The organism is Vibrio bathopelagicus, from assembly GCF_014879975.1.
Lineage (GTDB): Bacteria > Pseudomonadota > Gammaproteobacteria > Enterobacterales > Vibrionaceae > Vibrio > Vibrio bathopelagicus.
This window is the reverse complement of sequence record NZ_CP062501.1, coordinates 1960827-2018497: the sequence shown is the minus strand read 5'-3', so window position 1 is coordinate 2018497 and position 57671 is coordinate 1960827. Positions and strand designations below refer to the sequence as shown.

The 57671-nt window shown below is 44.8% G+C and carries 46 protein-coding genes and 1 pseudogene (1 of these 47 only partly in view); 18 read left to right on the top strand and 29 right to left on the bottom strand.

The window, feature by feature from the left end:
• Nucleotides 1-4 precede the first annotated feature (4 nt).
• The 8 genes from IHV80_RS25120 to IHV80_RS25085 all read left to right on the top strand — a co-directional run bounded on the left by IHV80_RS25120 (nucleotide 5) and on the right by IHV80_RS25085 (nucleotide 11109).
• Entirely contained in the window at nucleotides 5-1327 is a 1323-nt protein-coding gene (locus IHV80_RS25120; protein WP_192891463.1) for a carbohydrate porin, read from the top strand.
• 575 nt (nucleotides 1328-1902) lie between these two features.
• Nucleotides 1903-2910, top strand: a complete 1008-nt coding sequence (locus IHV80_RS25115) for a LacI family DNA-binding transcriptional regulator (RefSeq protein ID WP_192891462.1) — start codon at nucleotides 1903-1905, stop codon at nucleotides 2908-2910.
• A gap of 20 nt (nucleotides 2911-2930) precedes the next feature.
• On the top strand, nucleotides 2931-4178 hold the full coding sequence (locus tag IHV80_RS25110) for an ABC transporter substrate-binding protein (protein WP_192891461.1): 1248 nt from the start codon (nucleotides 2931-2933) through the stop codon (nucleotides 4176-4178).
• Between the two features lie 68 nt (nucleotides 4179-4246).
• Nucleotides 4247-5233, top strand: a complete 987-nt coding sequence (locus tag IHV80_RS25105; RefSeq protein ID WP_192891460.1) for a carbohydrate ABC transporter permease — start codon at nucleotides 4247-4249, stop codon at nucleotides 5231-5233.
• A 46-nt stretch (nucleotides 5234-5279) separates the two neighbouring features.
• Nucleotides 5280-6128 (top strand): carbohydrate ABC transporter permease, encoded by an 849-nt coding sequence (locus tag IHV80_RS25100; protein ID WP_192892224.1) that lies wholly within the window; start codon nucleotides 5280-5282, stop codon nucleotides 6126-6128.
• Between the two features lie 17 nt (nucleotides 6129-6145).
• Nucleotides 6146-7495 carry a GH1 family beta-glucosidase gene (locus IHV80_RS25095; RefSeq protein ID WP_192891459.1) on the top strand — a complete coding sequence of 450 codons (1350 nt, stop codon included), beginning with the start codon at nucleotides 6146-6148 and terminating at the stop codon, nucleotides 7493-7495.
• Nucleotides 7495-8586, top strand: a complete 1092-nt coding sequence (locus tag IHV80_RS25090; RefSeq protein WP_008216689.1) for an ABC transporter ATP-binding protein — start codon at nucleotides 7495-7497, stop codon at nucleotides 8584-8586. The genes IHV80_RS25095 and IHV80_RS25090 overlap by 1 nt, the downstream gene beginning before the upstream one ends.
• Before the next feature lie 108 nt (nucleotides 8587-8694).
• Nucleotides 8695-11109 (top strand): GH36-type glycosyl hydrolase domain-containing protein, encoded by a 2415-nt coding sequence (locus tag IHV80_RS25085; RefSeq protein ID WP_192891458.1) that lies wholly within the window; start codon nucleotides 8695-8697, stop codon nucleotides 11107-11109.
• Nucleotides 11110-11265: 156 nt separating this feature from the next.
• Here the strand turns inward: IHV80_RS25085 and IHV80_RS25080 are convergent, their stop codons facing one another.
• Nucleotides 11266-12213, bottom strand: coding sequence for an aldose 1-epimerase (locus tag IHV80_RS25080; protein ID WP_192891457.1), 948 nt, complete (start codon nucleotides 12211-12213; stop codon nucleotides 11266-11268).
• 64 nt (nucleotides 12214-12277) lie between these two features.
• Between IHV80_RS25080 and IHV80_RS25075 the strand changes: the two are divergent.
• Together IHV80_RS25075 and IHV80_RS25070 are read left to right on the top strand one after the other, a co-directional pair.
• Nucleotides 12278-15351, top strand: a pseudogene (locus IHV80_RS25075) (GH116 family glycosyl hydrolase).
• Nucleotides 15352-15445: 94 nt separating this feature from the next.
• A complete protein-coding gene (locus IHV80_RS25070) occupies nucleotides 15446-16459 on the top strand; it encodes a LacI family DNA-binding transcriptional regulator (RefSeq protein ID WP_192891456.1) in 1014 nt (337 codons plus the stop codon).
• Between the two features lie 200 nt (nucleotides 16460-16659).
• Here the strand turns inward: IHV80_RS25070 and IHV80_RS25065 are convergent, their stop codons facing one another.
• Both IHV80_RS25065 and IHV80_RS25060 read right to left on the bottom strand, forming a co-directional pair.
• Nucleotides 16660-18288 (bottom strand): ABC transporter ATP-binding protein, encoded by a 1629-nt coding sequence (locus IHV80_RS25065; RefSeq protein ID WP_192891455.1) that lies wholly within the window; start codon nucleotides 18286-18288, stop codon nucleotides 16660-16662.
• A 12-nt stretch (nucleotides 18289-18300) separates the two neighbouring features.
• Entirely contained in the window at nucleotides 18301-18795 is a 495-nt protein-coding gene (locus IHV80_RS25060) for a hypothetical protein (RefSeq protein ID WP_192891454.1), read from the bottom strand.
• A gap of 240 nt (nucleotides 18796-19035) precedes the next feature.
• On the opposite strand from IHV80_RS25060, the gene IHV80_RS25055 reads away from it, so the two are divergent.
• Nucleotides 19036-21396, top strand: a complete 2361-nt coding sequence (locus IHV80_RS25055) for a Lon protease family protein (protein WP_192891453.1) — start codon at nucleotides 19036-19038, stop codon at nucleotides 21394-21396.
• Between the two features lie 167 nt (nucleotides 21397-21563).
• On the opposite strand, the gene IHV80_RS25050 is transcribed toward IHV80_RS25055, so the two are convergent.
• Nucleotides 21564-22310 carry a flagellar brake protein gene (locus tag IHV80_RS25050; protein ID WP_192891452.1) on the bottom strand — a complete coding sequence of 249 codons (747 nt, stop codon included), beginning with the start codon at nucleotides 22308-22310 and terminating at the stop codon, nucleotides 21564-21566.
• A 273-nt stretch (nucleotides 22311-22583) separates the two neighbouring features.
• Between IHV80_RS25050 and IHV80_RS25045 the strand changes: the two genes are divergently transcribed.
• Together IHV80_RS25045 and IHV80_RS25040 are read left to right on the top strand one after the other, a co-directional pair.
• Nucleotides 22584-22868: a GNAT family N-acetyltransferase gene (locus IHV80_RS25045; protein WP_192891451.1), complete on the top strand. Its 285-nt coding sequence runs from the start codon at nucleotides 22584-22586 to the stop codon at nucleotides 22866-22868.
• Between the two features lie 11 nt (nucleotides 22869-22879).
• Nucleotides 22880-23998, top strand: coding sequence for a phosphotransferase (locus IHV80_RS25040; RefSeq protein ID WP_192891450.1), 1119 nt, complete (start codon nucleotides 22880-22882; stop codon nucleotides 23996-23998).
• 77 nt (nucleotides 23999-24075) lie between these two features.
• On the opposite strand, the gene dsbD is transcribed toward IHV80_RS25040, so the two are convergent.
• From dsbD to IHV80_RS24950, 18 genes are all read right to left on the bottom strand, one after another.
• A complete protein-coding gene (dsbD, locus tag IHV80_RS25035; RefSeq protein WP_192891449.1) occupies nucleotides 24076-25863 on the bottom strand; it encodes a protein-disulfide reductase DsbD in 1788 nt (595 codons plus the stop codon).
• Nucleotides 25860-26819 (bottom strand): FAD:protein FMN transferase, encoded by a 960-nt coding sequence (locus IHV80_RS25030; RefSeq protein WP_192891448.1) that lies wholly within the window; start codon nucleotides 26817-26819, stop codon nucleotides 25860-25862. The genes dsbD and IHV80_RS25030 overlap by 4 nt, the downstream gene beginning before the upstream one ends.
• On the bottom strand, nucleotides 26809-28035 hold the full coding sequence (locus tag IHV80_RS25025; protein WP_192891447.1) for a DUF3570 domain-containing protein: 1227 nt from the start codon (nucleotides 28033-28035) through the stop codon (nucleotides 26809-26811). The genes IHV80_RS25030 and IHV80_RS25025 overlap by 11 nt, the downstream gene beginning before the upstream one ends.
• A 39-nt stretch (nucleotides 28036-28074) precedes the next feature.
• A complete protein-coding gene (locus tag IHV80_RS25020) occupies nucleotides 28075-28575 on the bottom strand; it encodes a DUF4266 domain-containing protein (protein ID WP_192891446.1) in 501 nt (166 codons plus the stop codon).
• Nucleotides 28575-29039: a TlpA family protein disulfide reductase gene (locus tag IHV80_RS25015; protein WP_192891445.1), complete on the bottom strand. Its 465-nt coding sequence runs from the start codon at nucleotides 29037-29039 to the stop codon at nucleotides 28575-28577. Before IHV80_RS25015 ends, IHV80_RS25020 begins: the two co-directional genes overlap by 1 nt.
• Before the next feature lie 89 nt (nucleotides 29040-29128).
• Entirely contained in the window at nucleotides 29129-30349 is a 1221-nt protein-coding gene (locus tag IHV80_RS25010) for a vWA domain-containing protein (protein ID WP_192891444.1), read from the bottom strand.
• Nucleotides 30342-30902 (bottom strand): tight adherence pilus pseudopilin TadF, encoded by a 561-nt coding sequence (gene tadF / locus IHV80_RS25005; protein WP_192891443.1) that lies wholly within the window; start codon nucleotides 30900-30902, stop codon nucleotides 30342-30344. The genes IHV80_RS25010 and tadF overlap by 8 nt, the downstream gene beginning before the upstream one ends.
• Nucleotides 30889-31338: a TadE/TadG family type IV pilus assembly protein gene (locus IHV80_RS25000; RefSeq protein WP_192891442.1), complete on the bottom strand. Its 450-nt coding sequence runs from the start codon at nucleotides 31336-31338 to the stop codon at nucleotides 30889-30891. The genes tadF and IHV80_RS25000 overlap by 14 nt, the downstream gene beginning before the upstream one ends.
• On the bottom strand, nucleotides 31338-32078 hold the full coding sequence (locus tag IHV80_RS24995; protein ID WP_192891441.1) for a tetratricopeptide repeat protein: 741 nt from the start codon (nucleotides 32076-32078) through the stop codon (nucleotides 31338-31340). Before IHV80_RS24995 ends, IHV80_RS25000 begins: the two co-directional genes overlap by 1 nt.
• Entirely contained in the window at nucleotides 32075-32926 is an 852-nt protein-coding gene (locus tag IHV80_RS24990; RefSeq protein WP_192891440.1) for a type II secretion system F family protein, read from the bottom strand. The genes IHV80_RS24995 and IHV80_RS24990 overlap by 4 nt, the downstream gene beginning before the upstream one ends.
• Nucleotides 32923-33837 carry a type II secretion system F family protein gene (locus tag IHV80_RS24985; RefSeq protein ID WP_192891439.1) on the bottom strand — a complete coding sequence of 305 codons (915 nt, stop codon included), beginning with the start codon at nucleotides 33835-33837 and terminating at the stop codon, nucleotides 32923-32925. Before IHV80_RS24985 ends, IHV80_RS24990 begins: the two co-directional genes overlap by 4 nt.
• The gene (locus IHV80_RS24980; RefSeq protein ID WP_192891438.1) at nucleotides 33834-35180 is read right to left on the bottom strand and encodes a CpaF family protein; all 1347 of its coding nucleotides are present in this window, start codon (nucleotides 35178-35180) and stop codon (nucleotides 33834-33836) included. The genes IHV80_RS24985 and IHV80_RS24980 overlap by 4 nt, the downstream gene beginning before the upstream one ends.
• Complete coding sequence (locus tag IHV80_RS24975) at nucleotides 35180-36340, bottom strand: P-loop NTPase (RefSeq protein ID WP_192891437.1); 1161 nt, start codon at nucleotides 36338-36340, stop codon at nucleotides 35180-35182. The genes IHV80_RS24980 and IHV80_RS24975 overlap by 1 nt, the downstream gene beginning before the upstream one ends.
• Entirely contained in the window at nucleotides 36337-36960 is a 624-nt protein-coding gene (locus IHV80_RS24970) for a CpaD family pilus assembly lipoprotein (RefSeq protein ID WP_192891436.1), read from the bottom strand. The genes IHV80_RS24975 and IHV80_RS24970 overlap by 4 nt, the downstream gene beginning before the upstream one ends.
• Before the next feature lie 7 nt (nucleotides 36961-36967).
• A complete protein-coding gene (locus IHV80_RS24965; protein WP_192891435.1) occupies nucleotides 36968-38362 on the bottom strand; it encodes a type II and III secretion system protein family protein in 1395 nt (464 codons plus the stop codon).
• Nucleotides 38355-39233, bottom strand: coding sequence for a Flp pilus assembly protein CpaB (gene cpaB, locus IHV80_RS24960; RefSeq protein ID WP_192891434.1), 879 nt, complete (start codon nucleotides 39231-39233; stop codon nucleotides 38355-38357). Before cpaB ends, IHV80_RS24965 begins: the two co-directional genes overlap by 8 nt.
• 30 nt (nucleotides 39234-39263) lie before the next feature.
• Nucleotides 39264-39443: a Flp family type IVb pilin gene (locus IHV80_RS24955; RefSeq protein ID WP_192891433.1), complete on the bottom strand. Its 180-nt coding sequence runs from the start codon at nucleotides 39441-39443 to the stop codon at nucleotides 39264-39266.
• 64 nt (nucleotides 39444-39507) lie between these two features.
• Nucleotides 39508-44352, bottom strand: coding sequence for a DUF1566 domain-containing protein (locus IHV80_RS24950; protein ID WP_192892223.1), 4845 nt, complete (start codon nucleotides 44350-44352; stop codon nucleotides 39508-39510).
• Nucleotides 44353-44593: 241 nt separating this feature from the next.
• Here IHV80_RS24950 and IHV80_RS24945 point away from each other — a divergent pair, with 241 nt between their 5' ends.
• The gene (locus IHV80_RS24945; protein WP_192892222.1) at nucleotides 44594-46606 is read left to right on the top strand and encodes a hypothetical protein; all 2013 of its coding nucleotides are present in this window, start codon (nucleotides 44594-44596) and stop codon (nucleotides 46604-46606) included.
• A 205-nt stretch (nucleotides 46607-46811) separates the two neighbouring features.
• Nucleotides 46812-47993 (top strand): MFS transporter, encoded by a 1182-nt coding sequence (locus tag IHV80_RS24940; protein ID WP_192891432.1) that lies wholly within the window; start codon nucleotides 46812-46814, stop codon nucleotides 47991-47993.
• A gap of 82 nt (nucleotides 47994-48075) precedes the next feature.
• On the opposite strand, the gene IHV80_RS24935 is transcribed toward IHV80_RS24940, so the two are convergent.
• From IHV80_RS24935 to IHV80_RS24920, 4 genes are all read right to left on the bottom strand, one after another.
• A complete protein-coding gene (locus IHV80_RS24935) occupies nucleotides 48076-49440 on the bottom strand; it encodes an MATE family efflux transporter (protein WP_192891431.1) in 1365 nt (454 codons plus the stop codon).
• Between the two features lie 86 nt (nucleotides 49441-49526).
• Nucleotides 49527-50369, bottom strand: coding sequence for a helix-turn-helix domain-containing protein (locus tag IHV80_RS24930; RefSeq protein WP_192891430.1), 843 nt, complete (start codon nucleotides 50367-50369; stop codon nucleotides 49527-49529).
• A 252-nt stretch (nucleotides 50370-50621) separates the two neighbouring features.
• Nucleotides 50622-51539 (bottom strand): DMT family transporter, encoded by a 918-nt coding sequence (locus IHV80_RS24925; RefSeq protein WP_192891429.1) that lies wholly within the window; start codon nucleotides 51537-51539, stop codon nucleotides 50622-50624.
• A 265-nt stretch (nucleotides 51540-51804) separates the two neighbouring features.
• Nucleotides 51805-52707, bottom strand: coding sequence for a LysR family transcriptional regulator (locus IHV80_RS24920; protein ID WP_192891428.1), 903 nt, complete (start codon nucleotides 52705-52707; stop codon nucleotides 51805-51807).
• Nucleotides 52708-52821: 114 nt separating this feature from the next.
• Between IHV80_RS24920 and IHV80_RS24915 the strand changes: the two genes are divergently transcribed.
• The 3 genes from IHV80_RS24915 to IHV80_RS24905 all read left to right on the top strand — a co-directional run bounded on the left by IHV80_RS24915 (nucleotide 52822) and on the right by IHV80_RS24905 (nucleotide 54697).
• Nucleotides 52822-53130, top strand: a complete 309-nt coding sequence (locus IHV80_RS24915) for a putative quinol monooxygenase (RefSeq protein WP_192891427.1) — start codon at nucleotides 52822-52824, stop codon at nucleotides 53128-53130.
• A 2-nt stretch (nucleotides 53131-53132) separates the two neighbouring features.
• On the top strand, nucleotides 53133-53525 hold the full coding sequence (locus IHV80_RS24910; protein ID WP_192891426.1) for a RidA family protein: 393 nt from the start codon (nucleotides 53133-53135) through the stop codon (nucleotides 53523-53525).
• Between the two features lie 263 nt (nucleotides 53526-53788).
• Nucleotides 53789-54697, top strand: a complete 909-nt coding sequence (locus IHV80_RS24905; protein ID WP_192891425.1) for a LysR family transcriptional regulator — start codon at nucleotides 53789-53791, stop codon at nucleotides 54695-54697.
• Between the two features lie 74 nt (nucleotides 54698-54771).
• Here IHV80_RS24905 and IHV80_RS24900 read toward each other — a convergent pair whose 3' ends face one another.
• The 3 genes from IHV80_RS24900 to IHV80_RS24890 form a co-directional block, all read right to left on the bottom strand.
• Nucleotides 54772-56292 (bottom strand): DUF1254 domain-containing protein, encoded by a 1521-nt coding sequence (locus IHV80_RS24900; RefSeq protein WP_192891424.1) that lies wholly within the window; start codon nucleotides 56290-56292, stop codon nucleotides 54772-54774.
• Between the two features lie 210 nt (nucleotides 56293-56502).
• Nucleotides 56503-57156, bottom strand: coding sequence for a hypothetical protein (locus tag IHV80_RS24895; RefSeq protein ID WP_192891423.1), 654 nt, complete (start codon nucleotides 57154-57156; stop codon nucleotides 56503-56505).
• A gap of 73 nt (nucleotides 57157-57229) precedes the next feature.
• Nucleotides 57230-57671, bottom strand: the final stretch of a protein-coding gene (locus IHV80_RS24890; protein WP_192891422.1) for a hypothetical protein. It continues 1241 nt past the right edge of the window; 442 of the gene's 1683 nt are visible here — the last part of the coding sequence; its start codon lies off the right edge, out of view; it ends in the stop codon at nucleotides 57230-57232.

Below are 57671 nucleotides of genomic sequence, written 5' to 3'. Positions count from 1 at the left end.
TACAATGCAAAAATTTAAGCTTTTGCCAATAACGGTCGCAGTGGCGGCTTCGCTTGCTTCACTCTCTTCTTTTGCTGCAGATACGGATATTGAAGCTCTGGAAAAACGAATCCAAGAACTCGAGTCTAAGGTTGTTGATATCGATTATGTGGATGATCAGCAACAAGCGGTACTAACGCCAGAAACACCTGTTACCGATGGAATTATCTTCTCTGGTTATGCTCGTTATGGCGCTCACTACTCAAGCGGCGACAACCGTTACGTTGAGGTGGGTAGCTCAGGCCGTTCTCTAGGTCGCTTAGGCAACGAGAGCAACGGTGGTGAAGTTCAGTTCGCTAAAATTTTCCAAGCTGATAGTGGTGCTAAGTGGGACTTGGTATTCATGGTTGATGATTGGAACTACGATCAATGGGGTTCTGCTGGTGGTGTAAACCTGAAAAAAATGTACGCGGGTGTGACCAATATTTTTGAAAGCCAGCCCGATCTTTATATCTGGGGTGGCCGTGATTTCCATCAACGTCCGCAACAAGGTTTGAACGATTACTTTTGGATGTCTCATGATGGCCAAGGCGCTGGTTTTAATAATCTCAACCTTGGTGATGCTGCAATGTTCGATATGGCATTCGTTGGCCAAGTTGATACTGACGATGGTGCGTTAGGTAATGATAATGGCCGCTACGCGATTACATCTAAACTTCACTCAATTAATGCTGGTATTGGTCAACTAGACCTATACGCAAACTACGGTTTTGCCTCCGATGAAGCTGACAAAGACAACGCAGTCGGTGATCCAAGTGTGAGTGATGAAACTGCATGGCAAGTCGGTGCAACGTTAGGCTTGGGTGAGTCTAATAAGTTGGTAATGAAGTACGCAGATGGTGCTGATGACTCGGTATTTGACCTTGCCGGTGATAAGAACGTGTTTTATGCGAGTATCGAAGGTAACTACGAGGTGAGCTCTCAGTTCATTATTGATTATTTAGTTTCGTACAAAGATCTCTCTGGTGATGATGTGGTCGATACGGACACTGGCCGCAATCTAGACCGCAGCGAATACGCAGGTATTGTTCGTCCTCAATACCAATGGGATGACGTGCACTCTACGTGGTTAGAAGCAGGTTATGCGACAGAAGATTACGATGATGGTGGCGAGAAAAATGGTTGGAAAGTCACACTTTCTCAAAACGTATCTTTAGGTGGAATGCCGGGTAGCCGTCCTATGGTTCGTTTCTACTCAACAGTGGGTGATGTCGAAACGAAGAACATGACTGAACGCACTAAAGCAGACACGGTTACCGTCGGCGCGATGTTTGAAGCGTGGTGGTAATCAACCGAGCGATAACTTAGTAGGAACTGCTGTCCATTTTATGTCCTAAAGGCAGATTTATAGGACAATATTCAAAACTCTTAACTCTTTTGGGGCACATTCAATGTGCCCTTTTTTTTGTTTGAATTTCCCTATCGTTGAATGATCGAGTCTGTCGTTATTTGGCTCATTTCGCTGTTTTTCACTTTTTTGCTGGCAGGTTGCGTCATCAAGCCTTAACGCGTTGCCACTATCCTTTCTTCACCTGACTTTTCAGTGAGAGTTTCACAGTTCTAATGTTGATGAGTAATACCTTTCAGCGACTCATTTTCAGTGCGGATGCTATGTCAAATGCTGATTTATATGGATTCAAACCTTACCCAGCTAAACGGTGCTAACAAAAACGTCGAGAGTACGTGATGCGATTCCATGAAACGGTTTCATGGCTATATGACTTTTTGTAAGCGCTTTCAAGATTTGCCGATCCTCCCTTTTCTATTCCAGATGTAGTGTGATGACACTCACTTCTACTGATGCCCATTTCTTGAATAATCGTTTTGTAAGCGGTTACAAACCAATGAAGTATCGAGGTTCGAGTGGCAACAATTAAACACGTATCAAAGCATGCAGGTGTGTCTCAAGCGACAGTGTCTAGAGTGATTAATGGCACCAGTAGGGTCAGTCATGACAAGAAGTTAAAGGTAGAAAAAGCGATCAAAGAATTGGGTTATCGCCCGAACTCTATCGCTCAGGCTTTGGCGTCAAGTCGTACTGGCAGTGTGGGTGTTGTTGTTCCTGAACTGGGTGGTTCGTTTTATTCAGGCATTTTGCATTGTATAGAAGAGAACCTGCGCCGCTTTGGTTATCACGCTGTTGTCACGGCGGGCTCCAACACTGAGCAAGGACAACGTGAGTCGGTGGAGTTTCTATTAGGGCGTCGAGTTGATGCTTTGATTCTTCATACACAGCAGCTAAGTGATGACTATTTAATTGAATTGGAAGAACAGGGGCCCCCTGTGGTTTTAATTAACCGCTTCATCCCAGAAATGGCGATGAGTTGCATTGATATTGATAACGAAGTCGGGGGGCTACTCGCTACTCAATATCTATTGCAAAAGGGACATACAGAGATCGCGTGTATTACTGGCCCATTAGATAAAGCAGATGCACGGGGGCGTTTGCAGGGGTATCGAAAGGCGCTGGAACAAGCAGGTGTGCCATACGATGAAGCACTCGTTTCGGAAGCAGGATTCACTGAAGAGACTGGAATCAGCGCAATGAAGAAGCTGATTAACCGCCAGTGTCGATTTACGGCGGTCTTTGCTTCGAACGATCACATGGCATTTGGTGCATTCGAAGTGCTGCATAAAGAAGGTTTATCTGTACCGAAAGACGTTTCTCTTGTGGGCTTTGATAACACTATTTTCGCGCGGTATCTGACCCCTAGTTTGACCACCATTAATTTCCCAATTGAAGAGATGAGCATTGAAGCAGTGCAGCTCACTCTGCAAAAGCTAAACAAGATTAAACATGACGTGAATTTTAAATTGTTGCCGACTCTGGTCACTAGAAACTCGGTATCGGATTTACTAGTTACCCTATAAAAAATAATTAAGGATAGAACATGAAATTTAAGACCTTGGCGCTCTCTGGCGCGGTTGCTTTAGGACTAGGTGCAACAGCTGTTAATGCTGCTGACAAAGAAATTCGTTTTGACGGTTTCCCTGACTTTGATAGCAGCTTAAAGGTATTGCTACCTGATTTCGAAAAGGAAACAGGCATCAAAGTGGATTACCTAATGAATAACCATGGCGACCACCACACGAAGCTAACAACAAACCTTGCTACAGGCTCTGGTGCGGGTGACGTGATTGTTGTTGATGTGGAAAAAATTGGCCCGTTTGTTGGTTCTGGTGGCTTAGTTAACCTATCTGAAAATTATGGTGCAGACCAATACCAAGAGCTGTTCGCACCTTATGCATGGGCGCAAGGCCAAGGCGCGGATGGTGACGTTTATGGTATTCCAGTCGATCTAGGCCCAGGTCTTATGTACTACCGAACAGACGTATTCGAAAAAGCAGGCATTGATGTTAATGACGCAATCAAAGATTGGGATTCATACATTGCCGCTGGTGAAGAGTTGAAGAAACAAAACGTGCAGTTGATAGCATCCGCAGCCGATGTAGCACAAGCGATCATCTTTACAACCGTTCCTGAGGGGGAAGGTCTTTATTTTGATGCAGACGGCAACCCAGTTGTCACGTCTGAGCGTTTTGTTCATGCCTTTACTGTCGCAAAAGAGATTCGTGATAGAGGGTTAGATTCTCGCAATCTGGCTTGGTCAAACGAATGGTACGAAGGCTTCCGTAATGGCACGTTCGCGACTCAACTTTCAGGCGCATGGCTACTTGGCCACTTGAGCAACTGGATTGCACCTGAAACTAGCGGTAAATGGGCGGTAGCTAATCTTCCAGATGGTATTTACGGCAGCTGGGGTGGTTCTTTCCTTTCTATCCCAACGCAATCTGACAATCCGGATGAGGCGTGGGAACTGATTAAATACATGACAACGAAACGTGATGTACAACTTAAGCACTTTGAAACAATAGCGGCCTTTCCTGCGAACGTGACCACTTACGATGACGCTCTTTTTGAAGAAGAGATGGAGTTCTTAGGTGGTCAGCAAGCGAGACTTATCTTTGCTGAGGTAGCGAAAAATATTAAGCCTGTTTCACCCGCTCAAGGTGACCACGTTGCACGTTCGATCATCTTAGAGAATGCTCTGATGGAAGTGCTTGATGAAGGTAAAGATATTGAGACTGCGCTGAAAGAAGCGGAACGTCTAATTAAGCGTCGTACGCGTAATCTTTAATCTGTTATTACATTAAGTAAGTGAGGAAGCGTGGTTCGCGCGCTTCCTTTTACTAAGAGGTCGTTACTATGAATCATACAGCGAGCACAACGATAGAACCTTCGGAGCAAAGCTTTTTTTCTCGTCTAAATTTGAAAGCGCTTACACCGTATGGATTTCTTCTGCCGTTTCTGATCATTTTTTCTGTATTTGGGATCTTCCCGCTGTTGTTCTCTGTTTACCTGTCGTTTCATGAGTGGAACCCGGTAAAGGGTATGGATGCAATGGAGTTCGTTGGTTTTGAGAACTATTACATTGCGTTGACCGACCCGTGGCTATGGCGTTCATTGAAGAACACGCTTTGGCTAGCAATTACATCGGGTGTAGCGCAGCATTTAGTGGCTATTCCTGTCGCTTACATGCTGGTTTCTATGGGTGACCGTATGCGTCACTGGCTCACATCAGCGTACTTTTTACCGTTCATCACATCAACGGTCGCAGCATCACTGATTTTCTTCAACATGTACTCTCCTAACTCAGGAATCATTAACCAAACGCTGATGGCTCTGGCTGATAGCACGCTGTTTGGTTGGGCATTTGCTTGGGTTAACGATTTCCAACCTATCCGTTGGTTAGACGATGCCACTATGGTTAAGCCGTCAATCGCGATCATGGTTTTCTGGAAATACACAGGCTTTAACATCGTTCTTTACACCACAGGTTTAATGACGATTCCTAAAGACATTTTAGAAGCGGCTCGTATGGATGGTGCAAATGCCTTCCACCGTTTCTGGCACATTTCACTGCCAATGATTCGTCCGTTCATTTTCTTTGCTATCACGATGACCATTATCGGTAACCTGCAAATGTTTGAAGAACCGTTTGTTCTAACGCGTGGCACTGGTGGTACAGGCCAGTCTGGCTTAACTATCTCTATGTACCTCTACAAGGTGGGTTGGGAATGGCTAGAAATGGGCACGGCATCAGCAATTTCATGGCTACTGTTTGCACTCATCGCAACTTGTACTTTGGTTCAATTTGTATTCTTCGGTAAGAAAGGCTTAGGGGAACATTAAGATGTCGACATCAATTAAGACAAATACCTCACCACTAAGTGGCCTAATGCCAAGCGAACGCAGCATGTACATTCTGACTAAGATCTTGATGGTCATGTTAGGTATTTTACTGGTTGTTTCAGCGCTAATTACAGTATTTCCATTTGTATGGTCGGCACTGTTATCGACTCGTGATCGTTCGGAGATCTTTGGTTCTGGTATCAGCTTTGCTATTGGCGATAGCTTGGCCATTAACTACGCAAAACTGCTAGAAATCATGCCGTTTTGGAAAGCGATGTTTAACTCGATTTACGTCGCTTTCTTAGGCACCACCATCTCGCTGCTATTTTGTAGCATGGGTGGTTACGCGTTTGCTGTGTTTAAGTTTCGCGGTAAGAACGTGTTGTTCGGCATGTTGGTTGGCTCAATGGCGATACCACCAGTGCTTAGCTTGATCCCTTACTTCATGATCGTGAAATTCTTAGGCTTGCTGGATAACCACATGGCGGTATGGCTACCGTTCACAACCACGCCATTTGGTATCTTCTTGATGCGTCAGCACGTGATTGCATCGATTCCTAAAGAGCTATTAGAAGCGGCGAAGTTGGATGGTGCAGGTGAGTTCAGAACGTACTGGAGTGTGGTGCTGCCACTGATGAAACCAGCGCTAGCAACACTCGCTATCGTGCAGTTCGTCTTCTTCTGGAACATGTTTATGCAGCCTCTTGTTGTGCTGAACAACCCTGACAATTACGTCATCACACAAGCACTACGAAGTGTTCAAGGTATTCCGAATACGCCATGGGGCGCGGTAATGCTCGGTACCACGATTTCTATTTTACCACTTGTAATCACTTACCTGTTCGCATCGAAACAGATGATCAGTGGTTTAACGTCCGGCGCAGTTAAAGGTTAGGTTTAAGGGTTATAACAATGAATAAATTTCAACTTCCAAGTGATTCAAAGTTACGCAGTAAGGAATTTGTATTCGGTGTCGCGACATCTTCATACCAAATTGAAGGCGGCGTTGAAGAGGGCGGTCGTACACCGTCTATCTGGGACACGTTTTGTAAGACGCCAGGTAAGGTAGATAACGGTGACAATGGCGATGTGGCGTGTGATCACTACCACTTGTGGCAACAAGATATCGAGATGATTCAAGGCTTAGGCGTTGATGCTTACCGCCTTTCAATTGCATGGCCACGTATCCTGCCGCACGACGGTGTGGTGAATCAGCAAGGCCTTGAGTTCTACGGTCAGATCATCGATGAGTGTCATGCTCGTGGCATGAAAGTGTATGTGACTTTGTACCACTGGGATCTACCACAGTACCTTGAAGACAAGGGCGGCTGGCTAAACCGAGAAACGTCTTACAAATTCGCAGAATATGCAGAAGTGGTGAGCAAGTACTTTGGCGATACAATCGACGTGTACACCACGCTCAATGAACCGTTTGTGTCTGCGTTCCTAGGTTACCGCTGGGGCGAACATGCGCCGGGTATCAAGGGTGAAAAAGAAGGCTTTTTGGCCTCTCACCACTTAATGCTGGCACACGGTTTAGCAATGCCGATTCTTCGTAAAAATTCGCCTCATGCCAAGCATGGCGTGGTATTTAACGCGACTCCGGCTTACCCATTAACACCACAAGATCAAGGTGCCGCAGACTACTGCGAAGCGGAGAACTACCACTGGTTCATCGACCCAGTATTGAAAGGGGAATACCCACAGCTGGTCGTCGAGCGTCAAGCGATGAACATGCCAATGATTCTAGAAGGTGATCTAGACATCATCAGTGCACCGGTAGATTACATCGGAATTAACTACTACACACGCAATGTCGCTCGCTTCAACGAGAACGGCGACATTGAATCAGTAAAACAGACTGATGCTGAACACACTTACATCGGCTGGGAAATCAACCCACAGGGCCTAACCGATTTATTGGTAAGACTGGATGCTCGTTACGAAAATATGCCGCCTATCTACATTACAGAGAACGGTGCAGCAGGTAACGACGAGCGTGTTAACGGACAAGTGATGGATGACCAACGTGTTCGTTACTTCCAAGGTCACATCGAAGCGGTTCACAACGCAGTCGAAGCCGGTGTGAAAGTGGATGGTTACTTTGCGTGGAGTCTGATGGATAACTTTGAGTGGGCATTCGGCTACTGCCAACGCTTTGGTATCGTCCATGTTGATTACACCACCCAAGAAAGAACACTGAAACAGAGCGCAATTGCGTACCGAAACATGCTTCAAGAGCGCGCTGAGGAGAACAGATAATGGCTAAAGTAGAATTTAAGAACATCAAAAAATCATTCGGTGATGTTGAGGTTGTAAAAGAGTTTGATTTTACGGTTGAAGACGGCGAGTTCGTGGTTTTCCTTGGCCCATCTGGCTGTGGTAAATCGACCACACTTCGCATGCTTGCAGGCCTAGAAAGCATAAGCTCTGGCGATATCGTGGTTGGTGGCAAAGTGATGAACAAGGTCGATGCCAAAGACCGTGACTTAGCAATGGTATTCCAAAGCTACGCACTGTACCCACACATGACTGTGTACGAGAACATCGCTTTCGCTCTAAAACTAAAGGGCATGCCGAAAGCAGAAATCGACGTAGAAGTGTTAAAAGCCGCGAAAATGCTAGAGCTTGACCCGCTATTAAACCGTAAGCCAAAAGAGCTTTCTGGTGGTCAGCGTCAACGTGTAGCGATGGGCCGTGCGATGGTTCGTACTCCGAAGGTGTTCTTGTTTGATGAGCCGCTATCTAACCTAGATGCAAAACTTCGTGGTGTGATGCGTGAAGAGATCAAGCACCTACACCGTGAACTTAAAACCACCACGATCTACGTAACACACGACCAGATCGAAGCGATGACTTTGGCGGATCGCATCGTGATCCTAAAAGACGGTTATGTGGCTCAAGTGGGCACACCAACCGAGGTGTTCCAACGCCCAGCTAACAAGTTTGTCGCGCAATTCATTGGTAACCCGTCAATGAACATGTTGGAAGCGAAACTGATTGAAAAAGAAGGTGAATACTTCGTTGAACTTGGCGATGTTCACATCCCACTGCCAGAGCGCTTTAAGTCTCTAGCATCTAAAAACCTAGCGCTTCACTTTGGTGTTCGTCCAACAGACATCCACCTACGTGCTGAGCAAGTGGACCACGACCGTGTGCTGCCATTCCCTGTGAAAATCAAAGACAAGGAACTACTGGGCGCGAGCATTCTTCTGAAAACAGAAATTGGCGGTCAACCGCTGATGGTTGAGACCCAAGCTGCTGAAGTGGATGTGAAAGAGCTGACGCTTTACTTGGATTTGGATGCCTTCCATCTGTTCGATGCACTGAGTGAGAATTCGCTAGCGAGCTAGTCAATTACGAGCTAGCCAGTCAACTTAAGTCAGCCATTGAGCTGATACCAACCTACTTACGACAAATTGTTTTGGCTCCTCCTTATTTGGGAGGGGCTAGGGATAGTGATGATGAAATTCGGATATTTTGACGATAAAAACAAAGAATACGTAGCAACCACGCCATGTACACCGATCAAATGGTGTAACTATGTTGGCACATTAGATTTCGGTGGCATTGTCGATAGCAACGGCGGTGTGTTGTTGTGTAAAGGTGACCCTGCACTGAACCGTATTACCAAGTACATTGCACAACTACCAAACTCGGATTTTAAAGGTTCGACAATGTACCTCAAGGTGCGCGACGAAGCGGGCAACGTTGAGGTGTTCTCACCTTTCTACACGCCGACTCTGAAGCTGCTTGATAAGTTTGAAAACCATACTGGTTTGTCTTACACCACCATCATTGCAGAAGCGTTTGGTGTGCGTTGTGAAGTGACCTTCTTTGTACCAAAAGCAGACCAAGTGCTGCTACAAGACATCAAAGTCACTAACATTTCAGACAAAGCGCTGCACGTTGATGTGGTACCTGTGTATGAATTCACACACTTCGATGCACTTAAGCAGCTATTGAATGCCGATTGGGTTCCACAAACCATGACGCTCAAAGCGCACCGACAAGAATCGGGTCACACAGTGCTTGAGCAATATGCCTTCATGAAGCGCGATTATGCGGTAAACCTGATGACAGCGGATCGTCCTGCGACTTCATTTGACGGTGACCGGCAATCATTCCTTGGTCAGTTTGGCTATGGTACTTGGGCTGCGCCACAAGCGTTAGAAAACGATGAGCTTGGCAATACTGAGTGTCTGCGTGGTGACAATATTGGTGCGCTAAATCTGCGTTTAGGATGGTTATCTCCAGAGCAGACGGAACGCACGGTTGTACAGATCGCGCAAGAACAGAGCTTAGAAGCAGCGCAGCCTTTACTGGCTAAATACCGTGACCATCAAGCGGTTGATTCGGCATTCGCTGAACTGGCTGAGCACTGGGACACTTACTTGCAAGCGGTTCAGGTTGAAACGCCAGACCCTGCGATGAACTCGATGCTTAACGTACACAACCCACGTCAATGCCACACAACCAAAAACTGGTCTCGTTACCTGTCTCTGTACCAGCTTGGTTATGGTGCTCGTGGTATTGGCTTCCGTGACTCTTCTCAAGATACATTGGGTGTGATTACTCATATGCCAGAAGAGGCGCGTGAGTTCATTGAGCGTCTACTATCGGTGCAAAACACCAATGGTTCGGCAATGCACCAATTCTTTCCATCAACCATGGAAGCGAACGCGGGTGACTCACGTGAAGAAGAAGAACGCCCGGATTACTACGGCGACGATCATCTGTGGATCATCTACGCAGTAACTCAATATGTGAAAGAAACCGGTAACGCTGAATTCTTGAATAAAGTGATTCCGTTCTACCAAAAAGACAAAGCGGGTAACCCTGTGGAAACAGGCACCGTGTGGGATCACTTGTGTCGCTCAATTGAATTTACGTACACCAATACGGGTGAGCACGGCCTTCCGTTATTAGGTTTTGCTGACTGGAATGACACGGTGAACCTGCCAACGGGTGCTGAGTCGATGATGGTAGCCAATATGTACGGCAAAGCCCTGCTTGATATGTTGGACCTTTGCGAGTTACGTGGTGAAGCGCAACTGACGACTCAGTTCAAAGAGCAATACCAACAAATGCAGAGCACAGTGAATGAGTGTGGCTGGGATGGCGAATGGTTTGTGCGTTACTTTGATGATCAAGGCAAGCCGATCGGTTCTCACAAGAATGAACAAGGGCAGATCTACACTAACGGTCAAAGCTGGCCTGTCATTTCTGGTTTTGCGACACAAGAGCGTGCCACACAAGCGCTAGATTCGGTTTACAACAAGCTGAACACAACCAATGGCATCAAGCTTTCAACTCCGGGTTACAACGGTTTTGATCCACAGCTAGGTGGTGTTTCGACGTACCCACCGGGTGCGAAAGAGAACGGCGGTATCTTCCTTCATTCAAACCCATGGGTGATGATCGCAGAAGCGAAAATGGGCAACGGCGAGCGTGCTTACGAGTACTACCGTCAAATTAACCCGGCTTCGAAGAACGACGATATTGATACCTTTGAGTCTGAGCCATACTGCTACCCACAAAACATCTTGGGTGACGAACATAAACAGTTCGGCCTAGGTCGTAATGCATGGCTGTCTGGTACCTCATCTTGGACATACGTTGCAGGTACGCAGTGGATTCTGGGTGTTCGACCTGAAATTGATGGCTTGCTGGTGGACCCTTGTATTCCGGCTGAGTGGCCTGAGTTCAAAGTCCGTCGTCAGTTCCGTGGTGCGACTTATCATATTCATGTCACTAACCCGAATAACGTGTGTAAAGGTGTGATTGAGATGAAGGTCAATGGTGACCTAATTTCAGGCAACAAAGCACCGGTATTTACATCGGGTGAGCACACGGTAGAAGTGGTTTTAGGCTAACAAAGAGAAGGGCGCTTTATGCGCCCTTTATTGCTCTTTCGTTTAGTCTCTTTAGATTAGCTTCTTTCGTTTGTTTTTTACGTTGTGGTTTTTCGTTAGCAATGCGTTCTCTGGGGGGCTAGTTTCGCGTTCAGTAGTTGCCTTAGTTTGGTTTCGTTACTTTGATTGATAGGTGGCTTGGCATTGCCAAGTGAAGGTTTGAGACTGGTTCGGGCTAAGCGTTAATAAGCCAATCTGGTTATTGAATGCATCAGCAGGGCAAGTCATGGGTTCTATCGCAATACTTTGTTCACTCGTTGGGGTGTACAGCTGAACAAATGGGTAGCTCGCATCTTGTTGATAGTGAATCGCGGCTGATGAATCTGAGCGTGTCAAAGTCAGTTGGTTGGTCGCAGCCGATTCAAATTCAAAGCAGTGATTCAGGCTTTGACTGATCAGGGCGTCACTCAGAGACGAATGGTCAAAAGCGCACTTTTCACCATTGGGTAGGTCGTTCTCGTGTACGACTTCAGCGCACGGCGACATGGTCAGTTCACACTGTCCTAGGTCATTGCCGAGCGAGAAGTAAGGGTGCCAAGCATCACCGAATGGGAAAGCATAATCACCACAATTAGAGACGGTTGTTGAGCAAGAGAGCTTACCCGTTGTGTCGATAGTGAAGGTGGTTTCAAGGTTAAAAGCAAACGGAAAACCTGGATGCAAAGACGACGTTTGATACTGAAGCGTCACACTGGCTGACTCATCATTGGCTACGCTGTTTGTGATTGAAAAAGGTTGGTTGTAGAGCAGGCCATGTACGGCGTGATCAGACCAAGGAAAGTTAGCTGGGAGTTGATGGTTTTGGTTGTCGAAACGGTAACGACCCAAGTTTAAACGGTTTGGAAAAGGGAATAATTTAGCACTGCGGGAAAAGAACGGGTGTTGGTTGATCAGTTCATCATAATTCTGATAACCACAAATAAAAGAGAATGGACTGTTGTTTACTATATACTTATTAATAACAGCACCAAATCCATTGATTATTTGAAGTTCTATACCATGTTGTTGATTTATTAATGTGACGGAGTCAATACTTCCAAACTTTTCATTTATAATTTTAAACATGTTGATATCTCCATTTTTAAAAGATATTAACAAGAAGAAAAAAATATTCAATGGCGGCTTTAACATGAAAAATAAAATTCCATATACGAGCTATTCAGGAGACTCTGAATACTTGTGTAAAAAGGTGATGCAGTTGAATTTATTCAACCTTGGTACACGCCAATTTCTACCACACCAGAAAATACCGGTATGGCGGTGGGTGGAATTGGTAATACATTTACACTGACGCCCAATGGCAACACACCAAACTTCAGTTTTATTCCGGGAATATTTGTTGATTGTTCAGAGCAAGTTATTAATTTTAATGATTATTATGCGTCAGTGATGGATGTGCCAACCATCGATACGCTTCAAGTCCGTAATGAACAAGACATGATCGTACACCTGAATTTCTATCCTGCTCTTTTCGATGGGAAGAAGATTGAAAGCTCAGATATGTCGAATGTTGTTGGTCATATTCGAGCAGCATTAAAAAATGGCCAATTTTACCAAGAAAATAAATCTAACTTTATAAAGTGGAATGTTGATTTCTCAAATAAGACTCAGTTATTGATTGAATCAGAGCCATATTCAATTAATTGTCAATTATATGTAGCCTTAGATTTCTTTAATGGTTTGTTAATAAATGATACAGCGAAATTATTATCACTTAATGTAGGCAATAATAGTGATATAGAAAGTGTTAATGGTAGCGATTTAGAATATAAAGCGTTATATCCATTAGCTGAATATCAATATAATAGTTTTGATGGTATTAATATAAAGCGAAAGGTGGTCTCGCCGATTGTTAAAGAGGATAAACGCCTCTGTTCTTTACCGATGCACTGGAACCACTTCCAGCTAACCAACCAATCACAGCAAACACGCGTGATTACGCTTGCTCAACCTCTACAAAACTTGATTGGTTCAACCTATCGAAAAGGTCGTGATGGGATTCAAGATTCGGCCTGTACCTTGTCTCAAAACCCAATCGCCCAGCAGCATCAAGCGGTGAACGTAAACGGCGAAAGCGACAGCTTTACCGGTGTCCAACTCACTAGCCAATCCCCTTATCAAAGTGACATTGAGGGTGAGGTGGTGTTTGGAGTACAAGCAGAAAACCATTTGACGGAATCTGGCAAGGTGTCGGTGTCTGTTAAGCCAACGCTTTATACTTCGAAAGTTACCCAGCAAACAGAGTTCGCATTGAAAACTGGCCGTACTAACGCTGAATTCCAAACGGGGATCTACACTGGGCGTGAAGCATTGAGCGCATTAGTTGTGGTTCAGGTTGAACTGGATCCGGGCGAGTCTGTTGACCTTCGTTTTGCACAGGTGATGGCACACAGTAAAGTTATGCTTAATGGCTGGCACTCGAATAAGGCTTACACGCAATTCTACCCTCAAGCTAAACCCGCTTTGCCGATGTTAGAGGATGTTTTGCCAAAACTAGAGGTGATTGAGCAGCAGATCGTTGAGCAACAAACCGCCTTTCTAAAGCAAGCTCAAAACAAGATATCACAACCTGAATCGGCACTGCGCTATGCGACGATGGCGATGAACTCACTATCATTCCTCGCTGAATCAACAGTATGGGATAAAGAAGATAAGTTCCTGGTTAAAGAGTGTGTCGATTACCCATTCTTTAACTCTTTGGATGTGTACTTTTACGGCTCATTTTCATTGCTTTACTTGTTGCCAGAACTTGATGGCTGCGTGATGAAAGAGTTCTCAAAAGCCATCTTGGCTGAAGACTTTACTCAGCGCCGCTATTGGGAATATGAAGCGACACCGAATGCCGAGTTGATTGATGAAAAGTACCAAGGTGTACGCGCGATTCGAGGTGCAGTAATTCACGATTTGGGTAGCCCGTTCGACATTCAGCCTGATGCGTATAGCTGGCACAATGTTAAGGAATGGAAGGACTTAGCGCCGAAGTACATTCTGATGGTGTACCGTCATTACCAAAACACACAAGATATTTCTGTGGTTAAAGAGTGCTGGCAGGCCGTAACAGAGAGCATCGATTTCTTATCGAACTTGATCGCTGAGGGCGATGATTTACCGCTCACTCGAGGTACAGACGATACCTTCGATAACCTAGCGTCACATGGTATCTCAATTTACTGTGCGAGCCTCTGGGTTGCAGGCCTTCAAGCCGCAAGTGAGCTTGCAAAGTTGATGGGTGAACACGATCTAGGAGCGGGTTACCTTACACGTTCGAAAAAAGCGTTAGCCACAGTTGAGCAAAGCTTGTGGGATGAGAAAGAAGGCTACTACCACTTCTTCGTGACGCCAGTTCAAGCCAAGCATTTAACGGGTCAGGGTTACCAAGCTTTAGAAAGCTTAGGCCTGACATTGACGGGCGATGCGATTGCCGACAAGAATATTCTTAACAACTACCTAAACCAAGCTGATACTTCGATAAACATCGGCAAGGTGTCTCAACGGGTTTCTAAAAAACGCCTGTTGAGTGAAACAGCGCCTCAAGCTTTCACACAAGAGTATCTAGACTTGGTACCCGATTCAGACAACAGCTTTGGTGACGCACTACTTGCCGACAGCTACCTCAAATTGATTGGCCTAGAGGGGATTTTCCCACAACAGCGCATTCAGCGTGCGTTGGATTATGTTTATAAGCATAACTTTGAAGTAAACAGTCCGACATTAGGCGTTGCGAATATGACGCTCGCTGATGGCTCGCCGCATGAAGCATTCCAAGCGCAAGACGTGTGGATTGGTGTGCAGTTTAGCGTTGCGACTGCGCTGAGGTTAGCGGGTAAATCTCAGCAAGCGGAAAGATTGATGGATACCGTGTATACCGCGCTTTATGACTATTCAAAAATTCCATTTGCAGCGCCAGAAGGATTCAATTGCTCGGTCTCATTTGATGAGGAAGATCTTTCAGAATCTTTTAAATTGTCACAAAGTGATGCGAAAAAGTGGCTTACTGCGCTTAAATTACAAAAGTGTGTGCTATCTGACGGGCGAGTTAGCCCTCGTTTGACCAAAGACACTGATAAATTTGTTAGTATGGTGCAAGGTGACATTTCAGCGGGGCAGGCCATGACTCTTCATAAATGGCTACTGAGCACAGGGTTGAAATATACCGCTGGTCGTTATTTCCGACCGGGGATGATTTTCGCCTACTTGTATTAAGTTAACAGTATGAGTTTCAACTTAAGCAATGTTGAGTTGAAACTGATGGGGAGCTTTAGGGCTCCCCATAATGTCACAGGGTTAGGGTATCGAGATGCGCACTAAAACTAAAAAAACCACCGTATACGATGTAGCGAGACTAGCCGGTGTTTCTCCAAGCACGGTTTCGCGTTTTCTTAATCGCACAACCTATGTGTCGGATGACAAAAGCCAGAATATCGAGCAGGCAATAAAAGACACTGGCTACAAGCCGAATTTTCAAATGCAGGAGAACATCAATCGCCGTTCGCTAACTATTGGTGTGTTGGTGCAACACCCTGACAGCCCTTATACCAGTCGTATCCTCAATGACATGGAGAAAACCCTGATAGCTCAAGGCTATTCGTTAGTGATAGCAACTGGGCACTGGCAAAAAAAGCTCGAAATACATGCTTTAGAGTATCTGGCTAAAAGCAATGTCGATGGCATGATTATCGTGACGGGTAGCATCACCAAAGAAGACATCGCCAAATACACACAAGACATTCCGGTTGTCGCGGTGGGTTATGACATGGTTGGAGACAATGTTCGCTCAATCAATATCGATAATGTATTGGGCGGCTACATGGCGACCCTTCACTTGCTTCAACAGGGGCATGTGAATATCGCTCATATCAAAGGGCTTTCAAGCCAGCCTGACGCAGGTAATCGTTTTGAAGGCTATAAAAAAGCACTTCAAGAGGCGGGCATCAAGGTGATGCCAAAGCTCGTTAAGCAAGGCGATTTTAGTAGTGAATCGGGCTATGAGAAAACCGTTGAATTAATCGAGTCGAAGATTCACTTTTCTGCTCTGTTCGCAGCCAATGATCAAACGGCTTATGGCGCGATTAAGGCGCTACATGACCACGGTTATAAAGTACCAGAAGATGTGTCGGTGATTGGTTTTGATGATTTACCAACGTCGAAGTATTTCACGCCAGCGTTAACGACTTTGAGACAACCAATTGAAGAGATAGGTGAGGTGTGTGCTCAATCTATTTTGAACTTGTTGTCGGGTGAGAGGCATGAGGCTCGATTACCACCGATTGATTTACTTGTCAGAGAATCGACCAAGTCTCTCTATCGTTAGTTTGTAATGAAGTGATTTAATTGCAGGGAATAAGATTTAGAGAGAAATTATTTCCCTTCAGAAACGAAAAATGTCGCATCCATGCGACATTTCTCTTTTGGCGGCCAAACCAGTTTTGCTATATCCATTCTAGAGTGCAATCCATTAGGTGCTAATTCAGAATGTACTTATAAGACGCTGTTAATCTTAATTAGTTCCTTCTATGCGGCATTTTTTTTCGATTTATTTTCTAAGTCGAATGACGCCTCAATCAGTTTCTTGGTGTAGTCGTTTTTCGGCGCATTAAAAATCTCTTCTGCTGAACCTTCTTCCATCACTTCACCCTTCTGCATCACCAACACGCGGTCTGAAAGCGCTTTTACTACTGAAAGGTCGTGGCTGATGAACAGGAAGCCAATGTTGTGTTTGGCTTGAATGTCTTTTAGCAGATCTATCACGGTCAGTTGTACCGAGCGGTCGAGGGCTGAAGTTGGTTCATCTAACAAAATGAAAGAGGGCTCAAGAATCAGTGCACGAGCAATAGCGATACGCTGTCTTTGTCCGCCAGAGAACTCATGTGGATAACGGTTAATTGAGTTTGGTTCTAAGCGAACCTCAATCAGCGCTTTGCGAGCTCTTTCTAATCTCTCTTTTTTGGATAGATGAGGTTGATGGACCGTTAAGCCTTCGGTGATGATCTCACCAACCGTCATACGTGGTGATAAAGAACCATATGGGTCTTGGAATACCATCTGTACATCTTTCTTTAGCTTGTGGCGCTCTTTGTCGGTTAATAAGCTAACGTCTTGGCCTTTATAGACAATACGTCCGGTACTTGGTAATAAGCCGATTAACGCCCGTCCTAATGTTGACTTTCCTGAACCTGACTCACCCACAATGCCTAAGGTTTCCCCCTGCTTTAGGTTCAACGAAATACCTTTTACGGCTTCAAAGTACTGGCTTTTACTTTTAATAAAGTGCGATTTTACCAAGAATTGAACTCGGATATCTTCTGCGCATAGCAACTCAGGAGCCGAAGCATGAACAGGAACCTTAGCCCCTTTTGGAATCGAATTAATCAGCATGCGTGTGTAGTCGTGTCTTGGATTTTCGAATAAGGCTTGAGTCATCCCTTCTTCTACTAGCTCCCCTTTACACATAACGAGAACACGGTCTGCAAAATGTTTTACTACGCCAAGGTCATGGGTTATGAACAAAATCGCCATCCCCATCTTGCTTTGAATCTCTTTGATCAGAGAAAGCACTTCAGCCTGAACGGTCACATCTAATGCCGTGGTCGGTTCGTCGGCAATTAATATATCGGGCTCATTAATCAAGGCCATTGCGATCATGATGCGCTGTAGTTGACCGCCAGAAAACTCGTGGGGGTATTTAGCGTAGGCTTGCTCTGGCATTGGTAGGTGAACAAGTTCAAACAGCTCAAGTACGCGCTGCTTGGCCTTCGACTTCGATACTTTACGGTGACACATGATGGCTTCAGCCACTTGAATGCCCACACGCAGATATGGGTTCAAAGAGGTCATCGGCTCTTGAAAGATCATGCCGATTCTATCGCCACGAATCGACTGCATTTCTCGTTCGGTTTTTCCAAGAATCGATTGCCCCTCAAACTCGATTTCTGATTGTTGATCGATAATCGCGTTATCAGGAAGCAAACGCATAAGAGCATTGGAAGAGACTGATTTACCTGAACCCGATTCACCAACAATGGCCAAGGTTTCGCTTGAATTAAGGGTAAAGTTAACCTTTTTTACCGCGTCAATGATTCCATCATTGGTTGTGAAGCTAACGGAGAGGTTATTGACTTTAAGAATGGCCCGGTCCGACATGATATATCCTTATCAATTTAAGACATTAGGTGAAGATTGAACTTCTGACGTTGTTTTAAGTTGCCCAAAATGGTGATGAGCACGTTGAATTTGTTCTAGTTCGAGCATCCAATGCGAGCTGCGCTGAGCGCTGCAAAAAGCGATCAAGTGATTGAGTAAATCTTCACTCTGCTTCTCCAGTAGAGAATAAGTACGTTGAATCAGCTCGGTGTTTTCTAGAGAGATAAATTGCATCAGAGCATAAGACTGATTCAATGTGTCGAAGGCTTGCTGTTGTAGCCCTAGGCGATTAAGAATTTCAGATTGAGCAACGCTCGCGTCTCTTAGTCCTGCCAATAGACAAGCAAATTGACAGGGTTTAATGTCGCTTTGGTATGCAGCGTCTTGGATGTGATGAGGAAGAGAAGATAAAACATCACCGTAAAGACGCTGTGCTTCTGGCCAATGGCCTTGTTCCATTAACTGCTCAGCTTTTAGATAGTGCATCCAGCATCGTTCAATTTCCATATCCACATCCTCAATTTATAATATCCGAAAATGTTAATGATATTTATTATCAATTGCAAATTAAAATCATTTACATGTTAAGTTGGTATTTAAAATAGTCCTTTATTCGTAAAATGGGCTCAAATTGTGTGTTATTTGTTCGGTTGAACAGCTGTGCAGCGTAAGTCACTAAATTTATAGGAAATTACATCTACACTGATTTTATCTACACCCAAGTAATAAAGGACTAAGGAGGCGGCGATGGCGATTCAAAGACTCAATACAGAACAGCTGTATCAGGTAGCAGAGCTAGAGAAGCTACCATGTAAGTCGACCAAAGAACTGGCTCCAATTGACGAGATCGTCGGACAAGAACGGGCACAGAAAGCCGTTGAGTTCGCGATGTCAATTAAGGAAAAGGGTTACAACATTTACGCGATAGGGCGCAATGGTCTAGGCAAACGAACCATGATCTTGCGTTATCTCAACCGTCACCCTCAAGAAGTCGAAGAGCTTTTTGATTGGTGTTACATCGCGAATTTTGAAGACATTCGTACACCTAAAGTGCTCAAGTTACCGAGCGGTGTCGGCAGCAATTTAAAGCAAGATATCGAAAAATTGATGCGTAAATTGCTAAAAGGTATGCCTCTTGCGTTTGATAACGAGATGTACTTTAGCCGTGCAGACAGGCTTAAAAACCAGCTGGCAGCCAAACAGCAAGCTGCGCTAGAAAACATAAGCCAAGAAGCGAAAGATAAGGGTATTAACCTGACGATTACCACTCAGGGCGATTACCAGTTTGTTGCAATGAACGGCGAGGAGCTTCATACCGAAGAGAGCTTCGATTTGCTTTCGCCGGAAGAACAAGATCAGTTCGATAAAACTATTGATGGATTGGAAGTGGGGTTACGAACTATTTCTCGTGAGCTGACTGAACTTGAAGAAACGTACACAGAGAAAATTCAAAAGCTGAATGATGATACAGCAAGGGACGTAATTACCCACTTTATCAAGCAGTTGAAGCAAGATTACAACCAATATCCAGAGATCAAAAAGTACCTCACGGCACTGCGTAAGGACATTGTCGAAAACGCTGATATTTTCTTAGAAGAGAGCACTGAGCAAGCTGAAATTGCGACGGCTTCTCTGGATAAGAAAATGCCACGTCGTTACAAAGTTAACGTAATCGTCAGCCAAAAAGAGCAGTCTCTTCCGATTGTAGTCGAAGAGAATCCGAACTATCACTCTCTGTTTGGTTATGTAGAAACGGCGACATTTAAAGGCACCGTATTTACCGATTTCTCATTGATTCGTGCGGGCAGCTTACACCGAGCAAATGGTGGTGTATTGTTGATGGATGCGGTGAAAGTGTTAGAGCAACCGTATGTATGGGAAGGGCTTAAACGTGCGTTACGTTCACGTCAATTGAGCTTTGCTTCATTAGAAAAAGAGGTGACCCTAACGGGCGCAGTATCGCTTGATCCTGAACCGATTCCACTGGATGTGAAAATTATTCTGTTTGGGGATTATCGTACTTACCAACTGTTGCAGCACTACGATGCCGAGTTTGGTGAATTGTTCCGTGTAACGGCTGACTTTGAAGATGAGATGAAACGTACCGCGGATTCTGAGATGCATTACGCACGTTTCATTTCGAGCATCGTGCATGACAACAACATGCTGCATTGTGATCGAAAAGCGATAGCTCGCATTATTGAGCACAGCTCTCGTCAGGCGGGTGATCAAGGGAAGTTGTCTTTGCACTCTGCACACACAGCGAACCTGCTCCGGGAATCTAACTATGTTGCGAGAGGGGCGAAGTCGAATCTGATTCGTTCTACACACGTAGACCAAGCATTGTCTAACCAGCAAATGCGTGTGAGTCGATTACAAGACAGTGTAATGGAGACGTTTACTAACGGGACGACCTTGATACACGTTGATGGTCAGGCTGTCGGACAGGTGAATGCTTTATCTGTGTTAAGCACAACCGATCATATGTTTGGCGCGCCAAACCGAATTACTGCCACTACAGCCTATGGCGATGGTGAGGTGATTGATATCGAAAGAAACGTAGATCTTGGTGGCAGTATTCACTCGAAAGGGGTGATGATCTTGTCTGCTTATCTTTCTTCTGTGTTTGGTAAGACAGCCAAAGTTCCGCTCACCACTAACATCACCTTTGAGCAATCGTATGGTGGCGTCGATGGTGACAGTGCAAGTATGGCGGAGTTCTGTGCGGTAGTTTCAGCCTTTTCGAAGCAGCCAAATCGTCAAGACATTGCGATTACTGGTTCGATGAACCAGTTTGGTGAGTCTCAGCCAATTGGTGGTGTGAATGAGAAAATTGAAGGTTTCTTTGATGTGTGTGAAATCAAAGGCCGTTCAAACGAGCAAGGGGTGATTATCCCGCGTTCGAATGTTCACAACCTGATGTTACGCAGTGATATCGTCAAAGCGGTTGAAAAGGGTGAGTTCAACATCTGGGCGATCGACCATGTGACAGAAGCGATTGAGCTGTTCACGGGCAAAGCCGCAGGTGAAGCCAGTGACGAGGGAAGCTACCCAATCGATACTATTTTTGGTATCGCGCAGGCCAAGCTCAACGCCCTTCGTAAATAGCGGGTTGCGCTACCTAAATCAGCGAGAAAAATAACCGTTAACTTGTTCTAGGTAAAACAAAATAGCCATCGATATATTATCGATGGCTATTTTTGTTTGGGTTCTTTTAATCTTTAGCGACTTATAGCTGTATCTACCTAGAGCGATGTTTAAAGCAGGGCTGACACTTAGGCATTACGTAAACGAAGCTTGGTACCATCGAACTTAAGTTTACCCAATAGATTCTTAGCATTGGCACGGCCGATATCGTCAAACTCTACACCGTAGCGTGCGTAGTGTGTCGATTTCTGCAAGTTACACACTGTGCCTCGTAGCGGAGGAATAAATGGGCCGTTGTAATTTCCAGGCGTGATCTCGATAGACACTCTATCGGCAATCTGAATAGGTCGTGACGTTGGCGATGTGACAAAGCGACAACCACTTTTAGATAGGTCTCGGATCTCACAATTCATTCGCTGATCATTGAAGATGATTCTGGACTCTAAATTGACTTCATAACGGGTTTCTTTACGAAGTTGAGTCACTTGCATTGTACTTGGTGTCGATAACACCAAAATTGGGAAAGGTTCACCAATATTATGATGAATTTGACATTTAAAGTGAATAAGCGCGCCCTCTCCTCTTAACGAGTAAGCTCTAACCGTCATCCAAAACCCTTCCTGAAAGAAAAAGCGTAGGTCATCGCTTGAAATCTCAGGGACTTCAACCAAGATACAGTTCTCACTGTGTGTGCCGATAAACTTCGTAGTCGCTAGAAATTTAGTGCCAACCGGAGTCGAGACGTTTAACGTCAGTTCACTACCGTGTTCAATCATGGCCAACGCATCGGTACTATTAATCGTGGAAATAGTGCGATTTCGAGGGTCTTGAAGTGCCTGATTATGCTCCAAAGGCTTCTTCAGTGGTGCGTTCATTATGTTTCTCCATGCGCCAACATGCGTCTGTTAGTTATTTGGTAACTTGCTAACAAGGTGTTATTACGTGCTAGGTTTAACAGGAGTACTTTATATTAATTTATAGAGTGAGTTTTCTATTTTCTAGTTTTATATAAAATAGTTAACTCTAAATTATTGACTGTATTTGTAAGTACTTAGTTTTATTTATATGCACTTTCGTTAGTCTATTACAAGGAACTAATACTTCAAACTTTTATTGTTTGGTGTACCAATTATTTGCAGGAGTTGAGAATGAAGGCCATAAAATGGGATCAACAAGCTAGCCAGATTACGGTTGAGCTAGAACCAAATCAGTTCGCTGTTGTTAAATATCAGAAGGATGGGGACGTCCTACATATTACTTCGACTCGGATTCCTGATGAACTACAAGGTAAAGGGTTTGGTAAGGTGATGATGGAGTCGGTCTTACCTGAAATTGAACAGGCTGGCTTAAAGATTGTTCCTGTTTGCAGCTACGTAGTGCATTACATGAATAGGCAGCCACAGTGGTCACATCTTCTCTCTGATAAAGCTTAGCAACGAGTAATATGTCTCAATCAATATCGCCAAAAAACCTTGTTCAACCTGAACTCTATCAAAAAATTGCAACCTCACTTGGCTGTCACCAGGGGTTTGATGTTCAAGTGATTCAACGCTTGTGGGGCGGATATGGCGAGTTAGTTCGCTTGGTCTTTGCTAAAGATAATAGTGCCTCGATGAACAATGCCTCAGTAAACAGTGTCATCGTCAAACATGTCGCATTGCCAGATAAAGCTGAACACCCCAAAGGCTGGAACACTAAATTATCTCATCAACGAAAGGTGCACTCTTACCAAGTGGAAACGGCTTGGTATCAATCGTTCACTCAACAGTGGGATGAGCGTTGTCCTGTGCCTGTTGGGCTGCAATGTGAGTTACAAGAGAACGAGTGGCTGATTGTGATGCAAAACCTTGCTGATATCGGCTTTCCTCTCACTTCTCAATTTGATGTGCTCGCCGTTTGTGATGAATTGGCTACTAAAGATACTCAGCTTGAACCAGTACTTGGTTACACTGCCGTCGAGGTTGAACAACGCGATGCCTGCCTAAAGTGGCTTGCTAATTTTCATGCGAAGCATATCCATATCGACCAAGATCAGTCTGCATCATTATGGAAAATAGGTACTTACTGGCATTTAGAAACACGTCCTGATGAGTTAAACGCGTTGGCCGACTTACCATTGAAGAATCAAGCGCCACACATCGATCGTTTACTCAGAGAGTGTCCGTATCCAACTTTGGTGCATGGTGACGCCAAGCTAGCTAATTTCTGTTTTGATTCGGCAAGCCAAAACGCAGCAGCTGTCGACTTCCAATATGTCGGTCATGGTTGTGCGATGAAAGACGTAGCTCTGTTTATGAGCAGCGCGGTTAGGCCGCAAGATTGCGAAGAGCTTGAATCAGAAATATTAGAGGCTTATTTTCGATACTTGAAAGAGGCACTCACATACTATCAATCACAACTTTCTTTTGATGATGTTGAAGCCACATGGCGACCAATGTTTTACGTGGCATGGGCCGACTTCCAACGATTTGTAAAAGGCTGGAGCCCAGAACACTGGAAGATCAATGCGTATACTGAGCGGCTAACTCAAATGGTTATTGAACAGTTGGAAAGTTCAGAATAGGCGGTCTGAATCGGCAGGCTTAATAATAAATCGCCCAATCAATGATTGGGCGATTTGGGCTTTATCGATGGTTTACTTTAGTTTGTGCGACTATCCGGTTGTACGCTGCTTGCGTAAGCAAGCTGATTAGCAAGCTTAAGTTTGCTATTAAAACCGTCTTTATCAATATCTCCCATCACTCGCGCAGGCTCTAGCTCTCCGCTTGTGGGTGAGTAAAAGAAAATCGCAGGTGGGCCAAACACATTTTTATCGTTGAGCCACGCCATTTGCTCTGGAGAGCTTTCTGTCACATCAAGCTTTATGGTTTTCCACTCTTTAAGCTTTTGACTCACTTGTTGGTCATTAAACACATTAGTTTCAATCACTTTACAAGAGATACACCAATCCGCGTAAAGGTCGACGAGCACTTTTTGGTCGGTATTTGCAGCGGCTTGTAACTTCTGCTCTAACTGAGCAATCGAATCGGTTTTTTCAAAGGGAGTAGCCGCAATAGGTTGAGCTGATTTTCTGTTTGCAAGCGGATTCAGAGGGTCGGTATTACCTAAGAAAAATCCGACAAACAAAATTAAACCGTAACTCAGTGGCAGTAAAGCAGAAAACTTACGAGTACGAGCCCAACCCGGTTGCGCGGCTTCCAAAGCACCGAAATGTACACCAGAACCGATGGCGAGCAGCGCCCATAAGATCATAATGATCGATGGAGCGACAAAGCGGCTTAATAGCACGATAGCAACAGCCAATAGCAGTACGCCAAACACTTGCTTGACCGATACCATCCACGCGCCACTTCTTAGCAACAGACGCCCGCCACTTGCCCCGATCGCGATAAGCGGTACTCCCATACCAAGCGCCATAACAAACAGAGTCGCTCCGCCAAACATCCAATCTTGAGTGGTTGAAACGTACAGCAACGCACCAGCCAATGGAGCGCTGACACAAGGTGATACCACCAAGGCTGAGATTGCGCCCATAGCAAAGACACTGGCGATCTTGCCGCCGCCAAGTTTGTCTGAACCACTGTTGAGTTTTTGCTGAAGGGCGGAAGGTAGTTGGAGTTCATAGAATCCGAACATTGCCAACGCAAGCAGAACAAAAACTGCCGCAAAGCTACTTAACAACCAAGGCTGTTGCATCGCGGCTTGAAGGTTAATCCCTTTTGCCAAGGTCGTTACTAATATCCCTGTCATCGCATAGCTGGTGGCCATACCCAGAACGTAAGAACTTGAGAGTGCCGTGCCTTTTTTCCCTGTCATCTCTTTTTCACCACCAATGATGCTGGCTAGAATTGGAATCATCGGTAGTACACATGGCGTCAGAGACAAGCCTAGGCCGAGTAAGAAGAATACAAGGAGAGCTTGTAACTTGCCCGCTTGAGATAGGAATGAAGATAAGCCATTAGTGTCTTCACTGATCTCGCCTAAGGTTTGATATAGCGAACTTGATGAGCTATCAGCTATCAAGATTTCCAGTTTAGGCAAATCTAGCTCTAACTTTTGTGGGAGGTAGCAAAGCCCTTTGTCTGCGCAGCCTTGGTAACGCACGGTGAGTTTGCCACTTCCAGTGTAAGGTACTGTAACGGTGAGCGGCTTGTGAAACACAACAACATTACCAAAGTTAGGATCCTGTTTTTCTTCACCTGGCTGCGAGTATTGAGGCTCTAGCGTCGATAATGACGACTCTTCTTTAAATGAGAATCGAGATTGGTACAGATAGTAACCAGGATGAGTATCAAAATTGATGATCGCACCTTGGTCTGTGGCTTCCCATGTGACAGGGAAGGCTTCTTCAACGGGAAGAAACTCACTTTCTTGAGCATGCAAAAAGCTGCTAAACAATAAGATTAACGTGAATAGGTAGCTTTTCATGAATGCAAAAACTCCGTGTTTTGGTGAATGTGTAATTGATCGTCGATGTAGATAACAGCACTATCTTCGGGCACTGAAATGCTTGGGTTCAGTGTCAGTGATGTACTGAGCACGCCCGCTTCCAATGTGGAAGAAGCAATCGCGGTAACCGATAGAATCTTCTTCTCAACATCTTGCTTCGACAAAATATGAGAGGTGGTTTTATCACCAAATTGCATTTGACGTTCGCTATGAGCCGAAGTTGTGAGCGCAGCGTTGGTTAAGGGAACCGCAAAAAATGGCGTTTTGTTGTCTCTTGGGTCCAATACCGCAATGTTAAATGCCGAGCCATCCGGCTTGTTGCCTAGCGCATAGATATCTCCGCCAAAGTTCACCAACATTGAGGTTGCACCACGTTGCTTGCCTATCTCTACTGCTTGGTCGACGGCGTACTCTTTGATGACGCCGCCAAAGTCGAAACGAGTACGTGAATCAGGGACGTGTAGCTGTGTTCTTTGTAGACCGACAGCCCTTTGTAGATCGACGGTCCCTTTTAGATCCATTGTTCCTTTCAATTCCCATGCTTGCTTACCCAGAGCAGAAGACAGCGCTTGGAAGGCGTGACTGTGCGACATCTTCGGTTTTTGTTTTAAAAGATGTTTGATGCTTCCGACCGTAGTATCAAAGGTATCGAACGTCAGTTGACTTAATCGGTCGAGATGTCGGAATACTTCGGCAGATTCAGGGTCGAGTTCGACATCACATGACGTTCGTTGATTAATGCATTGTGTTAGCCACGAATCGTCGCAGTAGAAGTTATATTTGTCTTCTAAACGGCGAGTGTTTTGCTCTATCTCATCGGCGATTTCTTTTGTACTTGCCTCTGGAAAGTTCGCTAAATCAATCGACAGGATTTGCACTTCACAAGGTACTGTCATCGCATGAAAACGATGCACAAAGAGCTGGTTAGAACTCATAGGTTGCTCCAACCGCCCACCATTGAGCTTCAAAACCGTTGCTCTGTTCGTAATACGCCGCAAGCGCATTCAAACGTAATTTCTTGTGTACCTTAATACTCGCACCCAGCTCATAAGCATTGGCGGTGAAGTTACCTAAGCGCAGGTCTGAAGTTGCGTAGCCTGATGAAGCAAATGAAGGATCGGCACTACTTGGGTCGCGATAGAAATCAGCTGCATCTTGCGTGTACCAGAAATAGCCCGGTGCTAATGTTAGCCATTCGCTCACACGCCAAGATAGTTTTCCACCTATCTGATGAGACATTACGCCCCAATCATCCATAAACCATTTGTATCTTGGTCGGATTTTTAGGCTATCGGACAATGAGTAAAAGGCTTGGATATTAATACCGCCAGAGAGTCGCGTATCCGGTCGAGAATCTTGCCCCAAGAACACTTCATCATCATCGATTTTACCGTCGTCATTGATATCGACTTCACGCAGAACCGTTAAATAGTGATTGCTCAAATAGCCACTGCGGTAACCAGTGTAAGCAGTAAAAATGCTGTATAGATTGGGCGTGAAGGTTTGTGATAAACCAGCTTCTAAACTACCAGTAAAAATATCTTCCCAACTCTGGCTGTTTGATGAAGCCAATGAGTATTTGCCGAACGCTTGAGTCTGATCGAAAAGGGCAGAGCCACCTAGACTGTAAGAGCGGTTTTTAGTGCTATCGGCATAGACCAAACCTTTGGCGTTAATGCCAAGGCTTTCATAATCTTCTTCTTGAGATGCGTTGCCACCTAAGGTCCATTCGTTACGTAACGTGTCACGATAGGTCGCGCTCAAGCTGATCGATTTTCTGGTGTCTTCTAGACCAACCTTCTGGATTTCATAACCGCTGCGATGAGGATCGTAGCCAGCACGAATCACTTCGTTGGTTTTGTTTTGCGCTTGCTGAGTTTTTAGGGCGCGATTGATCTGATCGGCATTCGAAGCTGGAGGTGTCGTTGGTCCCCACGCTGGTGAGGCACCGGAAACACTGTCGTAGCTTATCTCTGCGTTGAGTGTCCAATCTAAGCCGATACTTTTCTCAATCGAAACCATGGTGTCATTGGCTGATACTCTGTCATCGTATTCCTCATAGCTAAGGTAATGAACAGAGATATGGTCTTCAGCTAATGCCACGTTAGCCACTGCCGCTGCACTTAGCAGCGTAATTGGGATTCTTTTCATTTTGTTCTTATATTATTGATTTATAGATGTATTGTTTGTTTAGTTACAGCCGCAACCGCCGCCACCAACACCACTGCCGCCTACAGAACCTTGTTTGTAAGCGAAGACTTTTTCAGAGAACACGTCGAACTCAGGTACAGGACCGCCGGGTTTCATTTCTTTTTGAGCCAATGTGCCTTTTTCCCAAGGCTTTACAGGTTCAATACCAAGAAACTCATCAACGAAAGCCAGAGCAGAAGGTTTGTTGTTCACTACGGGCTCTTTCTCTTCGATGACCAGTTGCTTTGCCTTAGGTTTAACCATTTCAATATTTCGTCTGGTTGCGTGCTTTGCTTCTTGGTTTGAATATGAGCCGTTACTTGAATAAACGGTGCTGGAAATGATTTCTTCTTCGATGATAGAACCATCACTTTTTCCACTGGTGTCACTGATTTTCTGCTCAACGGGCTTTTTGCCCAGACCACTGAGGTCAAGTTCAAGAGTCGCATTCGCCGTCATTGGAATCGTGAGTAGTCCAAGAAGGGTGGCTTTGATTAGCATTACAGTTGAACTCCCATTTTGGTGAGGTCATCAGTAATCACGTCACTAATGTGGTTAATGGCACCAAAACGAATCTTGATAACCTTGCCTTGGTAGATGTAGTAAAGTGCAGGCATGCCGATCGGCTTGAATTCGGCGATTAACGCTTGGTCAGGGTCGTTAATAACTGGGAATTCCAGTCCAAGTTGTTTTTGAAACTCAAGGCCCACTTCTACATCTTCATCGACGTCAACACCTTTAAAAGTGACACCAGTACCTTTTAGTTCCGTGTAGAGCAGATTGACCTCAGGTAACTCTTCTCGACAAGACACACACCACTCTGCAAAGAAATCGACAATGGTGAGTTCATCTTTGTTGAGTTGAAGTTTGTTGATGACGTCTGGCGATAACGAATCGCCTTCTTGATAAGCCAATGCTGGCAAAGAAAGGCACAACGCAAATAACGCTAAGGCTCGTGTAAACATGTTGTTCTCCATATTGTTTTTAACTATTTGTTTTTCAATAGTTGTTTTTAATTCAGTGTTTCTAGCTAAGTGCTTCTAATTAAGCGCGTCTAATTAAGTGATTTGGTGAGTTTGATTGTTGCCGAGTATTCAACGGCCAAAATGTCGGAAAAATATTTGTTAAGTTGGGTGGTGTTAGTGGCGCTAAAGACGCGAGACTGACTTCCTGCACAGCGCTCGAATTGAGCGATTCGAGATGAACTGACGTCATAGCCGATGAAGTTCATTTCGATCCCATATTGATTGATTGCGGTTGTGCAAAACCCAGCGTTAACCAGTTGGTCAAACGTATCTCCTTCGTCGTTGCCATCGGTAAAAAGCACTAGCTTTCTTCTGGTCTCGGGTAGTGTGCTGACGTTTATGCCCCACGCTTGTTGCCAGCTTGGGATGAGTTGTCTGACTCCCCACAACAACCCGTGAAAAGAGCGAGTACCGCCGTTCGCCGTTAGGCTGTTTATCGAGTTTTGGACGCGAGAAAATACATTGGTCAACGGCAGCATTGGCGAGTTTTGGTTACAGTCAAGTAACCAGTCGTTGGGCTTAGCAAACTTCACAGGGCGTTCTGAGTGCAGCGTGGCGAGGTTGTCGACCGTCAGTGACGCAGAGAAATTACCATTGCGATAGCTCAGCCCATCGATACAGTAGATACCGGCTGCTTCTTTAGCTAACCAAGGTGGGCGCTGCGCTGCGACTCCAGAGTCGAAGGGAACGATTGAAATGCTTACAGAATCTAAATCGTTAGCGTTCTTACTCTGAGATTGAATCGTATTCAAAGCGTTGGATAAAATGGATTTCAATGACTGGATGTTTGAACCCATCGATCCAGACACATCAAGTACCAATACCAGCTCTGTTGGAATCGAAGAGTGCTTGCTTTCAACCACACCTTTATAACCTCCACCTGTTGCCGTTACCTTGTTTGCATAGCTCTCATATTTAAAGTTGGGCAGTATCGGTGACAATGAATAACCTAGGCTAATACGGCAGCTTGAGCCTTGTTTTTCTGGTGTTAAGCTACTCACCCCTTTTAGGGTTGGCTTATAGTACTCTTGGTAAGCCCGCATCATTGGGAGTGTGGCTGTGTCAGCAAAAGCACACGCTAATGCGGCCGAATCGGCGGCTTGCGCAGCTCGGTTTGAAACCATCACTTGTGCTGAGATCATTAGGGTACCAACGGCGATAAAAAGCGCGGGAAACAGTAACGCCAAGAATGAAATGGTCATGGAGCCTTGTTGATGACGGACTAGGCCTCTGAACATTGATTTAACCATAGTGCTTACCTACCACCGCTGATGAACTTGAGAGTGTTTTAGGAAGCTCGAGTCGCTTGTAATCAAACGGTGTATTTACACATAAAGTTAGTTGAATCAAGGTGGACGGTTGTCCATCTAATGCAGGGTCACCACTACCTTCTACGATAAGTGCCTTTAGTCGCTCGATAGGTGTGTCATTTTTACAGTTGAGCCCGGCATAGATGTGCTTGTATTCCCAGTTCGAAGCGGTGGTATCAAATACACGGCTTTCAAGTACCAGCCCAATATTGCTGCGCTTAATGTCTTGCGGAAGATAACGCTCGGCGAGATCGAGAAGTTGATCCTTTAACGTATTAGGTAATCCGTTTGGACCTTGTTCTGGTTTTAGTTGCGTCAGGGATACGGCATTCACTAGGTTATATGTCACGTTGTCGAGTTGAGTTTGTAGGTTGAATAGGCGATAGACAGCAACAAGCCCCCACAAAATGATCATGAGTGCGAGTACAACGAAGGGGAATTCAATCGCTGCTGAACCCGCTTGTTTTTTTCGAGGTGTTTTATTTGTTGTCATAACTAACCAATACCTTTCTTTTCAAGGTTGTCATGTTGCCGATAGACTCAGAAAACTGAGTTGATAGATTAGGTAATAAGGCAAATGAAAATGAGTAAGACACCTTGTACTCGCCTAACACTGCTCTGCTTTTGGATACCGGTTTCTCATTAACTAAATCTGAGAAGTTTTCGGCGTATAGCGGCGATGGATCCAAGACGAGCTTGCTCTTATCTATCAGTGGGAACTTTGCGATAGTCTCGGCAAAAGCTTGGTCTGAAATAGGACTAATCGGCCGTGTCTTGGCCTCACGAACACCCGCATTAACGGCTACATCAAAGATGATGTTGACCAACAGCAGGCGGCAGATCTCAAAGAAACCGATGATCAGTATCAGGAACGGTACCACCAACATTGCAAATTCGACGGTCTGCGCACCTTTTTGACGTGAGAGCATCACTGTTCTCCTTGCTCTGTTTTAGCAGCAAGCTCTTGGTAATACAGACTATTGTTGGCGAACTCAGGTTGAGATAGATGTGCACGAGCGATACTTTTCGCTGAATCACTGTCTCCCGAAAGTGCGTAAGCCAGTGCTAGATTGAGTTGCAGCTTTACACTCGCTTCACCTCGGACAAAGATCGGGTGCAGAATTCGGATCCCTTGCTCTGGTTTGCCATCGAGTATCCAGGCCATGGCTAAGTTGTTGCGGTACTCATTACTGGATGGCATCAAACTAAGGGCATGTGAGTAAGATTCACGCGCTTTTGAATACCGCTTATTGAGCGAGTAACTCACGCCTAGACTGTTTTGAGCAACATCATCAGTTGCGACTAATCTGACAGACTCTTCGAGAGCTGTTGTTGCTTGTTCAAGCTCTCCGAGCGCTAACCAAGCACGGCCAAGCTCTCTGTATATCGCACTCGATTGATTAAGCTCGATCCCACGCTTTAGGTAATGAAGAGCTTCATCATAACGACTTGCTTGATTCGCAGCGGCCCCCATTAGCAATAGCAGCTGCGGGTCATCGGGCTTCGATGTCAGCATTTTTCGATAGAGCTCCATGGCACTTTCTGGCTTGCCATTCATTAGCGCAACCTCTGCGACTTTCATGTCTTCAGAGGTCTCTTTTTCGACGCTATTGGTCGATTGACAGCCGACCAACACCAGCGATAAATAAAAGAGAACGATCTTGTTCATAAGCTTCCCAAGGTTTGTTTAAGGGCCAACATGATGGGTGCAACAACAATGATGACGAAAGGGATCATGATGAGTATCACCAAAGGGAATGACATCTTTGCAGGTATTTTTCCTACCCACTCTTCAAGCTCTAGGAAGTGATATTGGCGACTATCAGAAGCAATCAGCTTTAACGCTTCAGCGAGAGGCGTACCGTATTGAAGTGCTTGATTCATGGTGGTCACAATATTGTTGATGTCAGGAAGTTGAACTCGTTTGTCTAGGTTTGAAAGTGCCGTTTGTGGCGAATCGAGAACGGAAATCTCAGTTGCAGTGAGTAGCCATTCGCGTGCCAAAGCTGGAGAGATGGCACGCATCTCTTCGCCAACACAACGAAATACTGCTTCAAGCGTTAGGCCAGACGCGACGCAGACCACCATCAGGTCGACGGCATCAGGAATAACCCGACTAATCTGCATTCGAACTTGGTTCACACGCCAATCTAGAATGCGATCGAATAGGATGCCGATCACAATGGCGATTGCTATGCATTCGGCTACCGAGTTCAAGCTAAGTATTTGGATTCGAGTGGCGTACCAAGTAATGGCACCCATGACCATAGCCAGTAGTCTTAAGCCAAGAAAATAAATCTCTGCATTAGGATTTAACCACCCAATTAAGATCAATTTCTGGCGTCGTGGTTTTGCACCTTGGAAGCGCCATTTACTTGAAGTGGCGATGTACTTAGAGGAGTAGCTCGATACGCGAGTCAGTCGCTCAGCCACGACATCTCGTTTAAAGGAAGACAAGTGCGCGATTACTGTGAGCAGCAGTGCACAACCCATCAGAAGTAATGCTACGTACATCATGATGAGAACCTCTTGTTACGAGTCAGAGCGTTCAAGATCAGAGTGCCCAAGCAGATGCTACATACGGCATAAGTGAGGACACCTTGTCCTGACTCTGTATTGATTAAGCGATCTATCATCGTTGGTTCCATTACTGCGATAGTCGCTAGTAAACCAATCGGTAGTAAAGATAAAAACAGGGCAGTCATGCGAGGCTCCGAGGTTAAGCTCTTAACCTTTTTTCTCATGGCTCGGTTGTCATGCATGGTTCTGCTCAAGCTTTGAAGAATGTCGCGCAGTTGGCCACCATTCGATTGATTCAGGATCAACGCGACCGAGAAGTAGCGGAAACTGCTGTAAGGAAGGCGAACGCATGCATCATCGAGGCTTTGGCGTAGGCTTAAACCGAGCGCTAAATTATCGCGAATATAAGAGAATTCACGTCCTAATAGCCCTGGTTGGGTTTCTGAAACTTGTTCAATGGCTTGTGGAACCGAGAGCCCGGCGGCCACAGCCCTAGAAATCAAGCCAAGTACATTGATGATGCCTTGTTCGAACTCTTCTATCTGTATCTTTCGGCGGTACATCACCAAGGCACATGTGCATGTAAACCAAAGACCAGAAGCGGCGAGTAATTGATGAAGCATAGAAAATTGCGGGAACAGCATGTGACCTGATACCGGAAAACCGATGGCTGTTAAGGCAATAAAATACTTATCCCAGACTGGCAGCAACGCATTAATCCGCATGCACAAAGCATGCAGCTTGTTGGTGCGTTGGTGGTTGGCTTTTTTGATTGAGATGTCCGCTGCAATCGCTCGCTGCCCCCCACTTACTAACAGCAGGCGCTTATTCACGATGGCTTGTTTTGAGTTAAGCTTGATCAGACAAATCGCAACAAACAAAACGAAAATAGTGAGAACTAGGATCATCCGACTTCAAGCTCCATTGCCACTCTTAGTTGAGCATCTAGCTGGTGGTATTTGGCCTTTTCATTGAAGCTTGGCACGCACTTAGCGCTCTTATATTCGCCAATCAGGTTGCCTTGTTGATCTTCCGATAAAGGCTTGAATGTGAACAGATCTTGAGTGACGTATTGTTCTCCTTCTAACCCTTGCACCTCGGTGATTGAAACAATGCGTCGTTTGCCATCACGCATTCTTTCGACTTGTATAACGACATCGATGGTGTCTGCAATTTGACGACGTAATGAGAACAGAGGCAGTGTCGCTTGGCTCATCATCAACATGTTTTCCATACGAACTAGTGCGTCAGTCGCCGAGTTTGCGTGCAATGTACACAGTGAACCATCATGGCCTGTGTTCATGGCTTGCATCATTTCAAACGCTTCATTGCCACGAACTTCGCCTAAAATGATGCGATCTGGTCGCATACGTAGAGCATTTCGTACCAACTCTCGCTGGGTAATTGGCGTTAAGCCTTCGGCATTGGCTGGGCGAGTTTCTGCTCTTACAACATGAGGTTGTTGTAGACGCAGTTCCGCGGTGTCTTCAATGGTAATGATGCGTTCTTGAGGCGAAATGCTAAAAGACATCGCATTGAGAAGTGTGGTTTTACCTGCACCAGTGCCTCCTGCAACAAGCACATTAAGGCGTGAGCGAACAATAATATCGATAAGTTTAACCATCGATTTCGACATTGCGCCAAACTGCGCCAACTGGCTAAGCGTCAGCTTATTCTCGTTGAACTTTCGGATTGAAATGTAGGTGCCATCAAGCGCTAGCGGTGGGATCATCACGTTGACTCGGCTACCGTCATCCAATCGAGCATCGACTAATGGATTGGACTCATCGATTCTTCGCCCAACCTTGCTGACGATGCGTCGCGCTAGGTTGAGAAGTTGTTCTTCATTTCGAAATTGAACTGCCGTTTTTTGCAATTTTCCTGAGCGTTCTACGTAGACTTCACGGTACCCATTGACCATGATGTCGGTAATGCCTTGGTCTTCAATTAAGGGCTGTAGTGGACCTAAACCTAGAAACTCATTGAGCAGTTGTTCCACCGAATGAGCGACATCTTTGTGACCAAGCGGTAACTGCTTAGAGATCACGATATCAGCTACCATTTCGGCAATTCTAGCTTCAAGATCGGAAGCACTTAAGCTCACAACAACCGAAGGGTCGATCGCCTTGATGACCTCTTCATGAATTACATGATAATGCTCACGAACTGAAGGTGTTGATGTTAGGGCTTCATGCGATCGAACTCTATTCGCTTCAATTGGATCAATGACTTGTGTGTTGTGACCAAACATTATGCGCCTCGCTTCCAAAAACGGCGGCTGCCTTGTTGCGGCTCACCAGTAACTAGCTCAAGTAGAGAGTTAAACGCGATCTTCACTTTTCTATTGCCTTTATGGGCTGGCTGTCCAAGCGATGACTTGCTCAAGAAATGGTTAGGCAAAAACGGAATGACGACGTCTACGGATGTACCGAGTGATTTCTCCACATCATTGACCGAAATAAGGGATGCGGAGTCGGACTTACAATGGTTCAACACCACAATAGTTTGTGAAGCCGTTTGGTTTTGAAGTCGTTTGATTATCTGACCTGCATTGCGAATGGAGCTGAGTGTAGGTTCCACCACAATGATGCGGATATCGGCACTTTTTAACGCTTCAAAGCCAACCTGGTCGCGTAAGGAATAGGTCGGGATGTCGATCAGTAAGTAGTCTGAACTTTGCAGGCAGAATTTTGTAAACTGATCAAATGCACTCTTTTGTGGCCAAAAGGGTGTGGTGTCTAAAGGTAGATAACCGGTAAAGAGCGTGTGCTCGGATGACACACTGATTCCGCTGCGCTCGAACACGAGGGGGTCTAATCTTTCAGGGTATTGTAAAAGCTCTACCAAAGCCGTGTTACCTTCGACATTGAGTAGCAAATCCAAATCACCCATCGAAAAATCGAGGTCCATACAGGTTACTCGTTTATCGAGTTCGGCAAGCTGCTGTGATAACGTCGCGATAATGGTGCTGCTTCCTGAGCCACCTTTTGCACTGACAATGGAAACGATTTTTTCATTTCGTTTTTCGTTGTTGAGTTGCAAAGCAGCAAAAGAGACGTGTTCAAGATCTTGTGGTGTCACTGGGTTGACTAGGTAGTCACTGGCACCGGATGCGAGCATTCCACGGTAAGCAAAAATTTCAGTTGAATGACCAATCGCGATAACTTGGCACCCAGTACGTTGTATTAAACGCTGCACAACCTGTTTCGACTCTGGCAATTCGCTATTCAGTACATCGAGGAAGATGGTTTTAACATCATTCTTAAGTACCTGTCTCACCACGTCATCTTCTTGATTCGAAGAGGTCGTGATGTTGTTGATACCGAAATCATTCAGTGTGTATGTAAGCGCTAGTGTATCGAGTTGCTCCGATGCCGCGATGAGTACCGTTAAATTATGTACTTGATTCATTGCGAACCTCCTAGCGTGGTATTCGAAGAACCAGAGTTTGTCTGTTGGTTTTGTGCTGGTGGTGCAAAGTAATTGTCGATGCTAGACACCGCTTTTTGTCCTTGTGCACTGTCGATGGGTTGACCAACAATCAGGTCTTTTGGATTTGCGACCATTTGCGCAAGTGCGCTGGCATTCGCACAGCCAAAATTGCGCTGAGTACGATAAGCGTTGAGCGTGGTTCTTGGTGTTTTACCCGCGTCACATGCCGTTACTTTGGCACGATAAGATTCAACAAAAATCGTGAGTGCACCTTGACCTTGTACCGATGGATTCGATACTGAAATTTGAGAAGGGTAAAGCCCTGACTCGATGAGGTGAAGCCTGACTTTTTCGCTTTGGCTTGCTCCTTTCGGTGTCGTATTTTCGATCTTGACCATTAAGTTGGACAGCGTTCCTCGACGAGCAATAAAGTCAGAGATGTCAGCTTTCTCTTGAGCCGACATCGTTTTGCCCGACAATGTTAAAGTTAGTTTGTTTGTCACGGACACCACATCCACAGAAGGTTGTTGGGTTGTAGGCGTTGGCGCGCAACCCGCAAGCGCAATGAGAGCGGGCAGTAATAAGGATAATTTGTTCATGATGTCCTCAGTAGTAGAACCCGTTGTCACCCAGTAAGCGAGGCTTCTGGTTGTCGGTATAAGTCGCTTGATTATGTGATGCTTTTTGTTGATTTCTTGGCCATGCAAGTAAACGTTCAACATCGCTCAACGGGATTAAGCCATCGGTTGGAAGTGGCATTGAATCCGAACGAGTCGGTTGCACCAGGTACGCGGTTACTATGATGATCAGTTCGGTTTCTCTACGAGTGAATTCAGTCGAGCGGAATAGGCTACCGAGGACAGGTATTTCACCGATAAGAGGTACTTTTTGTAGCTGTTCGATGTCTTCCGATTTTAATAACCCGCCTAAAGCAAAGCTCTGCCCACTGGCCAATTCAATGGTGGTAGAGGCGCTACGAGTGGTAAAAGAAGGGAAGTTAGTTCCGTGTATCACTTGTTGGCTTTCGATTGAGACGTTACTGACTTCTGGGTTCACCTTTAAACTAATGCGGTTTTGGCTGAGCACGGTCGGCGTGAAATTCAGTTTCACACCGAAATCCTTGTATTCAATCTGAGTGGTGTCAGCCGTAATCAGTGGTAGCGGTACTTGCCCACCAACAAGAAACTCAGCGTCTTCACCTGACATCGCCGTCAAGTTAGGTTCAGCAAGTACAGACATCATGCCGTTAGTCGCTAGCGCATCAATTAGAGCGGTAATACTCGGTTTGCCCCAGCTACTGACGTTAGGCAGCTTTGAAAATGAAAATTGCCCTACACCACCAGCGATCGAACCCCATTTTATCCCCAATTTGTTGGATACATTTCTCGATACTTCAGCGATTTTTACACGAATGTTGACCTGATTTGGCATGGTGACAACCAACTGATTGATCAGCTCATCATCATTGGGTTGAGTTTGTTGATTTTGATTGGCTGAATTGCTGTTGCTATTGTTGCCCTCTGAACCTGAGTTCTCTTGTTGTTGGGTAGAACCCACGATAGGGGATAGGTAGCCTTTCGCTAGCGACACGATGTTGTGTGCCATCATTGGAGAAGGAACGCGTCCTTTAAGCCATAATTTTCCGCCAAGAGATTCCGCGTTTACTGAGGCTTCAGGGAATTTATTTTTGACCAGTTCATTGAACTCGCGGCTGTTGTGCGTCACGCGAATTTTATTGGTATAAATCACGCGCTCTTGCTCATTCAAAACGGTGATCGTAGCGCTGCCAGCTCGCTTACCAAATATCATCACCTTAGTATTGGTTAAGGTTTGGTAATCAGCGATATGGGTGCTAGAGATGAAAATGGATTTCGCTTTTTCTGGTAAGCGAATCATTCTTGCCTCATTGATCGTGACATCAAATGTTGATGCTGCAGATGCAAAAGAGACACATAGGCTTGAAAGCAGGAGAACACCCCACCAACGACAGATATTAGCCATTGTTATCAGCTCCAGTATTAGTTTTAACAGTTTTATTGTCGGCTCTAAATTCCACTAAACCTACGTCAGGTAGCACTTGAGTTGTATCTGGAGAAATGACTTTCAGCGTCACTGCATTTGCGTGTTGAGGTTGATCTTGAGTCTCGTTTTGCCCGCGCAATACAAGCGTTAACTTTCCTAACTGTTTCGCAAGTACCACTTGGTTTGCTTGCTCGGGTGTCACTTCTAAAGAGACACTGCTGTCTTCAGGAATACCATTTTCGAAACCAGTAGATTCCCGAGCCTTTTGATAAGACTCTGCCGTTTGCTTGTTGTTGAATGCCAAGACTCTTGCATCATGCACTATCGTTGTAACGTACAATCCTTGAGATGAGTTTCCATAACGTAGCAGCTCACCATCTTGTGAGCCGAGTAGGAGAATATCCACTCGATCGCCCGGCTCAATAAAGCCTGAGTTTGACGTGACTTGATCGACAGGAACCGAAATCGCGCGATAGCCCGGTTGCAACTTCAATGAGAGTGAGTAGCCCCCTTTAGGTTCTGTAATGTCAGCCTTCGATAACACGGAGTCTTTGACTAACTTGGTGCGTGCTAGCCCTGACATCGTGTGGTCGGCTGAAATATCTTTAGGTGTCACGTAGTCGATGTAATTTTCCAACTCTTCCAATGGAATAGTTTTCCATCGAAACGAGTTTGGAGTGTAGGTTTGGCCTATCTCGATAGTGCGAGTTGGAACCAGCACTTTGATAGTTTGCTCTGTAGCCGATACAGAGGTGCTCGCAGACTCGTTATTGGTTTGACTCAACAGTAATACGGATAATCCGAGCACCGAGCAAAATAACGACAGCAACATGAGTCGCTTGGCAGTCATAACTATTCCTTTAATTTACGGTAAACGGACTTATTCTGACTTTTGAGCGTCTTCGAGCTGTTCGACGACAGTCTGGTACGCGCCAGTAATGGCTTCGGTTAGATCGCCATTCTTGCCACCTACAAAATTGAGTAAAACCACTGACATTGCTGCTGCGAGAATTGCGTACTCGATAGCGGCCGCGCCGCGCTGCTTTTTCTTGTTAAACATGTTTTTGTTTCCTTGATGAAAACAGCCTCAGCTGAGGCTGCTGTGGTAATAAGTAACAGTGTCGTTAGTCTGCAATTAATCGATATAGATAAGCTGACGAATAGCTCGTTGTAGATACTTCATTCTCCGCCATCGTCGTCATATTTAATCCTTTGAAGCGGCCATAAGGTGCTGCGTCACTGGTGATGTAGTAGTGGTAACTGCCGCCGGTAGCGTTGTTGAACTCAAATACTTCGTTGTTAAGTGGCAATAAGCTATAGAGTTCAGCTTTTGTCGGGTAACGCCAATTGGCTTTGCCACAAATACTCTTGGTATTTTGTGCGGTGATAAGAGGAGCAATATCTACGTATTTCTTGAAACGGCTACTATCACCTCGAGAGAAGAGTTGCCAAACCAAGTTGCTGTCTGTGTCTTGAGCACACACTGCATTTTGTCGATTGGTTACCACCGTCCCTTGCGCATTTAGATACTGATAATTAGCAGACTTTTCTCTGAATAATCGAGCTAAGACGACTTTGTCTTCAGAACCATCGGTACGAGCTTTAGTTAGGGTTTGGCTACTTTCCTTAGTGTCGTAACTCGTGATGTATTGTTGATCACCGCTTGCTGCACTAGACCAGTAATAAAACGTGGTTCCACCATCAAAGTAAGACTTGTCGTACTCTGGCTTTAGTCCCAAGTAATTTGGAAATACGTCTGTATCCAAGGTCATTTTTGAATTTGAACCTTCGACAGCTTTGGTGTTAATCGACAGCAACTGCGCTAAGTGCGGAACTTCCCAGTCACTAAAACCACACAGCTTATTGTTATTAGCGTTAGCGAGTAATTCGTTGCTGCCTAGTATGCTGGCGTATCCGGCCGATGAAGCATCATAAGCAAGATCGTCTGCCCCATGCGGTAGTCCATCTTTAAGTAGTGCCCATACTCGACGTTTTCCTGAAATTTGCGTGTCTTCAACGCAGCGCCAACCTTGTTGATAGGTCGTGTCATTTGGTAGGTAGTTTCCTAGTTCATCCAACTTGGCGAAGCGGTTACTTACCATTGCGTTGGCTTGAGAAACACTAAATCCATTGTCTGCCGCTTGTTTTAGTCCATCTTTTGCTAACACTTTAGACTGAGCGAGATCGTGGAGTGTGGCTGTTGTGTTCATCTCTTTGATAAATGTTTGATATAGAGCCATGAGCGAATCAAACTCAGAGCCAATTCCGTTGGTCGCGGTATTCAGCTGAGTAATGAAGTCAGCGACTTGCGCATATTGGCTCTCTAATACGGCAATGGCATTGTAGAGATCCAAACTTGCCTGATGCAGTTCTGAAGCCAATGAAGCTGAGCCTATCGCACTTGTGGCATCGGTTAGCATCACCGAGCTTTTCTGGGTGAAAGCCATTTTCTGAGCAAACTTAGCGCCTTCTACTAGTACATTTAACCCGTTCGAGTTTTGCTGTAGTTTCGCAGCTTTTTCTTTGTAAGCTTTTACTTTGGTAACGAACTCAAGGCTCTCTGCATCAGTGCGGCTTTGAGCAACAGAGACTTGAAACTCGTAAATGGTGAGCTTCGTGGTCACTGTATTCAATTCGTCGAGCCATGGCTTAGTAAAGGCCGCCAGTTCAACAGCTTTTGCTTGCGCTTGCGTTTCTAAGGCGGTGTAGCTTTGCGCTTTTTTCTGATTGTTCGTTAACCATGTTGTTAGGTAAGCCTCGGCCCCTTTTACAATTGAGTTTTGTGTATTGAGTAGGGTGTCAACAGATGTTGTTGAAGCATCAATGTCACTTACCAGCTGAGGCCCTGATGGCAATTGCCATTTAGCGTATGCGTATTTACTGTAATACTGCTCAACAGATTCTTGACCTTTGTTTATAGTGACAGCGGCGCCATTCTTATCCGCTAATATATTTTGTGCTTGATTCGATATTAAGTAGCTTCTTAGGTTTGATGGCAGTGTCGCAGGGTCTCGCTGTGATAGCGTGATCACTTCATTGGTGTCTGGAAGCGTCCAACCTGCGATACCACAATCATCTACCTTTGTGATCTTATCGAATACAGTATCGATTTCTGAAGAGAATCGTTCCGCCCAAAACGTCGGTTCCCCTTGTCCTTTATCATCGTATTCAGCAATGCAATTTAGGGAGTAGGTATTCCATGAGCCACCGTAACTAAAATCAGCGGCCTGCGAACGGTTTTTCATCGGTACAAATTTTAATGCCGTGAAGCGGCTATTAGCCGTTGTAGCCCAAAGGGTGTCACTGATTGAGTTCGATACACCTTGTTTCGCATTCTTTTTTAATCGGACACCGACATTAGCTTTGTCGTATGCTTCAGGGCCAATAAATTGAGGTCTCGAAACGACAGGGTGCCAAGTGAGGCCTTTATCATTGGTGAACTCATAGTATTCGGCTTGATCAAAACGAACCGATTGCCCCTCAACATTGGCGGTTAAGTAAGCCCACTGAAGTCCATTCGTGTTGACTGGGTTGCTGCCTGTGAAAGTATTCACAATCTCAGGTGAGGTTGGAGCTGGTATTTCAAACACCTTGGTAAAGGCTTTTGTTGTTGGCGTGGCCGTACCATGAGGCATACCATTGGTAAGGTTTTTACCCACTCGTAACTGCACTTCAGCGATGTTCTTGTCTACATTGCCAATAGCAATAGGCTTGGTGGTCACTCTTGTCCAAGTTGAACCGGAATCAAGCGTTACTTCGAAGTGCTCGGGTTGAGTGAATTCGCCAAAGTATGCCCAATCGAGCGTGTTGTCTGTGTCGTTAACCACTAAACCTGTTGGAGCATTTGGCGCTGATGGGCGAACGGTAAACGGAATATTGTTGGTAAGCTCTGAACCGCTAGGGCGGCCAGTAACCGGATCTCGTTTAACTCGTACTTGGATTGAATCGACGGCGTAAGCTTGGTCGTTTAGCTGATATGGCTTTGTGGTAACGACTGTCCAGCCTGTGTTGAGCGCATTGATCTCGTAATCCGTTGCTTCTGAAAAACCGCCTACAAACGTCCAATCAAATGTGTCTAACCCATCGTGAGATATTGGTGATGTAGGTGCTACAGGCTTATCAGGAGTAACTGAGTAAAGCTTGTCTGAACATAGCGCTTCACCAGGATCATGTTGAGGATCAGATTCTGCTTTGACTCTCACACAGATTTGGCCCTTGGAAAAAGCCTCATCTGGGATAGTTTGTGGATTGCTAGTTGCAGGGCTAAAAGTAATGCCTCTGTCTAAAGAGTATTCGTAGTAGTCACTGCCCGTAAATCCTTCAACGTCTGTCCATGCGAACGAGTTTTCAGCGTCATCGACAATTGGCATGGTTGGCGATACAGGCTGGCTTTCTGAGCGAGTGAATGCAGAGCTAATGACCAATGGAACGCCTGCAGGGCGTGCATCCAATGCATTTGACTTAACGCGAACCGAAATCGAGTTCGCAGGAAGTGAAACATTGCCAACGAGATAAGGCAGTGTGGTCACGTCTTTCCAACCGCTACCTAGATTAATTTCGTAGAAAGACGGAGCGTTGTATCCGTTAACCCAAAGCCAATTGATTTGATTAGTGCTGTCATCAGCAAATTCCAGTACTGGCTGCGTTGGTTGTACTGGGGTTACCGTCATCGATGTTTCTGAAGCTGCACTTAAACCGGTTGGGTGACCTAGAGAATCATCTTTAGCAACACGAACTTTTAGGTGTCCAAGAGGAATATCGAGATCTCGGATGTTCTGTGGTTTTTCAGTCGCTTTTGTCCAACTCGAACCGTTATCTAATGAGTATTCATAAAGGTCTAGCTCATTAAACGAGTCGATAAATGCCCAGTCAAACTGATTGAGTGCGTTATTCACTGTAACCCAGGCTGGTGCCGCAGGAACTGTGGTCAGGGTGAATGCTTTATCTGAAAGAATCGGTTTGCCTGCTGGCGTATTACGAGCGCTAGATGCGGCCACTCGAACTTGAACGACTCCTTTTTCGAACGCCTGTTTTCCAACAACAATCGGTTTACGAATCACGGTTGCCCAAGTTTTACCGGAATCTAATGAATACTCGTAGTCTGTGTTTTGGTTGAAGCCACGCACAAACTGCCAATTGAAGGTGTCTGATGCATCATTGACTTGACCATGTTTGGGAGCGGGAGGCTTAGCGATGATTTCATTACCATCGACATCTTCTTGGGAGACCTTAAGTTGATCTCGGTATTCCTTACCAAGTTGCTTCAATGCACTGTCGGTTCCAGATGCTCCATGAGAGAGTAAATCTGTCTTGGCTTTAAATTCTGCCAAATCAAGTTCGGCCAATTTATACATTGCACCTTTACGAGCATTTACTTGGTCAACACCTGCGTCCACAGAGGCTATTTGTGCTTCTTGAAGTACGCGAGTAACGCCGCGCGCAAACATATGTACTTCGCGACTTTTAGCTGAGCTAGAGGCGGAGTAATCACCAATAGCCAGTTGTTTGTCGATTCCTAAGTCATTGGCAACAAGCTGGGATGCTGCATCAAAACTGATACCACTGGTTCTCGACACACTGGCAATCAAAGAGGTCACTGGGCTAATTACATCCGAATTGTTACTCGGCACTTCTAGCGTAAAGCCGGATTCAATGGGCTGATTTGGTGAATCCATATCGATGGTGACGCCTGCAACCGCTTCGACCAATATTGGGTATTGAGTAGCGTCATTGTCGACGTCTAGCTGAAATCGTCCTTCGGCGTCTGTGGTGGCAATTTCTCCATCAGCAGAGTCGCACATAGCATTGCTATTTTTGTCTAAACAAACCTTCGCATTGTGCAAATAACCATCCAAAGCTATGCCTGAAACATTCTGAGAATTTGGCTGGGTTTGTGACTGTTTAAGCTTAGGGTCTGACTCTGCTCCACCACAAGCAATTAGCAGTGTGGAAACGAGTGAAACACTCATTAACTTGTATGGATTTCTTACCACCTGAACTCCAAATAATTTATAAATTACCCATAAGAAAGGCAGAGAATATTAATTTAAATGATAGTAATTATCAATATCATTTGATCTTTTATTTCGTTAAGTGATTTAATAGCAAAATTAAATACTATCAATTCAATAATAAACTAGGTGAATCGGTCGAAAAATGCACAATAAATTTTTAATATGCAAATTATCACTAGCTATCTCTAGTGTCTTAATGGTCGCTGGCTGCGGTGGAGGTTCGGACGGAAATAGTTCTGTTGGAACGTCTGCTTCAGGCTATGCTTATCAAGGTTCATTAGTATGTGCTGATGCAGATCTGAATGGCGTATGTAGTGACCAAGAGAAGCAGCTTGAAGTGGTCTCTGGGTACGCGAAACAGAGGCAATATGATGGTGCAATTTTGACCGCCTCTCCCAGTATGGAATTGGTAACACCTTTCACGACCTTGATTCATAGTGAGATGATGTTTAACCCCAGCGTAAGCAACGATATTGAACAAGCAAAAGCATCACTTCAAAGTAAATTGGGTGATCATGTCGGCATCAATTTTAGCTTGCTAGATACAACGTATGGCCCCAAAGAACTGTCTAATGTGTTGCTAAAATCGTTGAAAAAGGCACAAACCGACGGTAAACAAGCCTCTTACACAAATATTGCTCACGCTCTGGATCTAATGATAGAGCATCAGACTTTAGATTTATCTGCCGTTGATGTCGCAGGATCGGTTTCTAGACATCTACAAATTGAAGATTCATTGGTGGTAAGAGGTTCCCAGTCAGTACCAGAACTGTACGGAGCTAAGTCGATTGCATTGAACCCTGCGAACAGCCAGATTGTGTTTGTTACGGCAAACGATGTGGTTATGCAGATTGATAGTACGTCACGCAATAAACCTGTGACAGTCAATGGCGACCCTGCATCTCAGGCAGTTTCTGGTTTGGTTAGTATCCGTTCGTACGACGACGATGATGACGATGACGATGACGATGACGATGACGACCACGATGGCGATGGCGATGGCGATCACGGAAGTGGTACTGGTGGTGGGGAAACAACGGTAGATGCTAATGAAATCATCCAGTTAGTACCGGCGTTAAATGGTGTTCAAGCCTACAAGGTTTACAAGCCGACCGCTTACGTTTCACCGACAGCGAGTGATATTTGTAATAGCCAAGGTGCTAATGGTGTTTTCCTCACGAGCCTCAATGGTTCCAATGACAAAAATGTTGGCGCAAAGGCTTTTGCCATTGATACATACAGCAGTCGCAGTGGGGGCACACTTCCACCTATACCAAAACCTAACCCTGCGGTTCAGCCAAACTCAAGTGAGTCGTGCATTAACGATAACTTTGCGGCAGTTGTTCCCTTGTTACAAAGCGGCTCGTTATTAGCGATTAAAAATACCGGAAGCTCGATATACTCACAGCAAGAGCTCAAATCGCTAAGTTCTAATAAACTAGATATGAAAAGCTGGAGTCACGCGTTGAAAGCTTCCTCACCTCAAGTCATGCCATCTTATGACGAAAGTGAAGCTTTGATTGTCTATAAGAATTACTTTTCAAACAGCAATTTAGCGGCAGAAATTATTGATACCTCTAACCTTTCGACTAAGATGACCGTTGATAAGTTAAACCTTAAAACAGCCAATATTGTCGCGAATCAGCAAATACTGTTAGGGTTGGATAGTAATAAGGTTGAGTGGGTATCTAACTCGATACAACAAACCGTACTTGGAGAGCTGAGCGTCGATGCTGAAATTAGCAAGATTGCGACATCGCGAGATGGAAAAACCAGCGCCATTACAACGGCGAACTCTCTGTATATCGTTGATAACATGACAAGAACCTTACTTGTACAAGAGGCTCTGAGTAGCAATGCCATTAAATCTTTGTACGTGTTGGAAGAAAAGGTTATTGCGGTAACCTCTTCTGGTGCTGACTACTATCAGTTCCGAAACATTAGTGGCCCAGCACTCAAAGTTGGCAGCCAACTGGTGACCAAAGAGCTTCTCAAAAAATGGGAAGATAGCGGAAACTCAAGCTGGAGCTCAACGAACTTGGGGTACATTCTTTCTCAAACTGGGATAGGAAGTGAAACCTCCGATCAGTTCAAAAATGTAAATCTGTCATTTTTACCGACCAATGCAACGACCTCTAGTGGTATTTCAGGGGTACACGTGAGCGGTTTAGAGCGAGGTGAGTGGGTGACCTTCTACAAAGGTCTTTAACGACTCCCATCCTTAAGAAGGGAGGTTTCTTCCCTTCTTAAGGATGTTATCTCTATTCATGTAACTGCCTATTATTTCCTCTTCACCTTTTCCTTCTGTTGATATGAATAGCCGCCATAGACACCAACAAAACGAAAGTTAATCCTTTGTTAATCGATATAAAACCAGAGTATGATACTGGATTACTATTTAGGATTTAGCTGTCATGAGTGCATCGACCGCGAGCTGGAAGACGCCGCAAAATTTTTTATTACTGATTTCGATTGTTGTACCTATCGCGTTTTCGAGCTGGATGGCTTTACTGAATAATTTCGTGATTGAAAAAGCGAATTTTGATGGTGCTGACATTGGCTTATTGCAAAGTGTTCGCGAGATCCCTGGCTTCTTGGCGTTTACCGTGGTGTTTGTGTTGGCTTTCATTCGTGAGCAGCGCTTTATGTTGATATCGCTAGCCATGCTAACCGTGGGAACCGCGATTACTGGTTTATTCCCTTCACTCACTGGCTTATTGCTGACTACAATTTTGATGTCGACAGGCTTTCACTATTTTGAAACGCTGAAGCAATCTTTGTCGTTGCAGTGGCTGAGCAAAGAAGAAGCACCAGAGATGTTGGGCAAGATGATTTCGGTCGGAGCACTGGCATCGTTGATAACTTATGGATCAATCTGGGTGATGTTGGAGCAACTAAAGCTCGACTTTGCTTGGGTATACGGCATAACTGGCAGTATCGGTTTTGTTTTGGTTTTGGTGATGACTTTTGGTTTTCCTGAGTTTCAAACTAAGACTCAACAAAATAAGAAATTGGTGCTAAGAAAGCGCTACTGGCTTTACTACGCACTGACATTCATGAGCGGAGCAAGAAGACAAATCTTCACGGTGTTTGCGGGCTTCTTGATGGTAGAGAAGTTCGGTTATTCTGCAGCCGACGTAACGCTACTATTCCTAATTAACTACCTGTTTAACTTCTTATTCGCAAAACGTATTGGGCGGTTTATCGGTGTGGTTGGTGAGCGCAAGGCACTGATTTTTGAGTATGTAGGCTTGATCGGTGTGTTTGTGGGTTATGGCTTGGTGCAAAGTGCTGAATGGGCGGCGGCGCTTTATGTGGTCGATCACTTGTTCTTTGCGTTAGCCTTGGCGATTAAAACCTACTTCCAGAAAATTGCAGACCCTGCTGACATGGCATCAACCGCCGGTGTCTCTTTCACTATCAATCATATTGCTGCGGTTGTTATCCCTGTCGTGTTTGGTGTGATTTGGCTCTCTTCGCCTGCAACGGTGTTCTACATTGGTGCGGCAATGGCGGCGGTTTCTCTAGCGTTGTCTTTGAACATTCCTAAGACACCTGAAGAAGGTAATGAAGTGCGGATGTTTAGCTGGCGTTAACTCTAGGTAGAGACAAATAAAAAGCTCCAATAGCGATATTGGAGCTTTTTTGTATGTGCTATTTGCTGGTCAAGAAGCGACTCTAAACGGATTGTTTTCCTATGCCATTTGTTTTTTCTAAAGCGCCTGTAAAGCGCTTCTTGTAGCTGCGTAACATGCTGAGGCTGACTATCGCGGTTAGGGTCTCGGCGAACAGAATACTTGCCCAAATACCTTGTTCTGGGAATAGCTTAGGTAAAATGACGATACCCAATGCGACGAAGACGAAGCCACGTCCAAGAGATATCAGTGTTGCTTGTTTGGGTTTTGCCGTTGCCTGAAACAGGTTGGCGATCACCAAGTTGACTCCCATCAGTGGTACAGCAAAGAAGAAGAACGTCAATGCAGTAGCTGAAAGTCCAATCAAGTCACTTGAAGCACCTAGATAAAGGGCTGCTATTTGAGGTGCAAACAGGTACACAATAACCATAAACACTAAACCACTACCAATTGCACTTTTTAAACCTAAGCGAAAAATTGCTTCGATGCGGTTTGGTTGGTTGGCTCCATGATTAAAGCTGATGATTGGCTGGCAGGCTTGAGCTATTCCGACCATCACAAACAGGGCGAATACCCCGACGTTTGCCGTTAAGCCATAGGCGATAATATGATTCTCACCAAACTGATGCAGCAACACGTAGTTGAACAATAAGATTGTCATCGCTGCGGTTACTTCAATGAAGAATGTCGGCGTACCTATTTTTAGGATGCTTGGCAGTTTGCTCAAACCAATCCCTTTTAAGCTCATTTCCAAGGTGCCTTGTCTACGTACAAAGTGGCTTAATAGAATACAAGTGATAACACCTTGAGCAATTGCTGTACCGTAGGCCGCGCCTTTCATGCCCCAGCCAAACTCTAAGACGAAGAAGTAGTCCAAAACTAGGTTAACCACAGCACCTATCGACATCGCGTAGGTCGCCAGTTTTGGGTTAGTATCGTTACGAACAAAGCATGACATGACCCAAGCTAACGAGTACAAAACAAAGAATGGCAGCATCACAGACAGGTAATCGTGAGTCAGTTCAGCCATGTAACCAGAAGCGCCCATTAACGCAATCATGTCGTCTAGAAAATACAGAGCAATGCTGACTGAAATGGTGCTAAGCACAGCGGTACTGAGCATGGATTGGCTAAACAGGGTTTGACCTGACGTTGTGTTCCCTTTACCGACTTCGATAGACATAAGTGCTGCGCCACCAATGCCCACCATCATGGCAATGGCGGTGAATATTGAAAAAGCAGGGATGGTCAAAGCGATAGCACCAAGCCCATCAGGGCCAACACCGCGTCCGACGAACCAAGCATCTCCCATGATAAAAAGAGACTTGATCACCATGCCCGTTAGTGCGGGCCAAAGATATTGATAAAAGGATTTTGAGATCGGGTCGGTTTTGAGATTAATGCCCATTCCAGAAAGCTCCCAGCAAATTGGATGAAATAAAGAGGGAGCATTATCCGAACTTAACTGGATTCTAAAAAGGGATTATCTGCGCATTATGTTGCACGATCTGCACATCGAGTTCGAAACTCTGCGGGTGACTCGTTCATTTGGCCACGATAAAAACGACTGAAATAGGCGGGGTCTTCGAAGCCGAGTTCAAAAGCGATGGTTTTAATTGTCTTGGTAGAAAAGATCAATTCTCGATTCGCTTCTAAGATGGTTCGGTCATGGATTAATTGAGTGACTGTTTTACCTCGTTCTGCTTTGACAATCTCGTTGACGCGCTTGTTAGTTATCGACAGCGCTTGCGCATAAAACTCGCAATGTTTGTGCGTGGCGTAGTGTTGCTCAATCAAATCAACAACCTTGTTTACTCGGCTGTCGCGTACTTCACCTTTCAATGAGGATTGGGTGGCGAAGCGTAATATATAGCGCAAAAAGCTATTCATGAGTGATTCTACCAAATCCCAGTCGCTATCCACTCGCTCACACTCTTCTTTGATCATGGTGAAAATAGGCAGCAGGTAGCGGTTGCCTTCCTCACTGCAATCCAAATAGGGAGGGCGACTTTGATGCATGGCAAAAACAGTGTCGACTAGTTGTGTGTTGCGATGATTGGTTTTGACAAAGCCTGGAGTAAATACCAGTAAACGAGCATTTTCTCCCACCAGTTCTGAGCGATGTACCTGACCTGGTGCGATGGTAAAAATCCGCCCGACTTTGTTGGCGTAGTCGACGAAATCAATACTTTGGCTACCTAGGTCATCCACGCACCACACTAATTCCCAATATTCATGTCTGTGCGGTTCTAAGAACGCATCGTCGCTGTTAGACAACTCTGTCGCACGACAGGGCTGACCTTTGATAAGGCGCATGTGCTTGATGGGAGTACTCATGACATTCCTTTGTTGGAGAAGGGTGCTGAAGGCTATGACCGAAGCCGACAATGATTGGTGTTTCTAATGTAGTTGATTGCGACTTTTATGTCATTCGCTTGCCATTATCAATGAGTGACGGGCAGAGAAAGAATGGACGCGGTGAAGCAGATAGGAGTGTATGCAAAGAGGAGTGTGGTAGAAGCTTCGATACGAGTAGCTAAATAGAACCCCAGAAGCGCATAGCAAGCTTCTGGGGAAAATTCATAGAACTTAGTTGCTGCTCGCTGTTTTTAACGAAGAGCGTAGCTTAAAGATCCCTTTTGGTGCTTTGGTCAGTAAGATGCCACAAAGCAGAGGAATCATCATAAGCAATGACTGTTCAGAAAGCACTTCATCATTGATATAGCAAGAGATCAGTAGTGCTACTACAGGGAAAATTAGGAAGCAGATAGACGCTTGGAAAGGTGTCGAAACCTGTCCTAATTTGAAGTAAGCCACAATACCGCCAACACTCGCCACAAAGCCTAGGTAAACCACGGCTGAGATTGAATCCCAAGTGAAGGATTCAACATTAACGCTTTCACCCATCGCTGAAACTGCGAACAAGAATAGGGAAGCAATTAAGCTCGGTACAGCGTTGTAAGTCAGTACTTCTATTCCTTTGCAGTGCTTTTGAACCAACACATACATAACAGCGTGAATAGCGACAGCAAGACCTAAACAAATTGTGCCGATGAGGTAGTCATCGCCACCCATTTGCATTTCGTTGCCAAGGATTAAACATAGGCTGATAACGGCAGTAACCAAACCAAATATTTGGTGCTTAGCTAATCGTAAACCCAAGAATAAGCCAGACATCAGCATCACAGCGACGGGCATGTTCGCGAAAATGATCGACGCCAAACCAGAAGAGATGTATTGCTCACCATAGATCATCAAAGTGAACGGAATAGCAAAATACATCAGTGCCACAATAAGCAGCCATTGACGCTTGCCCTTCGGAAATAGCAAAGGTTGTTTAAAGACTTTCGCTAATACTGCGAGCAACGGTGCTGCTAGGAGAAAGCGCAGTGCGGTAGCAAAAATGGGTGGGATAGAGTGCAATGCCACTTCCATAGCGAACCAAGTGGTTCCCCAAATTAAGCAAACAGAGACAAAAAGCAAGATAGTTAGCGACTTCGAATTCATGGTGACTACTCATTAATAATTATTTTAAATCATAGGCTTGTAGCGCCTTAATGACGTGGCACAGTATAAGTAGGTAGTCGGAGAAAAAATTTGTCTTTTTGTCTTTAATTACAATAAATCGTAGAAATAAAATCTACAAAATAACCATTTAAAGTAAAGTTTTTCCATGAAAGCAGGTTGGCTTAAAGTCATTGTTCTTTGTAAGGTCTAATTCTTAATTCTTAATTCTTAATTCTTAATTCTTAGAGATTTGAGGGTACTGCCTTTATGAGTAAGACTCAGCGTGTAATTTTAGGTCGTCAATGAAGGCACGAATCCTAGTTGGCATTTGTAACCCAAAATTATGCACGATATAGAAAGGAGCCTTAAGTATCCGTTCCTCTGGCAATATATTAATTAATGTACCTTTGTGTAGGTCTTCTTCAATTGCTTGTTTAGGTAAGCATGCAATTCCTAACCCAGCTAAAGTCATCATTCTAATGGTTGGGACACTATCCCCGATTCGGTTTGCTCTGAATTTATAAATGCTCATTTTACCTTTACTAACTTCAAAACTTCTTTGACTGTTAATACCTTCCCACTGGTTGGCAATATAGTCATATTCGGAGAGATCACTTGAAGTGATTGGCAACTGCATTTGTGCGCTTTTAAGGTAGTCAGGGTGACAGCATAGTACTTGCTGAAGATCTCCAAGTTTTATTGCTCGAGATGTTGAATCAGGAAGATCTCCAACAGTGACTGACAGATCGATGTACTTATCGATAAGGTCTAGGCGCATATCGCTGGCCAATAGTTGAGGCTCGATACGAGGGTGACTTTTCATAAATTCACACATTACCGGACCAATAAGATGTGTCATTAGTGTGTGTGGGGATGTGATGGTAATAGTGCCTGCAAAATCAGAACAGGACTCACGTGCTTCTTCTTCCGCGAGTGTCATTAATTTTCGCATTTCTAAGCATCGTTGATAAAGGCGCTGACCAGCGTCAGTTAAAGATTGGCGTCGTGTTGTTCGAGTGAGCAATTTCACATCAAGGTGTTGTTCAAGTCCTTGTAAATGATGGCTAACGACTGATTTCGAGAGATTGAGTTTATCGGCCGCTTTGGTTATGGAGCCGGATTCTACAATTTGTGCGAATACTTGCATGCGATGTAATTCGTTTTTCATTGTGATTTATTGTCTCATTAAATCGAACTATATTTGAAATATTACTGTATTTATCTATTTTAACAAACAAGTAAGCTTCTCTTCGTACCTCAATAAAACAAGAAAACGGAGAGAATGATGACTATTTTAGTGCAATTTACATTGAGTCATACTGAAGAGAAAGCAGCAGAAATCGTTGAGTTTTTTAACGAAATATTGCCGGATACTCGCACTTTTAACGGCAACCTTTCTGCGGAGCTTTACCAAAAAGATCTGTCTGAAAACTCTTTGGTTTTGTTCGAAGAATGGGAAGATACCGCTTGTTTCGATGAATATATTGCTTGGCGTAAAAATATAGGTGATTTTGATCGTTTAGGCACGATGCTTACGGATACGCCAACGATTACTGTCATGTCTAAAATCATCACGACATCTAAGGTGTAACGATGAATAAGATATGGAGTCCTTCTTCAGTTCCCGCTCCTGCCGCCAATTATCATCAATGTGCGTTGATTCCAGCTGGTTCAACGCGGTTACACATTGCTGGGCAACTAGGGATTGATGGCGAAGGTATGGTTGCTGAAAGTACGGAAGAACAGATTGTACTCGCTTGGAAAAACCTGAGAGGCGTACTTCAAGCAAACCAAATGGATATGGAAGATTTAATCAGTGTAAGGCTGTATTTAGTTGATCGGAGTGATATGCCTGACTATCAAGCTGCAAAGCAGCGAATACCTTTTGATGTTGGTGGCCTCCCAACGACTTTACTGTTTGTCCATGGACTCTTTGATGAGCGGTGGAAAGTCGAAATTGAAGCCGAAGCTGCGAAATTGATTTAAGCCGATTGCTGCTTTTCTATCTGGTATGAAAGAGCATTATACGAAGCAAAATGCCCCTTTATGCAATTTTTGATAAAGGGGCTATTTCTATTAATAACTTACCTATTTCTTGCGATGAAGTTTGGTGTACCGACACGCTTTTAGGAAAACTTACATGAAAAACACTACTGGCAGCAAAGTTATCGCATTGAGTGTTGAAGGTTTATTTTGTTCACGTTCATACTGAACAAAGAACGACATAGCATGGAAATGAGGTAGGGCATTTGAAAAACACAATCGACCTAAATCTGTATCGATTTTTGGATCTGCTGTATGAGCAACAGTCTCAGGCGAAGGTGTGCCATATCTTGGATATTAGTCGAGCGACGTTTAATCGTCATTTGGCGGAAGGTCGAGACTTGTTTGCGAATGAATTATTCATCGCGACTAAAGGTATTTATGCACCGACCTTGTTCACTACTCAATTGATGCTGGTGGTGAAAGAACCGCTAGAAAAGTTAGAGCAAGCTCAGCAAATATCGCAGTCGTTTATTGGTACCGATTCGAATATTGAATATGTTTTTCATGCAGCCAACCCTTTGAGCACACTGTTTACGGTTCCCTTGTTGCAAGGGCTAACCAACGAGGAGTCTAAGCCCAAAATATCGATGATGGACTGGTCTCTAGATGGAGTAGAGTTTCCGAAGGCTGGTACTTTAGCGATTGGTGTTTCGGGTTATCCCAATGAACTTAATGATCGCATTGTGGAGCGTAAAGTCGGTTCGCTAGACTTGTTCGCTTATGTGGCAGATGCACACCCTTTAGCCAAAAATGAAACCATCGACCTCACGCAACTAGAAACCTTTGATACGGTTCGTGTGTCTATGGGGTCATTGGACGGCAACTCATATTACGAGCGTTTGAAAAAACGCACAGGATTGGTGTTGCAGCAAAAGCTGACCGTTGCATCGGTCTTCTCTGCGTTGGAATGTGTTCAGGTGAGCCAGTATGTGTTTGTTGGCTTTGACATGGATTCGGCCTCCATACCAAGCGGGCTCAGTAAACGGCCAGTGCTGTTCAATGGAGAAACGGTCACTTTCGATGTTGGTATTCAGTATCACCGTGCTTGTTATCAGCATCCAATAGTGAAACGCATAGAGCAGATCTTAAGTGACAGTTTGAAAAACAGTTAACAATGAAAAAACGCGCCAATTAAGGCGCGTTTTTGTTTAAGATTTACAGCTCGATTAACGATGTAGGCTTCGTGTTAAAGCTTTACCTCTTCAATGTCGCTTGGTTTCCATGTCTTGTCATACCATGCTTCTTGTGGGCCATAGAGTCTTAGCACGGTAAACCAACCTTTGCCCGGAACGGTTTCTATCCAGTTAGCTTCTTTTCCTTTTGGAGCGGTAGGGCCAAAGTACAAATCCACCGAGCCATCTTCATTTTCAATAAAATCATCACGCTGGTTATTCTTACTTGGCAGCGGTTGACTGGTTTGCAGCTCTGAACGTGTTTGCGTGTCGTAAGCCACAACTGACCAGAAGTTTTTTGCTGGTACATTCGCTGGAATATTCAACTTATAGTGCTTACCTCCATCGAAGTATTCACCGCCTTTCTCTTGGTCGATCAGCGCATATTGAGAGCCTTTTTCGATAAGCTTGAGGGCCATTGCTGGCGTATTCACCGTTGCAACATAGAAGAAATAAGAGCGTGCATCTAGGTTGCGTCCGCCTTCACCTTTATCCACTAGCCATTGGTAATCTTTACCGATAAACGCTGTCTTCCATAGGCGATCTTCATAAATGTAAGCCTTCTTGTCTCTTGGTTGGAAGTACAGTGATCTTGCTGTTGCGTTACCGATTGCGACACCATCTTTCATTAGCTTTTGCATGCGTTCATCTGGAGCAAAAGGTTTGTTCTTTTGAATACCAATACTCGACATTAATCCGCGAAGTTCTGGGTCGATAAACGAGATTGGCTCTTTATCCAATACGGTTTTGATCTCTTTGTAGAAATGCTCGTCGTTCGCATGAATGGTATTGAACGGTTTACCACTACCGGAGATGAACTCCATTTTCGGCTGATCATCTTTCTTCGCTAGTGGGTAGATCTTAAGCTTTTCTTTATATGCTTTCACTGCAGCATCGGTTTTACCATCTTTCAGGAATCCGCGAGCGATGAACCAGTTGGTGTAGCTGGTGGATTGCGAAACGAAGTAGCCTTCTGGCACTTCACCTTTATAGCCTGGAGGTAGAATCAGGTACTTACCCCCTTTACCTTTGTCAGGTCCGACAATGCCTAAGTCGGTTACAAAGCGAAAGAATGCATCATTGACGGTTGTCGGCCCCATACCTTCAGGCACTTCAATGACGGTTGGGCCATCTTTCTCAAGGTCTAGGAACACCGAAGCATAAACGGTATCGGTGTTGCCCGTTAAAAAAAGAGGATTCGAATCCATCAGGTTATCGAAAACCACCACTTGGTTTGATGATGTTGACCCAATCTCAGTATGTCCAATACGAAGTGCTTCAATTGAAGCCATTGGAATTGCATTGAGGAAAACTTCTGTTGAACGAAGCGTGTCTAGGTTGTCATAGAGCTTTTGGGCGGTTTCAGGAGTTGGTGCACCATCTTTAAAGTTCAATTCACCGATGCTCGTTTGCACCGTATCTGGAGTCATGATGCTTAGTGGAATATCGGTATTGTAGTTTTCAGTCGCCAGTACTTGGTGTGAGATAAATATACTGCTCGCTAACGCTATTGCTTTCAGCTTCGACTTAATCATGATGCCACCTTTCAGTTTTGTTTCGATGCGCTTACTTTATGTTAGTCGAAAAAACATATCTGATACGCTGCAGGCTCAAAAATGAGAGTGTGTAATTATTTATTGTGAAACCGTGGAGAGGAAAATCGATGGATGGTTATCTAGAGCAAAAAGCCCCCTTTACTCAAACTGATCGTAAAGGGGAGAGAGCTACCACACGAAACGGTAAACTTAAAAACGCAGATTGAAACCTAGTTCGACACTGCCATCTGAACGAAATACATCTCCTGGACTAACGCGCTTTTGACCAAAGGTATATTTCACATAAGGCTCAACCCATTTAGGCTTCAGGGTAAACGTGACGTCTTGGCTGTTGTAATAACCTTTTGAACCCGTTAGTTGACGGTCATGGCTGAATGAATAGGAAAAGTTCATAAACTCTGTGGGAGAGTAACTTGTCCCGATAGTGTTTTTCCATTCTCTATCTGTCATATCTATGAGGGATAAAGAAACATCGCGCCATTCATGCGATGTGTTCGCAAACACCATAATATTGTTCGTGATGGCGGTTCCACTAAATAAGCCGATATCGTAGATATCGATAAGGTCTGCTCGGCCATAACTCACGAAAGCTTCAGTGTAAAAGTTGCCAAGCATTAAGCCGTAGCCAGTGCCAATTTCCAAGTAGCCCTCAGAATCTATTTCTGCACTAATATTGATCTCTTCAGTCGCTTGAATTACCCCAGATACTGTCCCTATCCAATTATCACCAGCCTTAGCGGTTTGAAAGCTCAAGCTTGGTTCGTGGTAGTTTAAAGTTTGAAGTTGATGATCGTTTGCACATACAGCAAAGGGCATCAGTAAAGTGATTAGTAGTCGTTTCATCGTGTTCTCAACTCTCAAATAAAAAGGAGCCGCTAATAAGCGGCTCCTTTGCTTTTATATTTATTATTTTTTATTAGCTACGGCTAGCGCGGTCTTTGACTGCTTGTTTAATTTGCTGACGTTGTTCTTGAGAAAGAGATTGAATTTTTTGTTTAAGCTCCTGCTTTTGAAGATCTGAAAGGCCTCTTACTTTTTCCTGTGCAATGTCTTTGATGTCATCTATGCTTTGTTTTTTGCCAGTCAACAGGTAGTAACCTAGTGAGTATGGGTCCTTGCCTAATTCGTCAACTTCAATAGCAATGATATGTAGCATTTTAGCTGTGTTTTCAGGTGATTGCTTAGCCCACGCTAAAGTCGAGTCTTTTTGAGTTTGCCATAAAGCTAGGCGTGCATCGTTATCAATAGCATCACCACTTTGGTTCACTAAGAATACGGCGACGAGTGATTTTTGCTCATCAATGGTTAGTAAATCTGCAGCCTCTTTGTATGCATCCATAGTCGCCTTTGAAACCGAC

What these genes read in the sequence shown, in the direction of transcription:
- IHV80_RS25055 (WP_192891453.1), top strand. Translation starts at nt 19,036, where the DNA reads ATGGCGATTCAAAGACTCAATACAGAACAGCTGTATCAGGTAGCAGAG.
- tadF (WP_192891443.1), bottom strand. Translation starts at nt 30,902, where the DNA reads ATGACAACAAATAAAACACCTCGAAAAAAACAAGCGGGTTCAGCAGCG.
- IHV80_RS25120 (WP_192891463.1), top strand. Translation starts at nt 5, where the DNA reads ATGCAAAAATTTAAGCTTTTGCCAATAACGGTCGCAGTGGCGGCTTCG.
- IHV80_RS24955 (WP_192891433.1), bottom strand. Translation starts at nt 39,443, where the DNA reads ATGTTTAACAAGAAAAAGCAGCGCGGCGCGGCCGCTATCGAGTACGCA.
- IHV80_RS25095 (WP_192891459.1), top strand. Translation starts at nt 6,146, where the DNA reads ATGAATAAATTTCAACTTCCAAGTGATTCAAAGTTACGCAGTAAGGAA.
- IHV80_RS25045 (WP_192891451.1), top strand. Translation starts at nt 22,584, where the DNA reads ATGAAGGCCATAAAATGGGATCAACAAGCTAGCCAGATTACGGTTGAG.
- IHV80_RS24900 (WP_192891424.1), bottom strand. Translation starts at nt 56,292, where the DNA reads ATGATTAAGTCGAAGCTGAAAGCAATAGCGTTAGCGAGCAGTATATTT.
- IHV80_RS25110 (WP_192891461.1), top strand. Translation starts at nt 2,931, where the DNA reads ATGAAATTTAAGACCTTGGCGCTCTCTGGCGCGGTTGCTTTAGGACTA.
- IHV80_RS25050 (WP_192891452.1), bottom strand. Translation starts at nt 22,310, where the DNA reads ATGAACGCACCACTGAAGAAGCCTTTGGAGCATAATCAGGCACTTCAA.
- IHV80_RS24935 (WP_192891431.1), bottom strand. Translation starts at nt 49,440, where the DNA reads ATGGGCATTAATCTCAAAACCGACCCGATCTCAAAATCCTTTTATCAA.
- IHV80_RS25065 (WP_192891455.1), bottom strand. Translation starts at nt 18,288, where the DNA reads ATGTCGGACCGGGCCATTCTTAAAGTCAATAACCTCTCCGTTAGCTTC.
- IHV80_RS24945 (WP_192892222.1), top strand. Translation starts at nt 44,594, where the DNA reads ATGGTCGCTGGCTGCGGTGGAGGTTCGGACGGAAATAGTTCTGTTGGA.
- IHV80_RS25000 (WP_192891442.1), bottom strand. Translation starts at nt 31,338, where the DNA reads ATGCTCTCACGTCAAAAAGGTGCGCAGACCGTCGAATTTGCAATGTTG.
- dsbD (WP_192891449.1), bottom strand. Translation starts at nt 25,863, where the DNA reads ATGAAAAGCTACCTATTCACGTTAATCTTATTGTTTAGCAGCTTTTTG.
- IHV80_RS25015 (WP_192891445.1), bottom strand. Translation starts at nt 29,039, where the DNA reads ATGTTTACACGAGCCTTAGCGTTATTTGCGTTGTGCCTTTCTTTGCCA.
- IHV80_RS24920 (WP_192891428.1), bottom strand. Translation starts at nt 52,707, where the DNA reads ATGAAAAACGAATTACATCGCATGCAAGTATTCGCACAAATTGTAGAA.
- IHV80_RS25010 (WP_192891444.1), bottom strand. Translation starts at nt 30,349, where the DNA reads ATGGTTAAATCAATGTTCAGAGGCCTAGTCCGTCATCAACAAGGCTCC.
- IHV80_RS24895 (WP_192891423.1), bottom strand. Translation starts at nt 57,156, where the DNA reads ATGAAACGACTACTAATCACTTTACTGATGCCCTTTGCTGTATGTGCA.
- IHV80_RS24940 (WP_192891432.1), top strand. Translation starts at nt 46,812, where the DNA reads ATGAGTGCATCGACCGCGAGCTGGAAGACGCCGCAAAATTTTTTATTA.
- IHV80_RS24995 (WP_192891441.1), bottom strand. Translation starts at nt 32,078, where the DNA reads ATGAACAAGATCGTTCTCTTTTATTTATCGCTGGTGTTGGTCGGCTGT.
- IHV80_RS24930 (WP_192891430.1), bottom strand. Translation starts at nt 50,369, where the DNA reads ATGAGTACTCCCATCAAGCACATGCGCCTTATCAAAGGTCAGCCCTGT.
- IHV80_RS25020 (WP_192891446.1), bottom strand. Translation starts at nt 28,575, where the DNA reads ATGCTAATCAAAGCCACCCTTCTTGGACTACTCACGATTCCAATGACG.
- IHV80_RS25105 (WP_192891460.1), top strand. Translation starts at nt 4,247, where the DNA reads ATGAATCATACAGCGAGCACAACGATAGAACCTTCGGAGCAAAGCTTT.
- IHV80_RS25100 (WP_192892224.1), top strand. Translation starts at nt 5,280, where the DNA reads ATGCCAAGCGAACGCAGCATGTACATTCTGACTAAGATCTTGATGGTC.
- IHV80_RS25090 (WP_008216689.1), top strand. Translation starts at nt 7,495, where the DNA reads ATGGCTAAAGTAGAATTTAAGAACATCAAAAAATCATTCGGTGATGTT.
- IHV80_RS24915 (WP_192891427.1), top strand. Translation starts at nt 52,822, where the DNA reads ATGATGACTATTTTAGTGCAATTTACATTGAGTCATACTGAAGAGAAA.
- IHV80_RS25060 (WP_192891454.1), bottom strand. Translation starts at nt 18,795, where the DNA reads ATGGAAATTGAACGATGCTGGATGCACTATCTAAAAGCTGAGCAGTTA.
- IHV80_RS25085 (WP_192891458.1), top strand. Translation starts at nt 8,695, where the DNA reads ATGATGAAATTCGGATATTTTGACGATAAAAACAAAGAATACGTAGCA.
- IHV80_RS24980 (WP_192891438.1), bottom strand. Translation starts at nt 35,180, where the DNA reads ATGTTTGGTCACAACACACAAGTCATTGATCCAATTGAAGCGAATAGA.
- IHV80_RS24965 (WP_192891435.1), bottom strand. Translation starts at nt 38,362, where the DNA reads ATGGCTAATATCTGTCGTTGGTGGGGTGTTCTCCTGCTTTCAAGCCTA.
- IHV80_RS24950 (WP_192892223.1), bottom strand. Translation starts at nt 44,352, where the DNA reads ATGAGTGTTTCACTCGTTTCCACACTGCTAATTGCTTGTGGTGGAGCA.
- IHV80_RS24925 (WP_192891429.1), bottom strand. Translation starts at nt 51,539, where the DNA reads ATGAATTCGAAGTCGCTAACTATCTTGCTTTTTGTCTCTGTTTGCTTA.
- IHV80_RS24970 (WP_192891436.1), bottom strand. Translation starts at nt 36,960, where the DNA reads ATGAACAAATTATCCTTATTACTGCCCGCTCTCATTGCGCTTGCGGGT.
- IHV80_RS25030 (WP_192891448.1), bottom strand. Translation starts at nt 26,819, where the DNA reads ATGAGTTCTAACCAGCTCTTTGTGCATCGTTTTCATGCGATGACAGTA.
- IHV80_RS24985 (WP_192891439.1), bottom strand. Translation starts at nt 33,837, where the DNA reads ATGATCCTAGTTCTCACTATTTTCGTTTTGTTTGTTGCGATTTGTCTG.
- IHV80_RS25080 (WP_192891457.1), bottom strand. Translation starts at nt 12,213, where the DNA reads ATGTTTAAAATTATAAATGAAAAGTTTGGAAGTATTGACTCCGTCACA.
- IHV80_RS24990 (WP_192891440.1), bottom strand. Translation starts at nt 32,926, where the DNA reads ATGATGTACGTAGCATTACTTCTGATGGGTTGTGCACTGCTGCTCACA.
- cpaB (WP_192891434.1), bottom strand. Translation starts at nt 39,233, where the DNA reads ATGACTGCCAAGCGACTCATGTTGCTGTCGTTATTTTGCTCGGTGCTC.
- IHV80_RS25070 (WP_192891456.1), top strand. Translation starts at nt 15,446, where the DNA reads ATGCGCACTAAAACTAAAAAAACCACCGTATACGATGTAGCGAGACTA.
- IHV80_RS25040 (WP_192891450.1), top strand. Translation starts at nt 22,880, where the DNA reads ATGTCTCAATCAATATCGCCAAAAAACCTTGTTCAACCTGAACTCTAT.
- IHV80_RS25025 (WP_192891447.1), bottom strand. Translation starts at nt 28,035, where the DNA reads ATGAAAAGAATCCCAATTACGCTGCTAAGTGCAGCGGCAGTGGCTAAC.
- IHV80_RS24910 (WP_192891426.1), top strand. Translation starts at nt 53,133, where the DNA reads ATGAATAAGATATGGAGTCCTTCTTCAGTTCCCGCTCCTGCCGCCAAT.
- IHV80_RS24975 (WP_192891437.1), bottom strand. Translation starts at nt 36,340, where the DNA reads ATGAATCAAGTACATAATTTAACGGTACTCATCGCGGCATCGGAGCAA.